General features: G+C 43.4%; 44 protein-coding genes and 2 pseudogenes. 33 read left to right on the top strand and 13 right to left on the bottom strand.

The genetic code is table 11. The annotated features are described in order from the left end of the window. The first annotated feature begins 60 nt into the window (after positions 1 to 60). The 6 genes and pseudogenes from H6F44_RS24020 to H6F44_RS11345 all read left to right on the top strand — a co-directional run bounded on the left by H6F44_RS24020 (position 61) and on the right by H6F44_RS11345 (position 2,724). Complete coding sequence (locus tag H6F44_RS24020) at positions 61 to 282, top strand: putative toxin-antitoxin system toxin component, PIN family (protein ID WP_199302092.1); 222 nt, start codon at positions 61 to 63, stop codon at positions 280 to 282. A gap of 4 nt (positions 283 to 286) precedes the next feature. Continuing rightward, positions 287 to 895 carry a Uma2 family endonuclease gene (locus H6F44_RS11365; RefSeq protein ID WP_190351070.1) on the top strand — a complete coding sequence of 203 codons (609 nt, stop codon included), beginning with the start codon at positions 287 to 289 and terminating at the stop codon, positions 893 to 895. A 3-nt stretch (positions 896 to 898) separates the two neighbouring features. Continuing rightward, positions 899 to 1,129: a type II toxin-antitoxin system HicB family antitoxin gene (locus H6F44_RS11360; protein ID WP_190351069.1), complete on the top strand. Its 231-nt coding sequence runs from the start codon at positions 899 to 901 to the stop codon at positions 1,127 to 1,129. Continuing rightward, positions 1,126 to 1,355 (top strand): annotated as a pseudogene (locus H6F44_RS24015) (type II toxin-antitoxin system HicA family toxin). The gene H6F44_RS11360 and the pseudogene H6F44_RS24015 overlap by 4 nt, the downstream one beginning before the upstream one ends. 72 nt (positions 1,356 to 1,427) lie before the next feature. Continuing rightward, positions 1,428 to 2,276 carry a DUF4007 family protein gene (locus H6F44_RS11350; RefSeq protein ID WP_190351068.1) on the top strand — a complete coding sequence of 283 codons (849 nt, stop codon included), beginning with the start codon at positions 1,428 to 1,430 and terminating at the stop codon, positions 2,274 to 2,276. Beyond that, positions 2,263 to 2,724, top strand: a complete 462-nt coding sequence (locus tag H6F44_RS11345) for a hypothetical protein (RefSeq protein ID WP_190351067.1) — start codon at positions 2,263 to 2,265, stop codon at positions 2,722 to 2,724. Before H6F44_RS11350 ends, H6F44_RS11345 begins: the two co-directional genes overlap by 14 nt. Before the next feature lie 186 nt (positions 2,725 to 2,910). On the opposite strand, the gene H6F44_RS11340 is transcribed toward H6F44_RS11345, so the two are convergent. Together H6F44_RS11340 and H6F44_RS23545 are read right to left on the bottom strand one after the other, a co-directional pair. Continuing rightward, positions 2,911 to 3,057, bottom strand: a complete 147-nt coding sequence (locus tag H6F44_RS11340; RefSeq protein ID WP_190351066.1) for a hypothetical protein — start codon at positions 3,055 to 3,057, stop codon at positions 2,911 to 2,913. A 207-nt stretch (positions 3,058 to 3,264) separates the two neighbouring features. Continuing rightward, positions 3,265 to 3,396: a hypothetical protein gene (locus H6F44_RS23545; RefSeq protein ID WP_277874118.1), complete on the bottom strand. Its 132-nt coding sequence runs from the start codon at positions 3,394 to 3,396 to the stop codon at positions 3,265 to 3,267. Between the two features lie 15 nt (positions 3,397 to 3,411). Between H6F44_RS23545 and H6F44_RS11335 the strand changes: the two genes are divergently transcribed. From H6F44_RS11335 to H6F44_RS11295, 9 genes and pseudogenes are all read left to right on the top strand, one after another. After that, the gene (locus H6F44_RS11335) at positions 3,412 to 8,196 is read left to right on the top strand and encodes a coiled-coil domain-containing protein (RefSeq protein ID WP_190351065.1); all 4,785 of its coding nucleotides are present in this window, start codon (positions 3,412 to 3,414) and stop codon (positions 8,194 to 8,196) included. Positions 8,197 to 8,206: 10 nt separating this feature from the next. Further along, positions 8,207 to 8,623, top strand: a complete 417-nt coding sequence (locus tag H6F44_RS11330) for a XisH family protein (protein ID WP_190351064.1) — start codon at positions 8,207 to 8,209, stop codon at positions 8,621 to 8,623. Then, the gene (locus tag H6F44_RS11325) at positions 8,611 to 8,952 is read left to right on the top strand and encodes a XisI protein (RefSeq protein WP_190351063.1); all 342 of its coding nucleotides are present in this window, start codon (positions 8,611 to 8,613) and stop codon (positions 8,950 to 8,952) included. Before H6F44_RS11330 ends, H6F44_RS11325 begins: the two co-directional genes overlap by 13 nt. Before the next feature lie 9 nt (positions 8,953 to 8,961). Continuing rightward, positions 8,962 to 9,596: pseudogene (locus H6F44_RS11320) on the top strand (DUF4058 family protein). Next, on the top strand, positions 9,589 to 14,226 hold the full coding sequence (gene mads6 / locus H6F44_RS11315; RefSeq protein WP_190351062.1) for a methylation-associated defense system protein kinase MAD6: 4,638 nt from the start codon (positions 9,589 to 9,591) through the stop codon (positions 14,224 to 14,226). The pseudogene H6F44_RS11320 and the gene mads6 overlap by 8 nt, the downstream one beginning before the upstream one ends. After that, positions 14,213 to 15,661 carry a BREX system Lon protease-like protein BrxL gene (brxL, locus tag H6F44_RS11310; protein WP_190351061.1) on the top strand — a complete coding sequence of 483 codons (1,449 nt, stop codon included), beginning with the start codon at positions 14,213 to 14,215 and terminating at the stop codon, positions 15,659 to 15,661. Before mads6 ends, brxL begins: the two co-directional genes overlap by 14 nt. Continuing rightward, positions 15,662 to 16,078, top strand: a complete 417-nt coding sequence (locus H6F44_RS11305) for a nucleotidyltransferase domain-containing protein (protein ID WP_242016537.1) — start codon at positions 15,662 to 15,664, stop codon at positions 16,076 to 16,078. A 5-nt stretch (positions 16,079 to 16,083) separates the two neighbouring features. Beyond that, positions 16,084 to 16,473 carry a HEPN domain-containing protein gene (locus H6F44_RS11300; protein ID WP_199302091.1) on the top strand — a complete coding sequence of 130 codons (390 nt, stop codon included), beginning with the start codon at positions 16,084 to 16,086 and terminating at the stop codon, positions 16,471 to 16,473. Between the two features lie 41 nt (positions 16,474 to 16,514). Beyond that, positions 16,515 to 17,672, top strand: a complete 1,158-nt coding sequence (locus H6F44_RS11295) for a cysteine desulfurase family protein (protein WP_190351060.1) — start codon at positions 16,515 to 16,517, stop codon at positions 17,670 to 17,672. A 331-nt stretch (positions 17,673 to 18,003) separates the two neighbouring features. Here the strand turns inward: H6F44_RS11295 and H6F44_RS11290 are convergent, their stop codons facing one another. Next, positions 18,004 to 18,192, bottom strand: coding sequence for a hypothetical protein (locus H6F44_RS11290; RefSeq protein ID WP_190351059.1), 189 nt, complete (start codon positions 18,190 to 18,192; stop codon positions 18,004 to 18,006). A gap of 23 nt (positions 18,193 to 18,215) precedes the next feature. Between H6F44_RS11290 and H6F44_RS11285 the strand changes: the two genes are divergently transcribed. Then, positions 18,216 to 20,909: a DUF3536 domain-containing protein gene (locus H6F44_RS11285; RefSeq protein WP_322096208.1), complete on the top strand. Its 2,694-nt coding sequence runs from the start codon at positions 18,216 to 18,218 to the stop codon at positions 20,907 to 20,909. Positions 20,910 to 21,010: 101 nt separating this feature from the next. Here the strand turns inward: H6F44_RS11285 and H6F44_RS11280 are convergent, their stop codons facing one another. Both H6F44_RS11280 and H6F44_RS11275 read right to left on the bottom strand, forming a co-directional pair. Continuing rightward, positions 21,011 to 21,886 (bottom strand): carbohydrate ABC transporter permease, encoded by an 876-nt coding sequence (locus H6F44_RS11280; RefSeq protein ID WP_190351058.1) that lies wholly within the window; start codon positions 21,884 to 21,886, stop codon positions 21,011 to 21,013. A gap of 5 nt (positions 21,887 to 21,891) precedes the next feature. Next, on the bottom strand, positions 21,892 to 22,593 hold the full coding sequence (locus H6F44_RS11275; RefSeq protein WP_242016536.1) for a diacylglycerol/polyprenol kinase family protein: 702 nt from the start codon (positions 22,591 to 22,593) through the stop codon (positions 21,892 to 21,894). A gap of 361 nt (positions 22,594 to 22,954) precedes the next feature. On the opposite strand from H6F44_RS11275, the gene H6F44_RS11270 reads away from it, so the two are divergent. The 3 genes from H6F44_RS11270 (at position 22,955) to H6F44_RS11260 (ending at position 25,788) form a co-directional block, all read left to right on the top strand. Next, the gene (locus H6F44_RS11270; RefSeq protein ID WP_190351057.1) at positions 22,955 to 24,238 is read left to right on the top strand and encodes a HEAT repeat domain-containing protein; all 1,284 of its coding nucleotides are present in this window, start codon (positions 22,955 to 22,957) and stop codon (positions 24,236 to 24,238) included. Between the two features lie 117 nt (positions 24,239 to 24,355). Further along, the gene (locus H6F44_RS11265; RefSeq protein ID WP_190351056.1) at positions 24,356 to 24,964 is read left to right on the top strand and encodes a HEAT repeat domain-containing protein; all 609 of its coding nucleotides are present in this window, start codon (positions 24,356 to 24,358) and stop codon (positions 24,962 to 24,964) included. Between the two features lie 137 nt (positions 24,965 to 25,101). After that, positions 25,102 to 25,788 carry a hypothetical protein gene (locus tag H6F44_RS11260; protein WP_190351055.1) on the top strand — a complete coding sequence of 229 codons (687 nt, stop codon included), beginning with the start codon at positions 25,102 to 25,104 and terminating at the stop codon, positions 25,786 to 25,788. Positions 25,789 to 25,850: 62 nt separating this feature from the next. Here H6F44_RS11260 and H6F44_RS11255 read toward each other — a convergent pair whose 3' ends face one another. Beyond that, on the bottom strand, positions 25,851 to 27,521 hold the full coding sequence (locus H6F44_RS11255) for a SpoIID/LytB domain-containing protein (RefSeq protein ID WP_322096207.1): 1,671 nt from the start codon (positions 27,519 to 27,521) through the stop codon (positions 25,851 to 25,853). Positions 27,522 to 27,728: 207 nt separating this feature from the next. Between H6F44_RS11255 and H6F44_RS11250 the strand changes: the two genes are divergently transcribed. Beyond that, on the top strand, positions 27,729 to 28,703 hold the full coding sequence (locus tag H6F44_RS11250) for an alpha-ketoacid dehydrogenase subunit beta (protein WP_190351054.1): 975 nt from the start codon (positions 27,729 to 27,731) through the stop codon (positions 28,701 to 28,703). Between the two features lie 181 nt (positions 28,704 to 28,884). Here H6F44_RS11250 and H6F44_RS11245 read toward each other — a convergent pair whose 3' ends face one another. Continuing rightward, entirely contained in the window at positions 28,885 to 29,190 is a 306-nt protein-coding gene (locus tag H6F44_RS11245; protein WP_190351053.1) for a hypothetical protein, read from the bottom strand. 343 nt (positions 29,191 to 29,533) lie between these two features. On the opposite strand from H6F44_RS11245, the gene nth reads away from it, so the two are divergent. The 3 genes from nth (at position 29,534) to H6F44_RS11230 (ending at position 31,007) form a co-directional block, all read left to right on the top strand. Beyond that, positions 29,534 to 30,193, top strand: a complete 660-nt coding sequence (gene nth / locus H6F44_RS11240; protein WP_190351052.1) for an endonuclease III — start codon at positions 29,534 to 29,536, stop codon at positions 30,191 to 30,193. A gap of 165 nt (positions 30,194 to 30,358) precedes the next feature. Continuing rightward, on the top strand, positions 30,359 to 30,832 hold the full coding sequence (locus H6F44_RS11235; RefSeq protein WP_190351051.1) for a photosystem I reaction center subunit XI: 474 nt from the start codon (positions 30,359 to 30,361) through the stop codon (positions 30,830 to 30,832). A 64-nt stretch (positions 30,833 to 30,896) separates the two neighbouring features. Next, on the top strand, positions 30,897 to 31,007 hold the full coding sequence (locus tag H6F44_RS11230) for a photosystem I reaction center subunit VIII (protein WP_190351050.1): 111 nt from the start codon (positions 30,897 to 30,899) through the stop codon (positions 31,005 to 31,007). Between the two features lie 72 nt (positions 31,008 to 31,079). Here H6F44_RS11230 and H6F44_RS11225 read toward each other — a convergent pair whose 3' ends face one another. Continuing rightward, a complete protein-coding gene (locus tag H6F44_RS11225) occupies positions 31,080 to 32,255 on the bottom strand; it encodes a F420-0:Gamma-glutamyl ligase (RefSeq protein ID WP_190351049.1) in 1,176 nt (391 codons plus the stop codon). Positions 32,256 to 32,387: 132 nt separating this feature from the next. After that, positions 32,388 to 33,182: a tryptophan synthase subunit alpha gene (gene trpA / locus H6F44_RS11220; protein ID WP_190351048.1), complete on the bottom strand. Its 795-nt coding sequence runs from the start codon at positions 33,180 to 33,182 to the stop codon at positions 32,388 to 32,390. A 117-nt stretch (positions 33,183 to 33,299) separates the two neighbouring features. Here trpA and H6F44_RS11215 point away from each other — a divergent pair, with 117 nt between their 5' ends. Further along, a complete protein-coding gene (locus tag H6F44_RS11215; protein ID WP_190351047.1) occupies positions 33,300 to 33,911 on the top strand; it encodes a slr1658 superfamily regulator in 612 nt (203 codons plus the stop codon). A 154-nt stretch (positions 33,912 to 34,065) separates the two neighbouring features. Continuing rightward, complete coding sequence (locus H6F44_RS11210) at positions 34,066 to 34,413, top strand: slr1659 superfamily regulator (RefSeq protein ID WP_190351046.1); 348 nt, start codon at positions 34,066 to 34,068, stop codon at positions 34,411 to 34,413. Positions 34,414 to 34,451: 38 nt separating this feature from the next. Here the strand turns inward: H6F44_RS11210 and H6F44_RS11205 are convergent, their stop codons facing one another. Next, positions 34,452 to 34,940 (bottom strand): AbiTii domain-containing protein, encoded by a 489-nt coding sequence (locus H6F44_RS11205; RefSeq protein ID WP_190351045.1) that lies wholly within the window; start codon positions 34,938 to 34,940, stop codon positions 34,452 to 34,454. A 142-nt stretch (positions 34,941 to 35,082) separates the two neighbouring features. Between H6F44_RS11205 and H6F44_RS11200 the strand changes: the two genes are divergently transcribed. After that, entirely contained in the window at positions 35,083 to 36,108 is a 1,026-nt protein-coding gene (locus tag H6F44_RS11200; RefSeq protein ID WP_190351071.1) for a CobW family GTP-binding protein, read from the top strand. Positions 36,109 to 36,172: 64 nt separating this feature from the next. Here the strand turns inward: H6F44_RS11200 and trxA are convergent, their stop codons facing one another. Then, a complete protein-coding gene (gene trxA / locus H6F44_RS11195) occupies positions 36,173 to 36,490 on the bottom strand; it encodes a thioredoxin (protein WP_190351044.1) in 318 nt (105 codons plus the stop codon). Between the two features lie 229 nt (positions 36,491 to 36,719). Here trxA and H6F44_RS11190 point away from each other — a divergent pair, with 229 nt between their 5' ends. From H6F44_RS11190 to H6F44_RS11180, 3 genes are all read left to right on the top strand, one after another. Continuing rightward, entirely contained in the window at positions 36,720 to 41,327 is a 4,608-nt protein-coding gene (locus H6F44_RS11190) for a choice-of-anchor I family protein (RefSeq protein ID WP_190351043.1), read from the top strand. Positions 41,328 to 41,432: 105 nt separating this feature from the next. Beyond that, complete coding sequence (locus H6F44_RS11185) at positions 41,433 to 42,266, top strand: YdcF family protein (RefSeq protein WP_190351042.1); 834 nt, start codon at positions 41,433 to 41,435, stop codon at positions 42,264 to 42,266. A gap of 193 nt (positions 42,267 to 42,459) precedes the next feature. After that, positions 42,460 to 44,310 (top strand): polysaccharide deacetylase family protein, encoded by a 1,851-nt coding sequence (locus H6F44_RS11180; RefSeq protein WP_190351041.1) that lies wholly within the window; start codon positions 42,460 to 42,462, stop codon positions 44,308 to 44,310. A 97-nt stretch (positions 44,311 to 44,407) separates the two neighbouring features. Here H6F44_RS11180 and H6F44_RS11175 read toward each other — a convergent pair whose 3' ends face one another. Next, positions 44,408 to 45,445 (bottom strand): heme o synthase, encoded by a 1,038-nt coding sequence (locus H6F44_RS11175; RefSeq protein ID WP_190351040.1) that lies wholly within the window; start codon positions 45,443 to 45,445, stop codon positions 44,408 to 44,410. Between the two features lie 30 nt (positions 45,446 to 45,475). Then, positions 45,476 to 46,501 carry a COX15/CtaA family protein gene (locus tag H6F44_RS11170; RefSeq protein WP_190351039.1) on the bottom strand — a complete coding sequence of 342 codons (1,026 nt, stop codon included), beginning with the start codon at positions 46,499 to 46,501 and terminating at the stop codon, positions 45,476 to 45,478. A 152-nt stretch (positions 46,502 to 46,653) separates the two neighbouring features. Here H6F44_RS11170 and H6F44_RS11165 point away from each other — a divergent pair, with 152 nt between their 5' ends. The 4 genes from H6F44_RS11165 to H6F44_RS11150 all read left to right on the top strand — a co-directional run bounded on the left by H6F44_RS11165 (position 46,654) and on the right by H6F44_RS11150 (position 48,928). Further along, entirely contained in the window at positions 46,654 to 46,791 is a 138-nt protein-coding gene (locus H6F44_RS11165) for a hypothetical protein (protein WP_190351038.1), read from the top strand. Between the two features lie 158 nt (positions 46,792 to 46,949). Beyond that, positions 46,950 to 47,570, top strand: a complete 621-nt coding sequence (locus tag H6F44_RS11160) for a Uma2 family endonuclease (protein ID WP_190351037.1) — start codon at positions 46,950 to 46,952, stop codon at positions 47,568 to 47,570. Positions 47,571 to 47,592: 22 nt separating this feature from the next. After that, entirely contained in the window at positions 47,593 to 48,678 is a 1,086-nt protein-coding gene (locus tag H6F44_RS11155; RefSeq protein WP_190351036.1) for a glycosyltransferase family 2 protein, read from the top strand. 25 nt (positions 48,679 to 48,703) lie between these two features. After that, entirely contained in the window at positions 48,704 to 48,928 is a 225-nt protein-coding gene (locus H6F44_RS11150; protein WP_190351035.1) for a hypothetical protein, read from the top strand. Positions 48,929 to 48,997: the final 69 nt, after the last annotated feature.

Here is a 48,997-nt window from a genome sequence, read left to right as displayed (position 1 = left end):
TATTGAAACTAGCTCCCAATAAGTTAACCTACTATCAACGAGGTAAGAGGGCTATGCAGCTTGTCACGGCTACGTTTTAGATGTCTTTGTCACCCCCTCAGAGAGAAACCAGTAGTAAATTGTGAATGTCGAGATCCCAAAGATCAAATGTTTTTAGAGTTGGCTATAGCTGGAAATGCTGATTACCTAATCACAGGAGATCAAGATTTGCTTTGCCTTGCCCCTGATTTTAACTGTCCAATTTTAACCATTGAACAGTTTTACCAAATTATTAGAGGATAGTTAAATGACCATCGCGATCGTCAAAACCAACCCAAATACCAAGTCTAGAGTCACGTTTGCCGACTACCTGACTTACTTTGACGGGTCTGATACAAAATATGAATTAGTTGACGGAGAACTTGTAGCAATGTCGTTAGCCACTGGAAAGCATGGCGGAATTACTAAGTTTTTAGTAAGAGATCTCGATGGCGAAATTGAGCGCACTGGCTTACCTTGGATTGCATTGCAAGGCATTGTCGGAGTACGTTGTCCTCGTGGCATTGGACTAGATACCGTCAGGATTCCTGATGTGGTGGTGATGCAGCGAGATGATTGGCAAGCTTTGCAAGAGCGTGAAGCCGTGATTGACTTTAATCTATCTGCACCATTGCTTGTCATCGAAGTAATCAGCCCTTCCACCAAAAACATTGACTACCGCGCCAAACGCACTGAATATGCAGCCCGTGATATTCCTGAATATTGGAGCATCGATCCGCTAGAGGCGAAAGTCTCAGTCTTAATCAATTCCGATGGCTGGTATGACGTAACTGAGTTTGTTGATAGCGGTCTCCTGATTTCTCCAACTTTTCCCGAACTTCAATTAACCGCACAAATAATCTTAAAAGGAGCCTAGATCATGAAAAAACAAGCCTATAACTACACCGTACTTTTAGAAAAAGAGGAAGAGGGTGGCTATCATGCCTTCTGCCCTATGCTAAAAGGCTGTCATTCTCAAGGGGATACCTTTGAAGAGACTATCGAAAATATTACAGAAGCAATTGAGTTATATATCGAAAGTCTCATTGCCGATCAGAAACCTATTCCTCAAGAAAATTTAATCGTTAAACCCTTGAGTGTGTTGGTATGAGCAATTATCCAAGCGTTAAAGCAAAAGATTTCATCAAAGTGATTGAACAATTAGGATTTTACTTTGATCGCCAAAAAGGTGTCATGCCATTTATAAAAATGCTGAAGGTAAGAGGGTTGTCGTTCCGATCCATTCTGGGAAAGATATCAAACAAGGCACTTTATCAGGGATGCTCCAAGATATCGACTTAGACAAAGAAACATTTTTTAGACTATTGCAAAAATAAGCGATCGCCTTATTTCTCCAACTTTTCCAGAACTTCAGCTAACCCCAAAAACAATTTTTTCTATCTAAACCTATGTCAGAATTTAATCTTAGCTTTCACGGTTCTTTTGCACTCAAAAAAGAAGACATTTTGAGAATGATCAAAGTGGCTGAAGAAGAAAAAGGTGCAGATGATACCAAACAGAATTTGATGAGTAGAACTGGACTAGGGAATGAAAAAGTTTTACGAATCAAAGCTTGGTCTATTCGTTCAGGATTAGTTGAGCGAGAGACGGGCAAACTCACACCACAAGGCGCGATCGCTCGCAAACATGATCCTTATCTCCAATCACCCATCACCGATTGGCTGATGCACTTCTATCTCAGCTTCAGCGACAAAGGACTAGCCACCCCACCACCCGATCCCGCCGATTGGGGCGGCTGGACATGGTTTGTTTATAGCTTCTTGCCCAATCATCTAAACTTTAGCCGTAGCACCCTCGACAATGCTGCAAACCAAATCTATGAAACCGACAAGAAAAAAGCTAAATCCATTAGTGACGACCTCTTGAAAGTTCTCAAAGCCTATACTGACAAAAAGGACGCACTCGCCCAAATCAACTTTTTAAAGTCCCCCGCTAAAGATCAATACATCGCAGGACAAGCAAACCTGCCACCCGATGAACTAATTGCTTATTTCCTAGCCAAAATTTGTGAAAGAGATTTTCAAGGTTTGTCGCAGATCAATTGCGATCGCCTGTTAAACCATCCCTACGGACTCGCTCCCATCCTTGGCATTAGCCCCGACCAAGTACAAGACCTCCTCGATCGCCTCTCAGGAAAAGGCATCATCGAGCAGTACAAAACCGTCCCTCCCTTCCAAGTCATCCCCCGATGGCATGATCCTTTAGACTTATTGGAGAAAGCTTATGTCAATAATTGATGCAATCAATCAACTAGCACTAGATAAAGTAGAACTGCGCGATCGCCCCTATCTGCTCTATACCGACAAACTGAGTAAAACCGCCTTGAGTCAATTAGCCTTTCGCTATACTGGCGATCGCGTTAGCTATCGCGATGACCTGATTAAACGCCATACTAGCAACAGCAAAAGCGGTTACTTAAATCTGCAAATGCATATCAGTCGAGAAGTTGAAGCCATCAAACAAATTTGCCAGAACGCAACCAAACCAATCGTCTTACTAGAAGATCTAGATGTTTTGCTCACCTATCTCCACACCCGTCCCAATAGCCCCCTTAACCAATTTTGGCGAAATCTTGCCGCCACTCGTCAGCTTGCCTGCCCCATCTGGATCTTATTACCCAAAACTTGGGCAACTGAAATGGCAAGTAAAGAAAATTTGTGGGATATTCGCGTTAAATACCTGTAAAATAATGACTAGTAAATTGGGGGTTCTGTCATGTTCCTAAATGAATTTATCACTATCAATGAAGCAGGTTCGATTGAGCCTGTGGTCAATCTTGACATGATGAATGATCCTGTCAAAAATCTTAAACTATGTGAAGGCTTTGTCTTTAACTACAACAGCGATCGCCCCAAAGAATCGACAGTTGGCTTACTCGACATATTGCGCCGCAGCTATCACAGCCCCAACTCTCCTAATATCCATTGCGTAGTGCAAGACTATGGCAAGGGGAAAACCCACTTTGCCTTGGCGATCGCCAATTTCTTCAGCAAACCCTATGACAGCCCCGAAGTTCAAGGCATCTTTAATAGCATCAAAATTACGACAGGCGAAAAGAATAAAGGAGTTTATGACAATTTAGAATCCTTCAAATCTAGAAGTAACCATCTTGTTCTTTGTCTGCGTGGCGATAAATGTGATGATCTGCGCCAACACTTTTTAGATGTAGTCTTAAAAGCTCTAAACAACGCAGGAGTAACAAGCTCCATTGCTCATCACCTATGCCTAAGACCATTGCGGTATCTGGAGCAGCTTAACGATAGCGATCGAGTAAAAGGCGATCGCTTTCTGCGTCAAATCAACGCTCAGAATGGAGATATAGCAGCTATTTGTGAGCTTTTGCGAAATAACCATCATGAGGTAATTCCGCTTGTGATTCAAGTTGCTGATGCAATCACCGATGGATTTGCTCCAAATTTTACTAAGAATATTGAAATAGAAGAAGTTCTTGATGATTTAGTTAAGAATCTCTGCACAGGAAGCAATGCCAGATTTCAAGGTATTCTCATTCTCTTTGATGAACTTAACTACTATCTCGATAGTTGGCTAACTGACAAACACGCAGCAGGTAATACCGCCCCTCAAAATCTGACTAATGCCTGCACCAACCATAGAGCCAAAATTACCTTGATGAGCTTCACACAGGTTGATCCAAATTCCAAAAGTAATCGCGCAGGTTATCAACAAGTTTCCACTCGTCTTGCTCCCCATGAGCATACTCATAGCCCTATCTCTAGCCTAGAGCGCGTGATTGATGATGTAATCGTGCAGCAAGATAATGAGGCATGGCAAAAATTTAGAAAGAAATGGGACAATGTTTTTTGGGGAGATAGCCAAAGAATCTATAAACGCGCTCGTAAGTATGAGGATGGACAGAATCTCAATGTCCAAGACTTCCATAAACATTTGGGTTTAGGTTGCTTTCCTCTCCATCCCCTCACAGGCTATTTGCTTTGCAATTTAGAATTTACACAGGGCCGCACAGCGATTGAATTTGTGCGTAAAGAAGTTGGTGAATTTCTCAATAATGCTGCGGAAACTGACCAACCTGTCAAAGAAAGTCTAAACTATATCTATGCTATATCTTTAGTTGATGCTTTTGCACCTAACTTTAGAGCATCTAAAACTAAGTCAGAAATTTATACAACTTATCTTAATGCCATTGATGCAATTAAGTCTGATGCAGATCAGAATGAAATTAATGTAGTAAAATCAATTTTTCTTTACACTGTCAGTAGTGACTTAGTAATAAAATCTCCTCACGAAAGTCATGAAAAAATACTAATAGATATGACAGGTCTATCAGAGAATAGTCTCAAGAAATATCTAGTTAAGTTATGTGAAGAGCGTCAAATTATAGATCGTCGTCCAGATGGAATTTACCAATTCTTTGCTGGTCAGAGTCCCAATAGAATTAGAGAGAAAGTAATTGAAGAGCTTGAAAAGCAATTGAAACAAAGACCTAATTCACCTTCAACTGAAACAGTATTTGTAGAATATTGTCGAGAAAATATATCTACTATACTTGTGGCAGATGTAACTAAATCAATTCAATTTGCTAATGAGAATGGTTTAATAGCTTCTGATTGGTGTTTTCAAAATCAAATTTTTACAATTGAAGAATTTGAAAAATTATTACAAAAGCCTCAAGCGATTGTTAATGCCAAAAACAAAGGATGTCACGGTATTGTTGCTTATGTAGTAGACAGCAGAAAAGGGGATTTAGAAGGGCTTATAGATGAAATTGATAATTTATTATCAGCTTCACAACTTAGAGATCGACTAGTAGTAGCAATACCTAAACAAGATATTGGTCAAGATGAAGAAAATTTAGGTCGTATCTTGCAAAAACTAGCAATTCTCAAAACAGTATTTAGATCTGATATGGGAACTCCTGCATACAGTAAAGTTCTATCTGAATGGGAAGAACAAGTAAGAAATGGTGCATCTAATCTCTTAAAACTAGAAAAGAATTTGGTTGTTAAGTCTATCCGATCTAGTAAGATTCATGGTCTAGATAACTCCAAAATCAGTAATAATGTTAGCGTTTTATTAAAAGAGCTATATCCTTACGTTCCATCTGTTGGTAATTCTTCTAATATTAGACTTGATAACACTGCATCCAAGCAGATTGTAACTGCATTGGCAACTTGGATGCTAGGGAAAGGAAAAATTGAAATTGTTGACTTGCCGAAACATAACAAAGCTGCATATCAAGGTGCAATCGATATGTTTGAAAAAGTTTGGGGAATTTTTGAGAAAAAAGGTAACGAATATTATGTAAAGAAACCAACAAACAATAACATCTTAGCTGCTTGGGAAATGCTTGATCAATTGTGTGATCTGAAAGGGGGAAAGGTTATTGTAGTATCTTTAAATACTATCAGACAAAAACTATTTGATATTCCTTATGGATATCATGATTTGACATTTGTAGTTTTGGCTTTTGCTTGGTTAGCATTACATCGATCTGAAGTTTCTTTAAAAGGAACTGTTGCAATCAAATCAGGTTCACGAAGTGCTGATCCTCGTGTAGAGGAGAAAGAACTTAGCTTTTGGGCTACTACTAATATTGTAGAAAAATTAGATAATCTTGTTAAAGAATGGATTATTAAACTAGATGCCAAAGTGATTCGACGTGAAAGAATTACTGCACCTCCAATACCTACCTTACCCACCACCCATGATCAAGCTTCTATCTATATCAAACAAGCAAAAGATTTTTTAGACTCTAATGGCAATGCTCCAGAAGCCAATACGATTAGAGAATGGTTAGGGAGATTAACACAAAGTGTCAAAAATTTTGATGCTTGGTACAAACCAATTAAAGCGACTGAAGAACTAAATTTAGCAACATCTTTTGAAGCATTAATTAATTTATATCCTCAAGTTTTAAGAGACTATACTTTAACTGATATTGTCAGAACTCCAAGCCAAGAAGCTACACAGGTCAATGCTTTAAAACGTTTACAAGAACTTATTGAATTAAAAGTCAAACAACTACAAATAGATCTCGACAGTCTAACTACAATTCAAGATTGTGGTGTAAGTTTGGGCAATACCGATGCTGCAATCAAGCTATTACAATCTGTGACAGCATTACCAGATATTCATATACAAGCGCTGGAAAAAACTAAAAGTGCGATCGCCCATCGCCAAAAAACAATTGAGACTCGCCAACAAATCACCCAAAAGCTGCGTGAAGTCCAAAGTCGCTATGAAGGCTTGAGCCAAAATGCAACTCAGCAAGAGCTTATGGATGCTCAAGAAGCGATCGCTCAATTTGCAGAAGCATTACCAGCATTGCAACATGAAGCTAAATATCAAGAAACACTCGAAAATATTAGCGAACGCCAAGAGCAACTCAAACTACAATTACAAAATTGGGACAGCCGATCACTTAATGATTTATCGCCATTGGAATGTATAAAATTGCGCGAAGAACTAGTCAAACAAGAAAGTCGATATACATTCGCTGAAGATAAACAACAAATAAAAGAACTATTAAGTTGTCTTGGAAGAAAAATTGAGAATAATCAGTCAAGCCAAGTGATAGCAGATGATAATAAAAAATCAATAAATCAAGCTATAGAGCGAGTAAAATCAATTGGTGAAGCTAAATCAATAGGACAAATGTTTGATAATTACAAGCATTTACAGCGACTCCATATTGGTACTCATGATGATTTAGATACGCGAGAAGAAGAAACTCAACTCTCTCAATTACAGAATAGTGGATTTAAAACTTTACTTGAAAGAATAAAGCGAGAGCTTGCTAAGTGTGACTTATTGATTAACAAATTAGATGAATATAATCAAAGAAAAAATGTCTTACAACAGCTACAAGTTTTCATGCCAATTAGTGAAGAATTTAATGATATTTATCACGAGAAAGAAGTTGCAGCAAAAAACTTAGAAAAGAGATACGAAGAATTTTTAACAAGAGGAAAAATCAACAAAATTATCAAGCAAGTTAATGATCTTTCTGTCAGCATGAATAGCACTATTCGCAATTGCGAGGAAAACTTGCAAAAAATTCATAAATTTTCAGCAGAACTTACTGAGCTATCGAAACAGAATAACAATCTCACAATAGATTATTCGGAAATCAATAAAAAAATCAAAGAATTTGATAATCAAATTGCTAAACAATGTGAAGAACTAACGCGCTTACAAAATCGAATTGAGGCGATCGCTGATCCTAATGAATTAGATAAGTTCAAGATTGATTACGCCAAGATTGAATATATTTTCAAAGATTCATCACACTATGCCAACTATCAACAGTTTCAAACCAAAATCGATGAACTTGATGATGTCCTTGATATAGTTCGAGTATTAGAAAAAGAAATTAAGCAAAAGTCTAATTCAATAAATGAATGTCAAAAATCACAGCAAACGTTAGCTGAGAAAAGTAAAGATGTACCCGATCGCTTTCAACCACAAATCCAAGCAATTAATCAATATCTAAGCGATCGCCTAGAGCAATATCGTCACGAATTAGACGATCTAGAGCAACGCCTAACCACAATTACAGGCTTAAAACAATGTCAAAGCCTAGAAGCAGAACTATCACGCAAATCTAACTATTATCTCGGTTCAGAAATCGATGAAGATCGTTATCGTCTAATCCAAAGCCAACTCAGTCGCTTACAAGAGCTATACAAACTTGCAGATACTGCCAAGCGTCAAAGTCTAGAAGATTACGATCAACATCTGCAAACACTACAACAATGGCATGATGAGGATAGCCAAATCCCTGAATGGATGGGCGATCGCTACATTACCATCCGCCGCGAGACTGAAAAAAATCGCCAAGCTTTGCTAGATAAAATTCGTAAAGATGCCCGCGAATGGGTAAATCAAGTTGCTGTGGTTGAGTCTGGAATTAATACAGATAGTAATCTTGAAAGACAAGCTGAAGATGCCCATAAACTCATTCAACGCATCCAAAACGAAAAACCTATTCATATTTTGGGGCTAACTGAGGATCTGGAAAACACAATTAAAGAAATAGAACAAAAATGTAATAGCATCATCGACTCAAATCTTGAGATTCAGATTATCTCACGCTTCCGTCAACTAACCCAAAGCCGCCGTACTAGCCTTTATACAAAGCTTCAAGATTACTTAACAGATAAAACGGAGGATGATTAACCACAAAACTATGCCTAAGTTGGATTTTATACATAGATCTGTTAAAAACGCTCTTATCGCTGATGGATGGAGAGTAACAGATGATCCATATATCATTGAGTACCTGAAAACCAGACTATATGCTGATTTGGGTGCAGAAAAAGCCATCGCAGCCGAAAGAGGAGAGCAGAAAATCGTGATAGAAGTTAAGAGCTTTTTAGGAGCATCAAAATTTCAGGATCTTAAGGAAGCTCTTGGTCAATATGATATATATCGCTACTTGTTGGAGGAAACAGCACCAGAAAGAAAACTATATGTTGCAATTAGCAATGAAGCATACAGCAACTTTTTTAGTCAAGAAGTCATTAAACTAATCCTAGATAAGCACCAACTGCCACTGATTATTGTCGATATCAACCAAGAGGAGGTATTAAAATGGATAAATTAGCTCAATATTCTAACCAAATTAGAGAGATATTATCAAAGCACGTCAACTTATGTAATCAATATTCTAAACATGATCTTGAGAATATTCTAGTAATTGACGAAAATAACCGTCATTATATCTGGATGTCTGTAGGCTGGCGCAAAAGCGATCGCATTAATGACATCACTGTCTATGTCCGCATCCGCGATCAAAAATTTTGGATTGAAGAAGATTGGACAGAAGTGGGCATTGCTAATGAACTGATGGCTTTGGGTGTGCCTAAAGAAGATATCGTTCTTGGCTTCCATAGCCCACAGATGCGTCCCTATACCGACTTTGCAGTAGCGTGAGGTTAAAGTATGCGATCGCCTTTCCTTGGAATGAATCCTTACCTAGAACATCCTGAACTTTGGTCATCTGTCCATAGCCGCCTAATCGTGGCGATCGCTGATGCCCTAGCAGATATACTTAGCCAAGACTATCGGATAGAAATTGAAAAGCGCACCTATTGGCACGAAGAAATTACTGAACGTTATCTGGAAATTCGGGAAGTTAAAACAGGAAAAGTAATTACAGCCATAGAAATTCTTTCTCCTAAAAACAAAAGAACAGGTGAAGGCAAGGAAGCCTATTTACGGAAACACAGACGGATTCTGCAAACTCAAACTCACCTGATTGAGATCGATCTTCTACGCATAAATTCAACATTTTTATATCATCACACACCCGTATCTGACTACCATATTCTCATTAGCCGTAGTCACGATCGCCCTAGTGCTGATTTGTACAATTTTTCAGTACGCGACGCATTCCCGATGTCCCTATCCCTTTACGCCCCAATGAAGCAGAACCAATTTTAGATATACAAACAATTTTTCAGCAAATTTATCAAAGGGGGCGATATGACATGGCGATCGATTACACTCAACAACCTGAGCCAACGCTAAATGAAGTCGATCTAATTTGGGTAAAGGAGTTAATTAATCATGGCTAAACATATCGTAATTGGCAAAGCTGCCAATGAATTTGAAGATAATGCGATCAAATTTCTTAAAAGTAAATTACCTGATACATTTACTATTTTTAGTAATTTTGAACTTAAGCAAGGTAAAGAAATCTATGAGATTGATCTAGCAATTATTGCGCCGCAATGTGTCTTTGTCGTAGACATCAAAAATATTGTTGGACATATTGATATTTATGATAAGTGGTATCCAGAGAACAGAGAACCCTTTACATCTCCTCTAGCTAAATTACGTCAACACGCTAAAGTTGTTTCGTCTTTAATTAGCGACTCTAACAAAGCTCAAAGTCATACACTTAGAAAAATTCATGTTCAGGCTGCAATTCTAATTACTTCGTTAGAAACAACAATCACCGATCATAATGGCAAAGATGAAGATAGTATTACTTATTTAAGAGAAAGTGTAGAATTTTTTAAAAGTTCTCATCTAATTCCTGACCATCGCCTTCAAGATGTTTATACATATTCCAATGCTATTGAAATCGCTATTAGAGGCAAAACTCAACCTAAATCTAAACCAGTAATCTATCGTGACTGGCAGCTAGAGCAGAAGTTGAGTAGTGGCGATCGCTTTGAAGAATATCGCGCTAGACATAGTTTAATATCTACTCGAACTGCAAGACTCAAAATATATCTAGCAGAACCGTATCCTGATCCAGAAAATCCAGACCCAGACAAAAAGAGAATTCTTACAACATTTGCATCTCTAAGCCAGATTGATGACCATCCCAACATTCAAAAAATCAGAGATTTTTTTGAGACAGAGGACAAAGATCGCTTTATTCTTGTGCTTGACGAGATTGAGGGTCGCCCATTAAGCCAAGCTATACGACTGCTATCTACCAATCAAAAATTTGATGTTCTCAATCAAGTTTTAGGCGCAATGGAATATGCCCATGAGCATGGTACTATTCATCGCAATCTGTCTCCTGACAATATTATGATTACCCATAACAAAGGTCAGGCAGTGATCACAGGTTTTGAGTATGCCCGAAATCGCGATCGCACCCACACGATCGCCGCCGAAATCATCGATAGCATCGACTACAAATATCAACCTCCTGAATGTCAACAAGATCCAACAAAGGCAAGCATTGCCTCTGATCTATTTTCCATTGGCGCAATCTTTTACTATGTCTTCACGGGCAGAAAATTATTTGAGAATGTCCAAGAGTTACAATCCCGTTCCCTTTGCTATGTAGAGCCGCCATCGCAACTAAACCCAGAACTTCCGATTAGTTTTGATAATTGGCTGCAAAAAATTTGTGCTAAAGATCCTCAAGAACGTTTTACCAGTGCTGATGCAGCTAGACAAGAGTTAATACCAATCACCACAAGCGAAACCATTGATTTAGCTAATTTGTCTCAAGATTATCTAATCAATAATCAATATTTAGTCAAAGAGAAGTTAGGAAAGGTCGGCAGCTTTTGCGTGACTTACAAAGTATGGGAGACTACGGCTGAAGTCTATGAAGTGCTGAAACTTGTGCTACGCGATCGCATTTCTCTATATGACCGTGCGAAGCAAGAATATAAAATCCTGCGTAACCTGCCCGATCATCGCCATATTGTCAAGGTGCGTAATGCAGGGCAACTAGCTGATGATGAAACGCCTTTTATTGTCTTCGACTATGTAGATGGAAAAGATTTAACTAGTTATCTGTCAGAGACAAAGCTTAGTCAGGAACAGGCGATCGCGATCGCCAAACAAACAGCGATCGGGCTAGAGCATTTACACAATAACGGCATCTATCACCAAGACATCAAACCTTCTAATCTCTTGATTACTAACATTGATAATATTAAGAATCAAGAGATATGCGTCAAGATTATTGATTTTAATATTGCCGCATCAGAACAGAACGAATCTCCCACGAGTGCAGGGACTCAGCGCTATTTGCCTCCTGACTTTAACTTTCAGGACTCAGCATCACTAGAAGCAAAAATTGATCGGGATCTCTATGCTCTTGGCATTACCTTTTACGAATGTTTAACAGGGCATTATCCTTTTGATGGAGGCTTTCCTGCACCAAACCTTTTGCCCGTGCATCCCGACACCTTAGGCTTAACCGTAAAGGTTCCTGAAAAATTGACTATCTTGCTTAACAAAGCAATTGCACCGCACAGAAGCGATCGCTTTAAATCTGCCAATGAATTTCTAGAAGCTTTAAAACAATGTTTCGAGAAATCACCAACCATTGCTACCTCACCAGAAAAAGTCGCAATTAGGGTAGAAACGCCCAAACCTCAACTAATACTACCTACAAATCAGATCATTGATGCTAAAGCCTTTTTTTCGCGTCATCACAGCCCTGTTGTTTTTCCCCATCAAACACCTGAAAAATTTACCGTTACCCTCGATCCCACTGCTACCTATCAAGTCCCTCAAGGCTATCAAGCGATCGCGACAGAACTAGAATGGTTACAATATTTTCATGTGCAAGAACTAGAAACATCTCAACACTATTGGATTTCGGGCGCTTATCTCTGTAACTTTACCCGCAAATGGTTAGAACTGCATGATTTATCCCATACAATTATCACTGAGAAACAGGAACCAATCGTTTATTTACAATCACTCCTCGGTGATGCCATCAATCTAACGCAATGGCAATCGCCACCACTCGATAATTATCTACATTCCCTATGCGATCGCCTCAGCCATTATCAAATCGCTAAACCAAAAGCTAATCCAGTTATAGAACTTCTAGCCAATATTACAGAAAATCATCAAATTTGGACTGACACACCTAGCATTAGTCACCTCGCCCAATGGCTACTAATCAATGTGCATGAAGATTTTCAGCCCTTTGAGAAATACTGGCAGCAAGTTATTAGTCAATCAACTGATAATCCTAAATTGGCAGCAGCCTATATTGTGGAAAAGAAACAAGAACTCTTGCGTAGTTGGATTGGGCTAGATTCTTCTAGTAGCTTAATTGATGACTTAGGCAAATTTCCTTTAGATTTTCCTGTCCAATTTATTAAAGAACTAAATAATCATTGGCAGCAGAAAATCCTTGCATCTGAAGGCAAGATTTTAGATACGATCGCCCTTGATTTACCAAATATTCAACACATTACAAATCTAGCCTATGAATTATCAATTAAATATCCCGAATTAGTAGTTAGCGATCGCATTCATCGTTTACCCTATTCAGTTGCACAACGTCATAAGCTGCTAAGTCTATTGCCTCCAGATTTACCGCCAGCACTGGGTGTGAATGGATCTGTTCATGAAGCAATTAATTGGGCGGTCGAAAAATATTTGCCATTCCGAAAATGGGAGTTAACAGTTGCGAAAAAATCTGTAAATGAAAGAGAAAGCGATCGCCTCGGTGAAAGTTTTGCCAATTGGCTCTATCAGCAATATCCCAATCTCAAAACTCAAGCCGTTGCTGATTCGCCATTAAATTATAGTACCGCCCATTTAGTTACTCAATTAGCTAAAAATAATCCTGTGTTATGGGTAGTAATTGATGGTTTAGGATGGCTAGATCATCAGGAATTACTACAATATTTAACTGAAAGTAACTCATCACAAAACAAATTAAAGCTAGAGATGGAGTTATCACCACGCATTAGTATCTTGCCAACAAAGACAGAATATGCAAAATGGAGTCTCTACACACAATTACCATGCGATCGCTCTGATTGGTCGCCCGAAATGGCAAAAGCTTTTCCACAAATGGGTATAGGCGATCGCTATACCGATGGGCGCATGAGTATACTTTACGATGATCTGCGAAACGCAAAACATTCTCTTTTCTGTTGGGATACCGAACAACTCGATCATCTTTACCATGAGTCCCGCGATTGGGATAGCCTGTACCACAGCGATCGTCCTGCCACATTACGCAAACTCGCCGATCAAATCCATTACTGCATTCAGCAACACCCACAACCAGAAAGCCTAAAAGTTGTTATCGCTAGTGATCACGGTCAATTAATGGGTGAAGTTCCTCTTATGCCAAATCCACCACGTGATGTTAATGGCTCAGGCAGAATGGCGATCGGACGCACAGCCGATCCACGTTGCTTTATTCTAGAATCTAAAGCTTTTGGACTCCCTGAAGATATTAGTGTTCCTAAAAGTAGTATGTGCTTCAGCACATTCCAAAAAACATCCCAAGGACTTGGCATTGGTTTACATGGTGGACTCTTCCCTGAAGAAGCAATCATCGGCGTTTCCGTTCTATCGCAATCTGTAGAACGAAAGCCAGTATCAATTACGATCAAAGGCTCAGGCAAGGCAAATCAAAGAGGAAAACTAGCCATCACAATTGACAATCGCCGCAACTCCGCCACGATTTACGATGTGATTCTTGAGATTAAAGAATTACCAGAATTACTATATGGCAAACAAATTATCCGCCAACTCAGTAACCGCAAAGAAACTTATACTATCGAGGTTGCTTTTCCCCAATTACCACTTAGTGCTAAAAGCAATGCTGATATTAAGTATAGTCTTTCAGGAAACTTACGATATCGGTTTGCCGATGGTGAAACGATGCTGATAGATTTACCTGATGAAACAGCAATTACGATCTCCCAAATCTATACCAGTGGGTTTGCAGGAGGTCTAGATGAATTCCTATAATCACTCTAACTATCCAAATGAACTTGTCCGCGAAGTATTTGGCGATCTTTCTATTGATAAGCGGCGCTTTAATTCTAGTGGACTTAAAAATGCGGGAGTGCCTAGCTTTGTCGCGGAATGGCTGATCGATAAAATTATTCAAGGGAATGGAGAATTAGGTATAGCCGATATTGAGAAAGTTAATAACTTCGTTCGCAAAGCTTTTCCACGCAAAGACGATCGCCATGTCCTCAATTTCAAGCTTACTCAAGGTGAAGTCTTAAAAATCATTGCCCTCATGCAAGTACGTGTGAGACTAGAAAATAAAGGCGATCGCATTCCCGAACCCGTGGCCAGTATTCCTTCGTTAAATATCGAAGAATGTCGCATCGGCGTTGACCTAGTAGAACGCTATGAAAACCTATTGAGACAAGGACTATGGGGCAAAATATCTCTATCCATGCAATCCGATGGCATTGTCGAAGTAATCGATTTTGATCCTTTTCAATGTTCGGAAATTAACCTAACGGAATATGCCAAAGCGCGATCGCAATTTACAACCGAGCAATGGCGCGATTTAATGTTCTGCTCTATGGGCTTTAATCCCGAAATTTCAGCATATAGTACCACCGCAAAAAATTGGGTGTTAGCCAGATTATTGCCACTGGTTGAATCGAATTATCACATCATGGAATTAGCGCCCAAAGGCACAGGCAAGAGTTTTATATTTGAGAATATTAGTAATAAAGTCGCGCTCATTAGTGGCGGTAAAGTCACTCCTGCCCGTTTATTTATCAATGGCAAAAATAAAGAGATTGGATTACTCGGTCGCCATGATGTGGTGGTGCTAGATGAAGTCCAGAGCTTGACTTTTGAGAATCCCGATGAAATCATTGGTCCACTCAAAAATTATTTGGCAAGTGGTCGTTACAATCGTTCAGGCTTTGCGGATATTTCCAGTGATTGCTCTCTCGTAATGCTTGCCAATATCGAACTAGATGAGCAGCTACGCCCTCGCAATGAATTTAACTTATTGCAAGATTTACCTAAATTCTTTTCAGAAACCGCATTACTCGATCGCTTTGCAGGGATTTTGCCAGGGTGGGAAATTCCCAAATTTAAAACTGAGGCGATCGCCACTCAAGTTGGCTTAAAAACAGACTTTTTTGGCGAAGCCTTACTTGCTTTGCGCCGCGATAATCGCTTTGCCTCTTACGTCAGTCAACATACTAGTTTTGATAAAAATACAACCATTCGCGATCAACAAGCGATTCAGCGATCGGCGTCAGGATTCTTAAAAATTCTCTACCCTCATCTAGAATTAACCCCAATCGATTACCAGAGAGATTGCCTAGAACCTGCCATTCGTTTACGGCAAATTGTACGAGATCAGCTATATCACCTTGACGATGAGTTCAAGCAAAATGGCAAAATTATTTATGCTGAAGTGAAATGAATGCATCCCAACGCATCACAAGCGATCGCCATTTATCTTGATTACCACGTCACCATACCCCTAGATCCGTCACTTTCAAGCCTTGATACAATGATTACAACTATGGAAAGCAAAGTATTACTTCAACGCATCAAAGAGATTGTGTATGAGATCGAGCCAACCGCCCAAATATTTCTCTATGGTTCCCGCGCCCGTGCTAACGCAAGACCAGACTCAGACTGGGATATCTTAATATTAGTTGATGGAGTCGTCAATCCGTCTCGACGCGATCGCCTACGCCATCAAATCTACGAAATTGAATGGGAAACAGGAGAAGTAATTTGTTCAATCATCCGCAGCCGTCAAGAATGGAACACACCGAGATTTCAACAAACACCATTCTCTAAATCCATAGAAAAAGAAGCAATCCTCTTGTAATTAACATGAACATTCCCAATGAAGCAGTTCAATATCGTCTAGAACGAGCCGAAGAAGCCTACCATGACGCTCTAACCCTTGCAGAATCAGGAGGATGGAATAGTTGCGTTAATCGCTTATATTATAGTTGTTTTTATGCAGTATCAGCTTTATTACTCAAAGACAATCTATCGTCTCCAAAACATACAGGCGTTCGCGGCATTTTTAACAAAGACTATGTAAGGACTGGCATTATTTCTAAAGATCAAGCAAGACTTTACAACGATTTATTTGAAAGTCGTCAAGAAGCAGATTATGGCGACTTTGTGTACTTTGAAGAGTCAGAGATTTCGCCTTTGCTACCTCAAGTGAGGGATCTGTTGGACTCAATCACGAAAGTTTTAGCACAAGACTAGCGATCGCCAGATTCAAACCTTGACACAATAAATCTCAAAATATGCAAAGCGATCGCCCCATTTACCTTGATTACCATGCCACCACCCCCGTTGATCCGCGTGTCGCTTCCGTAGTCATGGAATATATGCTGACAGAATTTGGCAATGCCAGCAGCATTGACCATGCCTATGGAGACAAAGCCGATCGCGCAGTCAAACAAGCCGCCAAACAAGTCGCTGATTTAATTGGAGCCGTACCTAGAGAAGTAATTTTTACATCGGGTGCGACCGAAAGCATTAATCTAGTGCTGCAAGGATTAACCCCAAAATCACCTAGCACCCATAAGCTAAAAATTGCAGTATTACCCATAGAACACAAAGCTGTTCTTGATACTTGTGATGCCCTAGTAAAAAAGGGAATTGCCGAGATGCTCCTTTTAAAAATCGATCGCCAAGGCAAACTAGACCTCGAACATTTAGAAACAAATTGCTCTCAAGGCATAGATTTAATTTGTGTGATGGCAGCCAATAATGAGATCGGCACTATTTACCCTGTTCAAGAAATCGGGACGATCGCCCAAAAATATAACATCCCCTTTCTTTGCGATGCCACCCAAGCCGTTGGCAAAATCCCCATTAACTTTCGCGATTGGGGCATTAGCTATTTGGCACTATCAGGACATAAAATGTATGCCCCTAAAGGCATTGGAGCCTTAATTTTGCGTAAAGGCTATCGGCTAGAACCATTAATTTATGGAGGTGGACAGCAAAAGGGAATCAGGGCAGGAACGCTCAATGTTGCGGGAATTGCGGGACTGGGAGAGGCTTGCCGCTTGCGTCAGCTAGAAATGGAACAAGATGAACATGAAATTGCCATCAAGCGCGATCGCCTGCAATCTTTGTTACTAGAGAGTATTCCTGATCTAACGATCAATGGCGATCGCCTGAACCGACTGGCGGGAAACCTCCATATTTCTATCCCCAATATTCCCAATAAGGCAATCATTGCTAGAATTCGCGATCAACTGGCGATCGCCACAGGTTCAGCTTGTTCATCAGGTGTTGAGGCTGCTTCTCATGTTTTGCAAGCCATTAACCTACCCACACATCTTATTGAAGGAGCCTTACGAATTAGCATCGGCAAATTCACAACCGATGCCGAAATTGAGAGGGCAGCAAATATCTTGATTGCAGCAGTGCATAGCTGGCGATGGAGTTGACTCGCTATCAGGATATGCGAAGATCCAGCGTATCCGCTCAATCCTACATTCAGCAGGTCAAAAGTGAAATAAAATATTTATCGTGTCAGACTAATAAAAAAATTGCGAAATTTTGGGCATTTTTGTTTAACTAACTCAGAGTCAAGTCGCCTGATAAAACGGGCGGTATATTGCCTTACATCTACTGCGAAAGTCGGGATCTTTTGCTAGGGTTTGATCCCAATCAGCTATCCCCCAAGACTCTAATTCTGGCTTGCTGAACGATAGAGTTTATAAAATACGCATAACAAATATCCTGAGCCAATTAACCTGATAATAACACTTTGATTTTCTAGGCGATCGCCTTGGGGCAAAGTGGCGATGAGAAAACTGAACTACAGGCTTTAACAGGTTTAACAGTCAAATATTTTGACCCCAATTCAGACTGTAATAGGGTGCGAGACTTCCCACTCACACAGTTAAAACTTTCTATATTTACTTGCGAATCACTAAAAAGATCTGCCAATATAGGTTCTAACACTTGCTTATATAGGGAAAATTCGCGTGACTGTTGCTGCTCCTGTTTCTGCGCCCGTCAAGAATGCCACCACTTCAGGAATTTATATGATCATTCACGGGCATTTTTATCAGCCGCCCCGTGAAAATCCATATCTTAATGCGATCGAGCGTCAGGAGAGCGCCGCTCCTTTCCATGATTGGAATGCCCGAATTCACCATGAATGCTACCGCCCCAATGCCTTTTCGCGGATTGAGCGTCATGATGGCAAAATCGTCAAGATTGTCAATAACTATGAGTACATGAGTTTCAACATGGGACCCACCCTACTCTCATGGATGGAATATCACGATCGCGACACCTATCAAGCAATTCTCGATGCGGACAAACGTAGTGCCGATCGCCTCAATGGTCACGGCAATGCGATCGCGCAGGTCTACAACCACATCATCATGCCCCTCGCCAACTGGCGCGACAAAATCACCCAAATCCGTTGGGGCAAGGCAGATTTTAAGTCACGGTTTGGACGCGAACCTGAAGGAATGTGGCTGGCGGAAACGGCGGTGGACTATGAAACCCTTGAGGCGCTGGCGATAGAAGGTATTAAATTTATTATTCTTGCTCCTTCACAGGCTCGGCGCTGTCGCCCGATCGCCACTGCTGACAATCCTCACCCCGCATGGCAGGATGTCAGTGGCGCACAAATCGATCCCAATCGTGCCTATCGCTGCTATTTGCGCCGTCAAGAATCGCCGTCGGTCACAGATGAGCGCCATAGCCTCAGTAAGGATCTTGAACTCAGCCAGTTCCATTTGCCGCCAGATACCGATGCTTACATCGATGTGTTTTTCTATGACGGTCCCATTTCCCGTGATATGGGCTTTGGCGATCTATTGGGTAGTTCCCATAATTTTGCTAAACGCCTTAGCCAAGCCGTTAAGCATGATCATCGGCAGCATCAGCTAGTATCCGTTGCCACCGATGGCGAAACCTTCGGGCATCATAAGCATTTCACTGAAAAGACGCTTTCCTATGCCTTTGTTGAAGAATTTCCTAAGCGCGGCTGGACAGTGACCAATTATGCCCATTACCTCAGCCTATTTCCGCCCACATGGGAAGTATCCCTCAAGTCGGTGACGGCTTGGAGTTGCGCCCACGGTGTCGATCGCTGGCAGGGTGGTTGTGGCTGTGGCGGCGAAGGCTCTAAGTATCAGCAATTATGGCGGCGACCATTGCGCGACAGCTTGAATTGGTTGCGTGATCGCCTTGCCACGATCTATGTGGATATTGGGCGCAAATATTTTAATGATCCTTGGGAGGCACGCGATCGCTATATTGAAGTCCTGCAACATTCGTTGCGTAATGATGATGGACAACTCGAAGCCGCTTTAGAACGCTTCTTTGAGCAGCAATCGGGCAACAGAATCACCAACTCTAGTCAAAGGGTTGATGCTTTGCGGCTATTGGAAATGCAGCGCCATGCATTGCTGATGTTTACTAGTTGCGGTTGGTTTTTTGAAGAATTGTCACGCCCTGAAACGGTGCAGATTTTGCGCTATGCCGCAAGGGCGATCGAACTGGCGGCAGATGTGGCTGGGGTGTTGCTTGAGGATGAATTTATTCAACGCATGGCAAAGGCTCCTAGCAACCTGATCGAATTTAAGGATGGCGCTGGGGTCTATCGCGAACAGGTTGTCACTAATCGCATTAGCCTTGCCCAAGTTGCTGCCCAATATGCCCTTAGTTCGACATTGGGCGACTATGGGCGATCGCAACAAATTTATTGTTATCAAATCCAACAGCAGGACTATCAACTGCAACGCATTGGCTCCATGTCCTTAGCGATCGGGCAGATCTATCTCACATCAAGGATTACCCAAGAAACCGTGAGCTACATCTTCGCCGTGCTGCACCTTGGTGGCGATGACTTCCATTGCTGCATTCAGCCCTTCACAGGGCGGCGCGAATATGAAGAGATCAAAGCAACCCTATTCAAGACCCTGAAACAAGCGAATACCGCCGCCGTAATTTTGGCGATGGCAAGTAATTTTAGTGGCGAGCAGTTTGGTCTGCATCATCTCTTTGCCGAAGAGCGTCATCGGATTTTGCGAATCCTTGCCGATGAGACCCTCACCCGCCTCGATCAGCTTTATGAACAGGTCTATCGCGATAACTATGGCATTCTGATCTCCTTTAGGCGTGATGATCTGCCCGTGCCGCCAGAACTGCAAGTTGCTGCCGATATCGTGTTAAATAACCGTCTTACGGAAGCATTAGAAGCCTTGGAAACGGGCGGCACGCTACCCAATGTTGGACTCGAAGCAGTGGCGATCGAAGCGCTCAATCTGGGCTGTAAGTTTGTCCATGTTGAAGATGCCCAAATCCTCGAAAGATTTATTCTCAGGCAAATTCACGGTCTTTCGGCAATTGCCAATATTAGCGAAATGTCTTTATTTGATTATCTCAATCAAATTGAGCAAGCGATCGCCATCAGCGATCGCCTCCATCTCAAGCTAAATCTCAGCCTCTGCCAAGAAGCATTCTTAAATTATCTATCCAACCGCATTGCCCCCCAATGCGTATTAGCGAGACAGATTCTCGATTTAGAATCGGTACAAAAGCAACCGATTCACATTGAGGTCAATCTCTGTGAGGCTATTTCTAATTTGGAACTGCATCAATTAATTGATACTGCTAGCAAATTAGGAATTGCCACCGAAGCTTGGCTATTAGAACGCTAATAGTCTGTTGATTCAAAAATAAACTCAAAACCGAAGAGATTGTTCCGCCCGCGTAGCGGGCGGAACAATCCCTGGTTTTAGGGTTTAATATGCTGATCTACTTATCCTTTTACCCCTGAGCTTGACTCTGTGGGAATGATGTATCGTTGGAGAAAAATAAAAACTATAAATACAGGTAACAACGAAATAACAGAACCTGCGGCAATCAATCGCCAATCTTCTGAAAAGGCACTGGCTAGACTGGCTATTCCACGGGGCAATGTATATAGTGCTGGTTTATCCACAATTACCAATGGCCAGAGAAAGTCTCCCCACATTGCCACAAACGTAAATACTGCAAGGGTAATCAAAGCTGGGTTTGCCGATGGCAGCATGATATGCCACCAAATGCCGATACTAGAACAACCATCAATTCGCGCAGCTTCTTCCATTTCTTTGGGGACAGTTTGAAATGCCTGTCGTAATAGGAAGATGCCAAAGGCAGAAATAATATAGGGAAAGATTAAACCTGCATAAGTATTCTGGAGATTGAGCTTTACCGCCAAAATATATAAGGGAATCATCGTGATCTGAAAGGGAATCATGGTTGTGCCAACGATCGCCCAAAAGATAACTTCCCTTCCTTTAAAATCCATTCTTGCAAGCGGAAAAGCCGCCAGAGAGCAGAATAATAAATTTAAAATTACGGTAATGCTAGAAACGAGAAAGCTATTCCAGAGGTATAGATCAAAGCGTGAGTTTTGCCAAACCTTAACCAAGTTGGCGATCGTGGGTTGGCTAGGCAATAGCTGCGGAACTGACTGAAATATATTTTCGCTGGGAGATTTGAAGGCGTTGCTGACTAGCCAGAGCAGAGGGAATACGGTGATGATGGCGATCGCAATGAGTAAAACAAAAAACAATATACTTGGAACGAGGTTTTGAGCTAAGTTTGGAGTGAGACTCGATTGGTAAGGCTTTGATTTAAAAAGTTTCATTTTATTTATTGCAGAAAATAACTCAAAACCGCACTCACCAAAGGAACCGACAAATTATCTGTTCCCCCTGGGGAATAAGCCTCTAGTAATGCCGCGATCGCTGCCACAGGTACAGACATCATCACATTTCGCCATTGCAAGTCTTGACTAAATCCCAAAATCGCCACAATTACCGCCATGCTCGTTACAAACATCGCCAAAGAACCCTCTAAGCTCCGTTGGTTGCCCAAATGCACAAAGGTATGTCGCCCAAATCTCTTACCAATTAGTGCCGCCATGCCATCGCCCCAAGACATCACCATCACGCCGATCGCCACATATTGCGGGTGCTGCTCCCAAAACAGGGCGACTAAAATCGTGATACTGAGCGCATAGTAAAACACACCATAGGTCTTGCGCCCCACATCATTGAGCATTGGCAAAATATTGGTGTAATGAGAAGCAAGGGCGATCGCGCTAAATAAAATTCCTGCGGCAAGACAAATCCCAAAGGGTACGTGCAACCACCAAGCGATCGGCAAAACATTGCCTGCCCCAATATGCACCACCTTTCGCACTAATTCTGGCTCATGCCCAAAGTGCCGCAAGATCGCCGATGTCAGGAATACTAACCCCAACCAAATCACCACAGCGCTAATTTGGGAGACACTCTGGGAAATGTCATTATAAGCATTATAAATAGTAGTCTGAATAATTAAGTAATTCATTGCATTGGCAAGTATAAAAATTCTGTAAAAACAATAAACAATGCTTGCTACGGTTTTAAGTTTTCATTTTGCCGTAGACACAATAAAAACCGACATATCTAAGTAATTATGTCACTTCCCACAGAATAAAGTAGACAGGCAGTAGACAGGCAGCAGGCAAGATGCCTGCGCTACAGGGATTTTAAATTTTGTGGGTCAGACATCTTGTCTGACATGGCTGTTACGAACCACAAGAAAAACTTTGAAAGCGTTGCTTTGCAACGCTTTCAAAGTTTTTCTTGATTTGGATTTGAGTGCAAAGCGCCGTAACAATCACGTCTGATGCAATTCTATAATCATCGATTGCTATAATTTGCAAATTATGGATAAACGTTTTTATAGCTTTTTTAATTTAACCGAAGAACAGGCGATCGCCATTCTGGATACGCCACAGGCAGAAATAAGTGAGGACGACTCCCGCTACATCGCTGCTTCCCATTTAGTTAACTTTAATACGACTGACTCTATTGCTGCACTCATGCGTGTAGTCAAGCAAGAGGTTCAGGACTTAGATAGCCGCATTGTCAGGCGCAAGGCAGTAGAAACCCTAGGCAGACTACAGGCTAAGGATTTCTTAGAAATTGCGGGTGAATGCCTATCAGACGATGATTGTTATACAGTCGAAAATGCAGTGTGGGCGATCGGCGAAATTGGGACAACAGATATTGGAATTTTAGCGAAAATTACGGATTTGTTAGATCGGCATGGTCAGAGCTATCGCACAATCATTCAAACCCTTGCCAAGTTAGATTATCAACCCGCGATCGCCAAAATTGCCGAATTTACCCACAATGAGAGCCTACCGATCGCCAGTGCCGCCATCACCGCGATCGCTCGCCTCAAACGCGACTTTTCGCAAATGTGGCAAGTGGCAACCCTATTGCAAAGCCGTAATGTCATCGCCCGCCGCCTATCAATTCAAGATCTCATTGATGCCAAATATTATGCAGCGATTCCAGACATTGCTCAATGTCCAGTATCCCTAGTATTTCGGCTACGCGGTATCCGTTTATTAGGAGAAGAAGGCATCGCATCAGGAGAACTAAATTTTGCAGATGTGCAACCCCACCTTGAAAAATCATTGCTCGATCATCCGCAAACCCTATCTCTAGTGCATAGCTATGAGAACTTGCCAGATTTAGACTTTTTAATAAGGGAACTATATGAAACCGACTTTGGACGCTGCTATTTAGCAATCAAAACAATTATTGCAAACTATAGCGAAACTGCACCTGCGGCACTCTTCGCCACCTACGAACAGGAGGCCAAAAGTGACTACGGCGCACATTTCCATGTGGTCAAACTGATGGGGTGGCTAAAACACGCCCCCGCCTATGACCTCCTTATCGAAGCCCTGCACAATCAGCAACCACAATTCCAAAAATCCCGCGCTGGGGCAGCGATCGCCCTCGCTGAGATTGGCGACCCACGCGCCATTCCCGCCATTAGATCCTGTCTCAATTCACCAATTTGGGATCTCAAGTACGCATCCCTATTAGCACTAGAAAAACTCGGCGATCGCAGTGGTTACGAACTGCTCATCAACGATAGCGATCCTTTAATTCAAGCAAAAGCCAAAAGCCAAAAGCCAAAAGCTAACAGCTAAAAGCTAACAGCTAAAAGCTAAAAGCCAATCCCCAACCCCCAATCCCCAATCCCCAATCCCCAATCCCCAATCCCCAATCCCCAATCCCCAATCCCCAATCCCCAACCCCCAACCCCCATGTCCACCGAACTTCTATTTCAACAACTAAAACACCCCAATCCCAATGTTCGCAATCAAGCGATGTGGGAAATTGCCGATAACTATAGTCCAGATACAATTAATCAACTAATGGGTCTACTCGATCAAGAGGATACGACCTATCGCCGTGCTGCGGTGAAAACCTTAGGGGCGATCGGGCATGACACGGTTTCACCGCTAGTGGCAGCACTACTCCATAGCGACAATATGACCGTGCGGAGCAGTGCCGCTAAGGCTTTAGCACAGGTGGTCATTTGCCACCCCGATCAGCCTTTGTCCGACGAAGGGGTGCAAGGTCTAAAAGCCGCCCTACAAGATCTCAACCCTGTAGTAAACATTGCGGCAGTGATGGCGATGGGTGAAATTGGTGCACCCGTTGTCCATATTTTGATTGAGGCTTTGCAGGAAACCGAAAATCCTGCTTTGGCAGTTTCCCTTGTCAATGCGATCGCATCCATTGGCGATCCTAGTGGCATCACTGTGCTGCAAGCTATTACGGAAGATACAACGGCTGATTCCTATGTTCTGGAGACGGCTAAGAGTGCTTTGTCCAGATTAGAGATGACCGCAGGACTCAAACGAAAGTAACTTAGCTATTGGTATTGATGTGGGACTAACCCATTTTGCGATTACCAGTGACGGGAACAACTTAACCCGAACTGACGTTAATTATTGTTGACTTGATAAATGCTTTGGCAATATCTCTTTGACACAATTATTTATTTATGAAATTCAATAATTTCTTTCGGTATGTATGGCGTGTAAACGCGCTGGTCATTTTTGGGGCTGGATTATTATCGATCGCTGTACTAGCCTATGCCGCCTTGAGCATATACCGTCAGCATACCAGTCAGACTCAAGTTAGTGATGTGGTAGTTAGTGAACCCACTCAAGGGACTGAGGTGAGCAATAAGTCGCTAATTGGTGACTTCTCAAAGATTGAAGGGAGCGCAGTTGTCAAAGCGCCTGTTTATCTGAGTCAGGAATATCAATATCGCTATGGCTCAAAGGAAGCTAGTTCAATTCAAAACTATATTTTTTACGATCCAGCCGCCAAAAGCTTTACCCTGCTCCGCAGCACCAATCAGGGCTTAATTTTGTCATCAACCCCTTTAAACATCCTTAATCCTGAAGTAACACCGATCGCTGATTTATATGTAATTGTCGAAAGGGACACCAATAACGATCAAAAAATTACAGAGCGCGATCAAAAGAGTTTGGCGATCGCCGATGCTTCAGGTAAGAGATTTAAAATGGTCTTGCCAAATATGGACGGCTTTAAAGGCGCTTCAGGCATCAAAGACAATCGTGTATCTGTGTTTTATACTATTGCTAATCAGCTTAAGGCTTCAGAAATTGACCTGCGATCGCAAGAAATTATCAGCACTACCACCATGGATGCTAAACGCTAGAACCTTTTGAAAGTGATGCAAAGCATCACTTTCAAAGGATTTTGGATTTGAGCGCAAAGCGACTATTGCAAAGGCAAATAATATTCAGTGCGTAATCTCTGCAATTGCGTATCGGTGTAATAAAAATTGAGAATGCGATCGTAAGACCACCCCAGCTTGGCAAGGTTATAGGAACCCGTTTGGCTCATGCCCACGCCATGCCCTAAGCCACCGCCGATAAAGGCATAGCCGCTTAAGACCTGATTTCCCCCTTGATTCTCATAGATAGGCTCTAGCCTAAAAAAAGTACTGTCGGGCGGATCGAAGGCATCGATGATTTCATCTTTATGCACTAAAATTCTGCCCGTATCGGTAGTTACCTGTAGCTCTAGCACTCGCCCCGAAGTGGCGCGTTTAGTGACTTGCAAGTTTTTGATCGCGTTAAAATTAGTGGTGTTATCGCCTGAAAATCTCAAAAATTTCTTGAGTGAAGCCTGTAATTCCGCTAATGTGCCTTCTCGCCGCCAGCGCAAATTTCGCCAACCATCTTCATTAAAGCCCTGCTGCCGAGCTAAAAATGCCTTTAGATTTTTATCATTAGAAATGTCTAGCGATCGCTGGTTGCCACGGTTTACTATATCAACGACCGATTGCAAATAGGGGCGCGGCGTACCATCCCATAGATCGTTATAGTTGGCAGTAATGCCGCCTGTGGTGGAAGAATACAGGGCATCAATCACGCGATTGTTGTGGGTGAGGACTAGCCCTCTAGTATCAGCGATCGCCCGATCTGCCGTCTCAGTTGTATCCTCTAGACCGCGATAGACTTGGCATTGGGTATCGGCGCAAAGTTCATAATCATCGACCTTAAAACGGTGGGCACTGGCTAATACATAGGTACGCGCCAAAATTGCCTGAGCCTGCACTGCCGCATAGGGTGCGTTATAACCAATTTCATGGGGAACCACACCCCGCACATAGGTTTCAAGGGGGACATTATTAACAAGGGTAAAGCTTTGATGGGCGTTGGGTTGTAGCCTTAATGTGCCAGCATAGGGACGATTGGTAATTTCTGACTTATTTTCCTTTTGATAGCTCACCTCAATTACGCCCGTACTGCTGCTGATGTCAGCCCGATCGCGGTTATAGCGAAAACCACCCATAATTAAGGAGGGCATCGGCTTTTGGCTAATGATACGGCGATCCATTTGCACCGTAAATTTCCCCTGCGATCGCAGCGAATAGAATAATAAATAGCGCAGCAAGATCAACCCATAGGTATCGCGCTTTGCCCATACCTGCCAACGCCTTGGTTGAGCAATTTCCGTTTCAATGCCCTGCTCTCGCCAATGGAAGGCACTCGCCGCCGCATTCTCAAAACTGCGATGATTACTTAATACAATTTTTTCATCTAAGATCGGCAAGGCTAAAGGTTGCGAAGAGATCTCCACCTCTAGGCGATCGCTGGTCACAGTTTGGGTTTTGCCATCAGCCGTGGGGATTGTCACCGCGAGACTACCGCCACCCGCCGCCTTGAGCGTCAGCCGATCCTGACTCCTTTCACCAAAGCGCTGCACAATGCCAATCTTGAGTAACGGGTTTGTTTCGCTTTGTGCCTGCACTGCTTCAGCCGTCACCATTGTTAATGTGCAGGTAAATGTGTAGGCAGTCACAACCAGCGATCGCTGGCAGGTTTGCCCGAAAGTTTGCCCGAAAGTCTGGCGCAGGGTTTGGCAGATAATAGCGAAAGTCACTTGCATAAGTCCCATAGATCTGCCGTGCATTATAGCTTACGCAAAATTTAAAAAGCGCCGCTTTGCGGCGCTTTTTAAATTTTTCATAGATACTTGTGGATCGCCAGACTGCTATAATGGCGGGCTAGTACTGATATAGCGCTTGGCGCTTTTCTCAACCACCAGAAATTACAGAATATAGTTAATCCAACTCAAGAAAGATAGATCATGGCAGAGGTTACTTTTTTTAACGCACTCAGAGAAGCGATCGATGAGGAAATGGAGCGCGATCCAGCCGTTTATGTTTTAGGCGAAGACGTGGGGCATTATGGCGGCTCCTACAAAGTAACCAAAGACCTTTACAAAAAATATGGTGATTTGCGCTTGCTAGACACCCCAATCGCTGAAAACAGCTTTACAGGGATGGCGATCGGCTCAGCAATGACAGGACTGCGCCCAATCATCGAAGGCATGAACATGGGCTTTTTGTTATTAGCCTTTAACCAAATTTCTAATAATGCAGGGATGTTGCGCTATACCTCTGGCGGCAACTTTAAAATCCCCATCGTCATTCGTGGACCTGGTGGCGTGGGTCGCAACCTCGGAGCCGAACATTCCCAGCGTCTCGAAACCTACTTCCAAGCTGTGCCAGGCATCAAGATGGTGGCTTGCTCCACCCCTTACAATGCCAAAGGTTTGCTAAAGTCTGCAATCCGTAACGATAATCCGATTATTTTCTTTGAGCACGTCTTGCTATACAACCTCAAGGAAGATATTCCCGATGAAGAATATTTACTGCCCCTAGACAAAGCCGAAATCGTGCGGGAAGGCAGCGATGTGACGATCCTCACCTATTCGAGAATGCGCTATCACGTTCTCAAGGCTGTGGATACTTTAGTGGATAAAGGCTATGACCCTGAAGTGATTGATCTCATTTCCCTTAAGCCTTTAGATATGGAAACGATCGCCACATCCTTGCGAAAAACCCACCGCATCATCATTGTCGAAGAAGGTATGCGTTGCGCCAGCATCGGCTCCGAGATTATTGCCTCCGTCAATGATAACTATTTTGATGAGCTTGATGCTCCCATTGTGCGCTTAGCGGCGCTCGATGTGCCAACCCCTTACAATGGCACACTGGAAAATCTCACTATTCCCCAACCCGAAGATGTGGTTGCGGCGGTTGAGGAGCTTTTGGCTTAATTTACTTCTTGAAAAGGCTACTTTGGCTAAGTTTCAAGGTTCAGATCCCCCTCAATCCCCCTTTACAAGGGGGATTGAGGGGGATCTTGAGAATTTTTCTTCCTCCCCTTTCACAAGGGGCTGAATCCCTTTGCCTGTGCAAGTTGTTTTGACAAGATGCCTTCATCTAGTCAGCCGTCATTCAAGCGGCAACACTTTTTGGGGTAGCACTTTTCTGAGTAGAGCTATTTTGTGCGGCAGTCTTTTGAGTTTGTAAAATCATTTGACTAGGCACAGAAATCCAAACTTGAAATTTATTAGCATCAGGGGTAATTACTACACCCAATCCTAAATCGAGATCGCCACGACAAGCGCCGATCGCTTGCTCCAAAGTTTCATAACAGCGATCGGCGACAAAGGTTTTGTTTAAAAATACAATTCCTTTCTCACGTCCCACGGGTGTAATCACTTCAATGGCTTGAGTTTCATTTACAGAGTCGAGGATCATGGTCTTAGTTTATTAAAAAAGTTATTAGAATTTTTTATTAGAAGTTTCTTTAAGGTTTTAAGGATTAGCAAATAGAAGCTTGTTAAAAGGATTTTATGAATGTATTTAGTTAAGCATGGTAGAGATTTCATACAAGTTTTAAAAGAAATTCTTAACAGATATTTTTAGCCCAGTTCAGTATCTCTTGCTTTCATCAAAAGCAATGCGATCGCTTCACGCATTAGTTGTGACCTTAGTATCAATAAAAAGTGATCGATATCACAGGTATGGAGACAGCCTGAGATCGATCTTTGTTTCATCCGCCTGCTAAAGTTTCTCCACATCCCCTAAACAGATTGCACCCATGGGCATCATCACCAAACGTTCATCCCAAAAAATCCGCGCTAACGAAATTCTGATCCGCCTAAAGCGCCTTTATCCTGACGCGACCTGCTCGCTAGATTATGAAACCCCAGTACAGCTTTTGGTGGCGGTGATTCTTTCGGCGCAATGCACAGACGAGCGGGTAAATATGGTCACGCCCAAGCTGTTTGCCCGTTTCCCTGACGCGATCGCCTTGGCAAATGCTGACTTGGACGAACTGATGGAACTAGTGCATTCCACGGGCTTTTATCGCAATAAATCTAAAAATATTCGTGCCGCTTGTGAAATGATCGTGCGCGAGTTTGATGGGGTAGTACCGAATACGATGGAGAGTTTGCTGCGGTTGCCAGGGGTGGCAAGGAAAACCGCCAATGTGGTCTTAGCCCATGCTTACGGCATTAATGCGGGGGTGACGGTGGATACCCATGTCAAGCGCTTAACTAAGCGATTAGGGCTGACCAAATTCGATGAACCCCTTAAGGTAGAACGGGATCTCATGTCCCTACTGCCCCAACCCGATTGGGAAAACTGGTCGATTCGGATTATTTATCATGGTCGGGCGGTCTGCAATGCCCGCAAACCTGCCTGCGATCGCTGTGAACTAGCGGATCTATGCCCTTCAGCACCAAAGGAGAGCTAGTCGCCAAAAATGGCTACGCCATTTTTGGCGACTAGTTAATATAGGGCGAAGCGCGATGAGTTGTGAAGTTTTCTAAAGATACCCATCTTTTATATCGTGACATCCGCGCTTATTCCCTAAAATGAAGACAAAATTCTCCCTGCAATTTTTAATTAATAAACACCTATGAAAGATTTCGTACAACCATTCAAGAATGATCCCCAACTAGGGAATCTATCTACTCCCGTCAGCGATTCTCCCTTAGTTCGTGCCTTTATTGGCAACCTGCCCGCCTATCGCCCTGGTCTATCCCCTAGCCGTCGCGGTCTCGAAATTGGCATGGCTCATGGTTACTTCATCTATGGACCTTTTGCTTTACTTGGTCCCCTCAGAAATACCGAGCTTTCTAGCCTTGCTGGACTGTTGGCAACCGTAGCATCGATCGTGTTGCTCACCCTTGGTCTGTCACTATATGGCGAAACTGCGACTAAGGTGATCTCTAGCTCGGCTGTAGAAGCTCCTGCCGAACTGGGTACTTCTTCGGGTTGGAGTGAATTTGCCAGCAGCTTTTTGATCGGTGGTGCTGGTGGTGCAGCTTTTGCCTATTTCCTCAACTACCTAGAGCCAATGCAAAAGTTCCTCGGTTTGCTCTGGTCTTAGGTTAATCCTGCCACAAGTTCGATCGCCTCAATCTTCATTATTTTATTCAAGGAAAATTAGAACCATGACTGGATACTACGCCCATTATTACGTCTCCTACATTTTCGTGCCTCTAGTTGGTGTAATTCTACCGATCGCCTCTATGGGTCTATTGCTCAACTACATCGAGAAATAATTAAAAAAGAGAACTTGCTTTGCAAGTTCTCTTTTTTGGGAAAAGCAAAGGGCGCGAAGCGCCCTTTGCTTTTTAATTGGCTCTATTGGGGCGAATCAAAACAATGGGGGTTTGCTCTGCCGCATTACCTGCGGGATTCATTACTAGGGCTTGATTTAATAACTTCTCGGACACGCCAGAAGTCGCTGCCAAAACCTTGACCCGACGCAGATCGTTTACATCCACGATCGCTGCTTCTAAGCCAGTACCAGCCTTAATTTCATCAACTACGGCTTGTGGATTTTTGGGGCCAAGGACGATGAATTGATCATAGGGCGGCAGAGTGCCTGTAACATCATCAATCAGCCGCGCCTGTTCACCCGCCAACATATAAAACACCCCTGGTTTTCGGAACAAAGCTTTGGCGATCGCCCCCGCAATAAAGGCAAATGCCACGCGCCAAGCCCCTGACTCATTGATCAAGGTTTGCAATCCGCAAGCAGTGGCAAGGCTAGAAGTACTTTGAAAGTAATAGCAGAGACGCTTTGCCAGCCAGCGCGGTTTAATGTCACTGGGATGATAAAAGTTGCCCTGCATAATTGCGATCGGCGTTTCGGCGATCGTCACGATGTCCCCCGCTTGGGCATGACCGATCACATAGCGCTGCATCACATCGACAGGGGTATCCCCTGCGGAGAGAATATGGGTACGAATGGGCAGTACATCAGCATCAGGGGTGGGTCGCCAGCGTTCCCGTTGTTCGCCATTGGGGAATTGCAAGGGAATAATGCAATGCTTGACCTTTTCCTCACGCCCCCCTGGACCATAAATTGTGTAATGTATCTTCACCCATGCAGTTTTGAGTTGGTCGAGATTTTTGCCTGTAATGTTTAGTTGGATCTCGGCTGATGTGCTTTTTTTAGGAGAAACAATATAGGACTCCCAATAGTTATCATGGCGACTAGTTATATTGGCGTGGCGCGATCGCAATTGGGTTTCGGAGTGGACATGATCAAGGCTATCACTCGACAGCAACGACACTTCAGGCTTCAATTCCACCAAAAAAACATCTAGATTACGGGTTTTATTGGTGGCGGTTAATATTAGCTCAATTTGATAATGCTCTGGCTCGTAGGTGAGAAATTGCCAAATGCCACTATCAAATTCTAATAAATTGCCCTGTCGGGTGCTGTATTGCCACTCAAATAGTAGCCATAGTAGCAAAACTAGTCCAGCGATCGCCAAGCCTAAACCAATCAAAATATTCATTGCCATTAATTCCTATTAATCCCTACTTTACTAATTCGTGAAAGTGTGGCAACACTTTTGTGAATTAACAACCAAACCGAATAATGGTTTTGCGATCAGTAAAATGGCTATGCCACTTTACTGATCGCGTACTTAATCTCTGCGAATCGACTGTTTAAGAGTTTTAGTAAATTCAGCGATCGCGTGCAGACCGCCATCGGGTTCCGCGAGGCGCTTCACCATCGCACTACCCACAATTGCCCCATCCGCATTCCAATCGATCACCTGCCTTGCTTGCTCAGGCTGCGAGATGCCAAAGCCCACCGCTATGGGTTTATCCGTGATTACCCGCAACTGCTCAATCATGGTTTTTACGCCCTTAGCCACCTCACTGCGGACACCAGTTACGCCCGTAGCGCTGACCACATAGATAAAGCCTTGAGACTGCGCGGCGATCGCCGCACAGCGTTCCATCGGACTCGTGGGCGCGATCAATAAAATCACTTCAATACCCACGGCTTTTGCAGGCTCTAATAAAACATGGGACTCCTCTAGGGGCAGATCTGGCACAACCAAACCGCGCACCCCTGCCTCATAGATCTTGCTTAAAAACGGTTCAACACCAATATTCAGAATTGGGTTGTAATAGGTAAATAGAATGATCGGCGATCGCAACTCAGGCGCAACTACTCTTACCAAGTCTAAAACCTGAGTAAGGGTCGTACCATTTTGCAAAGCCCTAGTCGCCGCAGCCTGAATCACAGGACCATCCGCTAAAGGGTCAGAGTAAGGCACACCCAACTCAATCAGATCCGCACCATTTTGATCCAATATCCGCAGCGCCTTCGCCGTCGTCTCTAAATTGGGATCACCAGCCGTAATAAAAGGAATCAGGGCGGATTGACCTCTGGCTCTTAACTCTTCAAAGCGTGCGGAAACGGATATCATGACTTAAAAATTTTCCAAAACAAAACGTAATCCCGTATTATAGTAACGCCTCATGGTTAATGTAGACTGACATAAAAACCGCAAGCTAAAACATTAGAGAATTAAGTTTCGTGATATATGGCGCAAATCTTTGGAGATTTTATAGAAGACTTTTCTGAAAGAAGTGAATTTCTGGTAATAGGATTTTCGCCTTCGTCAATGCCAATTCAGCAACGATGGAAAACCAATGGTCTTTCCGCCGACTTTCTAGGCGATTATGTCAAAAATTTCTTCCCAGGAGATACTAGTGCGGCGTTAAGCAAACAAACAGAAATCGCGGCGGCAGTTAGCTTTGTTGCCAATGAATTGCTGGAAAATGCAATGAAATATAGTGATATCAACGCAGGTCTACCGATCAACCTTGAAGTACATTTATTTAGCGATCGCCTGATATTTGTATCTAAAAACAGTCTATACCCAGAAACCATCCCTGAATTTCAGTTATATATTCAAAAAATAATGACTGGTGATATTGCGGAGATGTATGTTGAACAGATTGAGAAAAGTAGTGCTAGTGAGGATACAGGTAAGTCGGGGCTTGGCTATTTAACTATGCTAATGGACTATGAAGCTCTGCTAGGATGGCAATTTACAACATCACCCAATTTGCTTAAACCGCTTGTAGATCAAGAACCTCAAGAGCAGGATGTAGTAACAGTTGTAACAACAATGGTACAGTTACCTCTTTAAACAAATTTGGACTACAGCGCTCATGCTGATTTAAAAAACTAGCAGCATTTTTGCTTGTCAGCGCTAAGTATCGATAAGCAAAAATGTTTATGTACCACTCAAAGCCTCAATTAGCCAAAATCATCAATAAACGTCAATTAGGAGCAATCAATTTATGGAAGTGAAGGGTGATGAATATCGGGTTTGGTATGAACCCTCAAGTTCAATTGTTTATTGCCAAGGTTCGTTAAGACTAGCAGGCATGGAAGAATACGCGCCAATTGTAGGTATGTTAGATAATATTATCCAAGAAAATCCCAAACAACTTACATTAAATCTATGCGAACTAGAGTTCTTGAATAGTTCTGGTATTAATGTATTGTCAAAATTTGTGATTAAGGTCAGACAAAAAGAATCGATTAAGATCATCGTTTGTGGTTCTGATGCTATACCTTGGCAGCGTAAATCACTGAAGAATTTACAGCGCTTAATGTCAAGCCTTGTCTTAGAATGGCAGAGTTAAAAATATTGAGGGAGCGGCAAAGCCACGCCCTCAATATTTTAATAGGTTATATTTTTTAGTCGATAGATCACTTCATTACGAATCACTTCTAATAATTGCTCAATTTCAGAACGTGAAACATGACCGATATCAATTTGTCGCCTAGCAACTTCTGACAAAAAATCTAATATTTGTTTGGGTAGCATTAGACTTAAACCATTTTTTAAATGGGTTTCTAATTTGCACACTCCTGTGACAATGGGGTAGCTACGATACTCTTCTAAACCGTCAACATACTGACCACCATTATCAAAATAGCTCAAGCGCACATGGCGATAGGTCGGCGGCTGCCCAGTATATCCCGATAGTTCTTGATTGATAAATTGGATTAGCGCTGTCAAATTATGAGCTTGGGCAAATAATAGACATTGTTCTAACGCTCTAGTTAGGGGTAGTTTTTCGATCGCAGCTTCTACCTCTAGACGCACCTCTAAAGCGACTAATAATTGTGAGACAGATGGCTCTTGACATGGTTCTAAGACTGACATGATGATTTATGGAAAGTGATTCCAATGCGGTTGTACTTCGATATGGTTTAAAATTGCAATTAAAGTTCATTCTTGCACAAAGTTCATGCTCACTTCCGATCGCAACGCTATAGACCAACAAAAGCAAGCATCATCCCAAGCTATGATCGAAATTGATGCTCCCAAACGGGGAATGCCCGTAACGATCATTACAGGTTTTTTGGGTAGCGGAAAAACTACTTTACTAAATCATATTTTACAAAATCAAAAAGAGCTAAAAGTGGCAGTTTTGGTCAATGAGTTTGGCGATATCAATATTGACAGCCAGTTGTTGGTTTCTATTGATGAAAATATGATGGAACTGACCAATGGCTGCATTTGCTGCACGATCAATGATGGCTTAGTTGATGCTGTTTACAACGTCCTTGAGCGGGGCGATCGCATTGACTATATGATTGTTGAGACAACGGGAGTCGCCGATCCTTTGCCGATCGCCCTCACTTTTTTGGGTACAGAATTACAACACCTTACCCGTCTTGATTCGATTTTGACGGTGGTGGATGCGGAGGCTTTTACCGAGGAGCATTTTAAAAGTGATGCCGCCTATGCCCAAGTTATGTATGGCGATATCATTATTCTCAATAAAACCGATCTTGCTACCGATGAAAAGCTCAAGGCTTTAGAGGATTACGTCAACAAAACTAAGACCAAGGCGAGAATCCTACGATCGCAGATGGGGGTTGTGCCTTTGCCGCTAATTTTGGATGTGGGGATCGATCAGTCAGCGATCGCGCAGGCAGCAAAACACGATGACCATGATGATCACGAACACGCGCATAATCACGATCATCACGATCATCACGATCACACGCATGATCACGATCATCACCACTCTCATCACCTAGATAATGATGGTTTTATCGCGATTTCCTTCCAAAGCGATCGCCCTTTTATTTTGGATAAGTTTCAAAATTTCCTTGATAAGCAACTGCCCATTGATGTATTTAGGGCTAAGGGCATTCTCAATTTTGTTGGCATTGATAATCGCTATGTGTTTCAACTCAGTGGTAAACGCTACGAACTCAAAACTGACGATCGCAATAAGCCCCTCAACAATCAGTTAGTAATGATCGGTCGCAACCTCGATCAGCAAGCCATTCTTGATAATCTCAATGAATGTCTTGTCTAAATAAAAAAGGTATCGCGTTGCGATACCTTTTTTTATTTCTAATTTTTATTTCTAATTTTTATTTCTAAACGTAAGCCGCAAGGCGATCGCATAATTTGTCTGCCTGAATGACACCCTCAACCCGATCAACGGGTTCGCCGTCTTTGAACAATACTAATGTGGGCAAGGCATAGACCCTAAATTGGGAGGCAAGGTCTGGATAATTATCCGTATTGATCTTGACGATTTGTACTTTGTCCTTCATCTCTTCGCTGACTCGATCCAAGATGCCTGTCATCAGTTGGCAAGGACCACACCAAGGCGCGTAAAAATCCACTAAAACGGGTAACTGAGATCCGCTTAATAGTTCATCGAAACTACCAAACTGCTTTTTGACTGACATGGGGCGATCGCTCCGCTAATTGGTTACTTAATGATAATTAGTTATAGATTATAGCGCTCGGCGATCGATGGCGTATATATCAGCTCCACAATCAAGTTGTGATATTTTACGCCGCAACTTGATTTCATCTATTTAACCAAACCTTAACTAGAGCTTATTGATATCTTATTCAGAAGCCTATGAACGACTCGTAAGATTGACTAGTTGCGAGTAAATACAAATAACATTCATGGCAATTACTCTAAATAAAGTTGGTAGTGCGACTAGCGCTACAGCTTCCGAAATACCAGCTTTTGATCCTGCTAGTAAACGCTTGTATGTCGTTGCCGCTAGTACTGTTGATATATACACAGTCGGCAATACAGGTACATTAACTAGTGTTGGACAACTAACGCCTGGATTTACACCTGTTTCTGGTACGGCTGCTCCTAACAGTGTTGCTGTTAAAAATGGGATCGTGGCAGTCGCTTACGAGGTCAAAGATACTGCAACAGGAACCCATCAGCGCGGTCGTGTCAGTTTCTTCAATGCTGCTGATGGCACATTTATCAATTCTGTCGAGGTTGGCTTCTTGCCCGATATGCTCACCTTTACCCCCGATGGTAAAAAGGTATTGGTGGCAAATGAAGGGGAGCCAAACGAAAATTATTCCGTTGATCCTGAAGGATCGGTAAGCATCATTGACCTCACCAATGGCGCGGCTACTGCCACAGTTCAGAATGCTAATTTCAATGCTTTTGATGCTCAATTGGCAACCCTTAGATCCCAAGGTTTGCGGGTAATTGGTAATACTTCGACTCTTTCTCAAGATGTCGAGCCTGAATACATTGCGATCGCCTCTGATGGTCTGACTGCCACGATCACTCTGCAAGAAGCGAATGCGATCGCATTTCTTGACATTGCCACAGCCACAATTACCAGCATCAAACCTCTAGGGTTAAAGGATCATAGTCTAGCTGGTAATGGCATTGATTCCAGCGATCAAGATGGCGGTCGAATCAACATTAAAAATGTGCCAGTCTTCGGAATGTATCAACCCGACGCGATCGCCAGCTTCACCGCCAATGGTCAAACCTACTACATCACCGCCAACGAAGGCGATTCCCGCGTTCGCCCAACGGCTAACAACGCTTTTGGAAATGAGGGCAGCATCTACACCGAAGAATCACGGGTTAGCGCTGCTACCTATGTACTCGATCCTGCCAAGTTCCCTAATGCTACTGACCTCAAAAGACCTGAAAACATTGGTCGCTTGACCGTTAGCAACAAAACAGGTGACACCGATGGCGATGGCGATTTTGACCAAATCCATGCTTTTGGAGCCAGATCCTTCACGATTTGGGATTCTAGTGGCACATTGGTCTATGACAGTGGCGATCAACTTGAGAAACTCACTGCTCAATTTAACCCCACAGGATTTAACTCTGATGGTGTACCCAATGCAGGTTTTGATACTCGCAGCGACAACAAAGGACCTGAACCAGAGGGTGTCACCGTTGGCACAATTGATGGACGCACCTATGCCTTTATCGGTCTAGAGCGCGTTGGCGATGTCATCGTTTATGACATTACCAATCCTGTTAGCCCCACCTTTGTGCAGTATGTCAATCCTGCCGAAGATCGCGGAGTTGAAGGACTAACTTTTGTCTCGGCTGCGGATAGCCCAACGGGTAAGTCCCTAGTGATCACTGCTAATGAAACTAGCAATACTGTGAGCGTATTTGAAGCGGCGGCGGCTCCAGCTACCACGGGCAACTTCACACTCCAAGTGCTGCATGGTTCTGACTTTGAAGGCGGCATTCCTGCGATTACCGATGCGATCGGCTTCTCGGCAGTAGTTAATAAACTCAAGGACGATGCGCGGTACAAAACCAATACGCTCATCCTATCCTCTGGTGACAACTACATTCCAGGACCATTTCTCAATGCTTCCAGCGATCGTAACCTTGATGGTGTTGGTGGACTGCCTGTAACCCCTACAGCCAATAACGCCCAGCCAGTGATCGGTCGTGGTGATATCGGCATTCTCAATGCGATCGGTATCCAAGCATCGGCATTAGGCAACCATGAGTTTGACCTTGGCGTAAGGCAAGTGCGCGATATCCTGCGTACAGGAAGCGGCAACCCTGGGACAAACTTCCCATACCTCAGCACCAACCTTGACTTTGCACCCGAAATCGCGGCTGGAAACCTAGGCTCAACCGACCTTGCCGCCAATCAAAATACCGACTTTGCCAGTACGATCAAGGGCAAAATTGCCAAGAGTACGGTGATTAACGTTGCGGGTATTGATGGACTTGTTGGTACTCCTGACGATCAAAGAATTGGCATTGTCGGTGCGACTACCCCCACCCTCGCCAATATTTCTTCAAGTGGCAGCACCATTGTCAAGCCGTCTAACCCCATTGACTATGACGCTTTAGCCGCCGAGATCCAAGCTTCTGTCGATATCCTCAAGGCGCAGGGCATTAACAAGATCATCTTGTTATCCCATATGCAGCAGTTAAACATCGAGCGCGATGAATTGGCAAAGCGTCTAAAGGATGTAGATATTATCATCGCGGGTGGTTCTCACACCTTGCTATCCGATGCCAATGATATCCTCAGAAATGGCGATAGCAGCAAGGGCGATTATCCCATTGTCAAGACTGGCGCTGATGGCAAGCCTGTATTGGTGGTCAATACTGACGCTAATTACAAGTATGTCGGGCGTTTGGTTACAGAATTTGATAATGATGGTGTAATTCAGGTTAACAAGCTGGACAGCGCTATCAACGGCGCATATGCCACCGATGATGCTGGAGTCGATCGCGTCTATGGCAGTGATGTTGATACTCGTGCCGTTGCCAATCAAAATGTAGTGGCGATCGCTGATGGCATCAAAGCTGTCATTTCTGATAAGGACAACTTGATCGTTGGTAAGGCAACTGTATTCCTGAACGGTACTCGCGATGATGTCCGTACCCAAGAAACCAACTTTGGTAACTTGACCGCCGATGCCAATCTCTGGCTTGCCAAACAGATCGATCCCACTGTAGTGATCTCCCTCAAAAATGGCGGCGGCATTCGGGACAATATCGGCGTGATTCCCGCAGGTGCAGGTGCTACTGGTAAGGATGACATCGTTAAGCTGCCAACTCAGCCTAACCCCCTTGCTCCCAACAAAAAGGAAGGTGATATCTCACGTTTAGACATTGAGAACTCCCGCCGCTTTAACAATGACCTATCCTTGGTAACGGTCACAGCGCAGCAATTGCGCTGGATTATTGAACACGCAGTGGCGGCAACCGCCACGGGCGCAACCCCAGGACAGTTCCCTCAGATTGCGGGTCTAAACTTTAGCTTTGATCCCACCAAAACATCGATCCAATTCAACAGCACCACTGGTGAAGTAACCAGACAGGGCGAAAGGGTTCGCAATTTGGCTGTCGTCAATGAGGATGGCTCACTCCTAGATACCATCGTCAAAGATGGCGTGTTAGTTGGTGACATCAATCGCACCTTTAGAATGGTGACGCTGAATTTCTTGGCAGGTACAAGCACTACCGCCGCCCTCGGTGGTGATAGCTACCCCTTCCCCACCTTTGTTAAACAAAATCCAACTCTCGCTAATCGGGTTGACTTACGCGGCGAAAGCGTTGATGTCAACGGTAATGGCAAGGTTGATACCGCCCTCACTTTAGCGGCTGGCAAGTTTACCTTTGCCGCTCCTGGTACAGAACAGGATGCCTTTGCTGAATACCTTGGCGATCGCTTCAGCACCACTGCGTTTAGAGGTGTTGACGTTGGTGCTGATAAGGATACTCGCATTCAAAACCTCAGTCAGCGTCAAGACAGCATTTTCAGCAATATCCTCTCCACTGCCCCTGGTGTGGTTGGTATCTCTGCCATCAGTTCAATTCTGAATCTCTCATTCAATGTCACAACTATTAATGTCAATACCACTGTCAATGAATTGGTGGTCTATACCATTGATAACGATGACGATGGTGACGATGACGATGATGACGATGATGATGATAACGGATCGATCCAAGACTTGAAGAAGATTCTCGAAAGCGGTCGCGGTCGCGTAATCTCTTCAATTGTCAGCAATCGTCCCAATGGATTTGGCGGTGAATCGAAGATCCTTGACTTTAAGGGCAAATCTAAGCTCGCCTTTGCCATCATCAAAAATGGTACTGCCGATGACATTATTTCAGGACGCAGCAAAGAGGTTGTCTTCTCGACAAAAACCACGAGCGTAATTTCTAGCATCACCTCTACCAGCTTTAGCCTCAACTTTGAGGGCTTTGCCATTGGTGTTGCGACTACCACAGCAACAAAGGCGATCGGTACTGGCTTGCAAGACCGCACCGAAGGCGAAGTGTTAGACTTCCGTTCTCTGTCGGGCAACGTCAAGGTTGGCTTTAGCGTCAATCGTGAGGCAGCATTTAACAACTTTGTGGGCTTCTACAAGGTGGAAAATGAGAAAGGTGACATCAAGTTGGCAAATGGCTCGATCTTGAAAGCAGGTGATGCTGGTTATGCAAGGGCGGCGGTACAAAGTCGCATTAGCGGCATTGACCTAGCCGTAAGCAACCAAGGCTCAGCCAGCTTTGATGACAAGACCCTCACGGGCGGCAGCATCTTTGCTCCATTCATCATCAGCAATGGTACAGCCGATCAGTTCCTCAACGGTCAAGTAACTAGCGCTTACTTCGCCTATCTAGGAGCCAATTCTAGTAAGGTTGACCACATTCGCCTGTTGGGTGACAACACCTTCGGCTTTGAGGATCTCCCTGGTGGTGGCGACCTTGACTACAATGACATCATCGTTAAGGTAAAGGTTGGTTAATTTTGAGCGCTGTGCGCTAATCTAGAACCAAAAAAATTGAAAGCGGCGCTTTGCGCCGCTTTCAATTTTTCTGTAATAATTGAAGCCTCAATAGGCTGTATCTCAATGTCATTATTTTTATCAAAACTATTGCCAATTTTTGTCTATCCCCTTGGGCTGTCCAGCTTATTGATGGTGGTAGCGCTGATTGTATTGGCATGGAACAAAAAACGATCGCCAAAACCTAGCGCCGCTAAGCAAGCAATCACCTTGTATAGAAAAAAGCGGCTGGCGGTGATTTGCTTGAGTGTGGCATTAGGGATTTTGATCTTGAGCAGCAATAGTTTGGTTTCTAATTGGCTATTGCGATCGCTGGAGTGGCAATATTTACCCAGTGAAAATATCCCCCAAGCGGAAGCGATCGTGGTTTTGGGGGGTGGCACGCGCCCCCGCATCGCGCCGCGTCCTTGGTATGAGGTGAATGAAGCGGGCGATCGCGTTTTATATGGTTCATGGCTTTATAAACAGGGCAAAGCACCATTAATAATTGTGACGGGTGGGCGTGCCGATTGGTATGGGGAGGGTGGCAATCCCGAATCAGAGGATATGGCGGTGATCGCTCAGTTTGTAGGTGTGCCAGCGTCAGCGATCGTGCAGGAGCCAAATTCCTTTAATACCCGTGATAATGCTGTCAATACGCGCCAAATCTTAGTAAAACGGGGGATCAACAAAATATTACTGGTGACATCGGCGTTACATATGCCGCGATCAATGGAAATTTTTCGGAAGCTTGATATAGAAGCGATCGCGGCTCCCACGGACTTTTTGACAGTACAAAATAGTAATAGTAAGGGTTGGGGAATGTTATTAGACCTATTACCCAATGCTGATGCGCTTAAAAATACTACTAGCGCCATCAAAGAATATATCGGCTTATTTGTCAATCAGCTTGCGGACTAGGCTTAGTTGCTGGGTTTGAGTTAATTCACACCAAGGCATAAAATTTAGGCGGCGAGAATTGTATGGATATGTTAGCCTGCACAGGTTATTGATTCAAGTTAGGTACTTGTATATCCTGAGGCTCTCTGATTAAATAAGCCCTAGCAAGACTAAACCTTAAAAAACTTTTCAAATCAACCACCAATCATCAATTATGAGCAAGGGCAGAAGCAACAATAACTCCAATGCGATTTGGCTGGTGCTGGGGCTAGCGGTAGTTAGTACGGGGCTGGGGGCAGCGATCGCCTCGCGCATGGTTGCTTATCGTCCGTCTTCAGCGAGCATTGCCGCAAATGAGGAAACTCTCAAGAATTTTAATGCTGGTGTTGGCGATAGTCAGACTTTTTGTAATTACAACGCCCTTGAATCTGTGACTGCCTCGCTCTATCAAGTGAGGGCAATCAATGCGATCGCCAACGATCCATTGCCCACCCTATCGAGCTTAAGCAGCACCATTAATGCTGACCTAATCGCCACATTCAACCCTGCACCATTTCCCAAAATTAGCGATCGCGCCCGTGCCGCCAAGATTCCGATCATCATGTATCACGACATCACCACTAAAAAAGATGTGAGTTGGGATGTTACACCAGAGGAACTAGAGCGACATTTCCAAGCATTACAGGATGGCGGCTATACGCCAATTTCCATGGATCAGATGGTCAATCACTTACGCACAGGTGCAGCACTGCCCTCCAAGCCAGTGTTGTTAACCTTCGATGATAACTATGTCGGTCAATATAAATACGCTTTTCCTTTGCTCAAACAATATAACTATCCTGCGGTTTGGTCAGTGCATACGCGCTTTGTCGGTACTGGTGGTCAAAAGCCCAAGGCCACATGGGATCAACTACGAGAAATGCAAGCGAGTGGCTTAATTACAGTGGCTTCCCATACCGTTAATCATATAAATTTCAGGGATTTGAGTGATGCCCAGATCGACAAGGAATTAACGGAGTCGAAAAAAGTACTGGAAAAGGAACTCAAGGTGGCGATCGACTATTTCACCTATCCCGAAGGTGACTTTACCGATAGCGCTAGGGAAAAGATTCAAAAGGCGGGTTATAAGGCGGCGCTGACCATGAGCCTTGACCCATCCGCAGAAAAGACCGCCAATGATTCCGAAGATTTAATGACAATTATGCGCTTTGGACAGTCCCGATTTGATGAGGCGATTCAGCTTGCTTCTAACGGCAAGGCCGCTAGTACTGACCTGTTTATGCCAATGGTGAGCAATGACGGAATTGACTTTACTACCCCCGTGGAAAAGCGCAAAGTCACCGTTGATGGCTTACCGCTCACACTTGTGCATGGTGGTCGCGTTGTCACTACCCATGCCGATAGTCGCTATCAGGTTGCTGAAATCATGACCATGACTCCCAACGCGATCGCCGCCGTTGATGGGACGTTCTTCTCCCTAGAGCATCTAGACAGCAATAAGATGATTGGACCTGTGCTGAGTCAGTTTTCTAGTAAGGCAGGGGTTTTCATCAATGGCAATAAGGGTGAAAATCCGCTTCTAAACGGTCGTCCATTGGTCTTAATCAGTCCTACCAATGTTAAATTTATTCCCTATAATGCCGCTAAGCATAATTCTCTAGAAGCAATTAGGGCAGAACTGGCGGATGTGACCGATGCCTTTGTGGGGGCAGGATGGCTAGTGCGCGATGGCAAGCCACAACCCGCCGAGTCCTTTGGTAAGCTCTATGGCTACGATGCCCATCGCGATCGCGCCTTTTGGGGCATCGATCGCGCAGGTCGTCCCGTTGTGGGCGTGACCATGGAAATGATTGATTCCGTTGGTTTGGGCAAAATATTAGCCAAGGCTGGTTTGCGCGATGTGGTGATGCTGGACTCTGGCGCAAGCGCTGCCCTCGCCTATCGCGGTAAGTCGGTAATGGCATATGAGCCACGTCCAGTGCCGCATATTGTGGCTCTGCTGCCGCCCGATCCCGCCCCTACTGCCACTACCGAAAAGCCCAATTGTCCAGTTAGTCTCAAATAAACACCACAAATAAACACCAAGGGGCAGTGCTTTGCACTGCCCCTTATTTTATAAGATTTTATAAGAAACTCACGAAAACTATTGTGATTCTGCGCCGCTAACTTGAGAATGTGGGAAGCATGGCGATCACTTGTTGGCTAGAAATATGAGCAATGGGCAAGCTATCTACACCCATCGCCACACAAAGCAATGCTAAATATAAAATCGAATATTTAAACACAGAACGCGCAACTTGGCGATCGCTTGGCTCTTTGAGCAATTGCAGCGCTTTGTAAATAAAGGCAACCCCAAGGGCAATCGCCGACAAACCATAGACTAGACCCATCACATTGCAAGGAAAAACTAAAAGCAATGAGACAGGAACCATTAGTAATGTATATAGCAAGATCTGATGGGCAGTTGCCTCAACCCCCTTAACCACAGGCAACATCGGCACACCAACCTTGGCATATTCGTCACGAATCATGAGCGCTAAAGCCCAAAAATGTGGTGGTGTCCACACAAAAATAATTGCAAACAAGACCCAAGCTGACCAACTGAGATCGCCCGTCACGGCTGCCCAACCCACTAACGGCGGAATCGCCCCTGCTGCACCACCAATCACAATATTTTGGGTGCTAGAACGCTTTAGCCAAATGGTGTACACACCCACATAGGTGGCAATCCCTGACATGGCGAGGCAAGCAGCTAACAGGTTGGCATAGAGCGCTAACATCGCGAAAGAGATACAGGCTAAAGCGATCGCAAAAATTAGAGCATTGATGGGCTGAATCCTACCCGATGGGAGAGGTCTCCAGCTAGTGCGCTCCATTTTTGCATCAATATCGCGATCATATAAACAATTGATGGTATTTGCCGAAGCCGCCGCGATCGCCCCACCAGTCACTGTGACCAGCATCAAAAATAAATCCACATTGCCCGCAGAAGCGATCCACATCGCCCCTGCGGTGGTGATCAGTAGCAAAGTAATAATACGGGGCTTGGTGAGTTCAGTATAGTCTTGGACGATTTCACGCCAGCCACGTGAGCTTGGCAAATTGCTGGATATGGGGTGAGATGTTTTTGGCAATAAATCTTGGGTTAGATCTGGGGTGAGATCCTGCGTTAGATTCTCATAGATTGCAGTTTCTGGCATTAAGCTTAACTCCTAAAATATTTCGCAGATCTAGCGAATTGAGGTCTGGACAGGTTCGGATAATGTAGTTTGAGGGCGTAGCGATCGCCATGCTAACACTGCAAAACAAACCAAGGTGCCTAGTAGGGCTGAGCCTGTGGCTTGATGGGCAACGGTAAGGGGTTCAACCTGCAAATGCAACTTGTAAGTGGCATAGCCAATCGCCACCTGCACCAATACCAACAGCCCCACAAGGGAGGCGACATTTCTAAGAATGGGCGCATTTAGAGCGATCTCCCGATTGCGCCAAGTCATCACTACAACAGCAAGACTAGCGATCGTGGCAGGAGCCACACCGATCAAATGTACGTTCAGGACAATACACATATCTTGAGTGGCAAAACATTGATGCAGCGCCCATTGTGAAGCAACTAACGCCCCCAGAATACTTTGTAAATACACTAAGGCAGCCGCAACAATGCCAACCCAAGCCAATTTCTGCGTTCCTTGATTAGCAAATTGATTAGCAAATTGATTAGGAGGGATTTGATGCTCTCTCAATCCCATCGCGATCGCCAATAAACTCGAAAAGAATAATAAACCCGTCCCCAAATGGGCAGTCACAATGTCAAAGCGTAGCAGTTGAGTAACCGTTAAGCCGCCTAAGATTCCCTGAAAGATGACCAGAGACAGAGATCCTAGAGCCGCCCAAGGTGTCCACTTAGGTAAACCCTTGCGAAAGAACCAACTTGCACCAGCTAGAACAATAGTTGCAAAACCAACACTGGAGGCGACAAGACGATGAAACCACTCTAAAAATACCTGTAGGTTCATCTGCTCGGCGGGTAAAACCGTGCCATAGCACAGAGGCCAGTCAGGGCAGGCTAACCCAGCATTCATCACGCGGGTAGCACTACCGATCGCCATCACCATCCAAGTTGCGATCGCGATCCCGAAGGCAATACGGCGAATTAGGACAACTGACTCCATAGATTTATCAGTAGATTGAGCTGATTGGGAATCTAGGGTTAAAAAGTCAGCCGATTCAGTTGATTTATGGAATAAAGATTCAGTCATGGACAGGTATGCAGATGCTTTGGTAGAAAAATCTTGGTGATAGGTGGCGCTCAAATGCGCTTAACAAGTGCGCTTAACAAGTGCGCTTAACAAATTCGCTTAAACTGATGACTCGATTGAGGATTCACTATATATAGTTGCTACTTTAATTAGTGACTATATTAAGAGCAGTTCTCGAAATGGCGGGGGGATTTAACAATTTCTTTGCGTTGGTAGGTATTTGCACTGATTTGGGAGACGGTGCGATCGAACTTAAATTCTCTATAGCGGGGGCAGGATTCCCACTTTGAGGGAGATTTGCCAGTCAATCAGCCCTACTTGTAGCGGGTTTGAGCAATTGCTGCTATGAGGTTAAAGATGTGACATATTAGAATGCAACAGCCCTAGTAAACTATCACAGCGCAAAGTGCTGTAATGTTATACTGACCTCAAATTTACGGGTGTCGCCATGATCCAAGCACCAATTCGCTCGGTTATCTCTAGCGAAAAACAACCAGATCAAGATCAACATCTCATTTGTTCTGGCATTAGTTGGGAACAATTTAAGCTAATCCGAACAGGTTTCGCCAATTCCAAGGGAGTGCGCTTTTTTTATTATGAAGAAACCATTGAAATAATCATGCCAAGTCGCGCCCACGAATTCAATAAGACAATCATTGGATTTTTGATAGAACTATTTTGCCTAGAAAGCAATATTGAATTTGAGCCAAGAGGCTCCATGACTCAACAACGAGAAGGGGAAGTATCAATTGAACCAGATGAATCCTATTGTTTTGGAACATCAAAACCGATACCTGATTTAGCGATCGAAGTTATTTTTACTAGTGGAGGTCTCAAAAAATTACAACGTTATCAAGCTTTAGCGATTCCTGAAGTATGGTTTTGGCAAGATGGCATATTTAGTCTTTACCATTTACGCGAAGATGCTTATGAAGCGATCGCTTCAAGTGAAATTCTCCAACTAAAAGATTTAGATATTGATTTACTGACTCGTTGTGTGTTAATCGCCCAAACTTCAAGACTAGAAGCGGCTAACACTTTTCGGAATGGGCTTAAAAAATTACCTTGAAAAAATATGACGACATATTTGTATGAGTATTAATCCAGAGCTATTTCCAGTTATATCACCTGTTGCTGCTCATACAGCGCGATCGCAAATTAGTGTAATTATTCCAACATACAATCGTGTAGATTATCTTAGTAATTGCTTAAATAGCGTATTGTCTCAGGCTTTGCCAAAGGAGCAAATGCAGATCATCGTAGTTGATGACTGTAGCTCATTGAATAAGCAAATGGACATTCAATCAATTATTGAGAAAGTTGGGGATGGCAGAATTGAGTTTTATCGAAATTCGCAAAACTTAGGTAACGCTGCGACCTTTAATGTCGGAATTAATCTAGCACATGGTGAATGGATTCATATACTTCATGATGATGATTGGGTACTGCCGCAATTTTATTCCACCATTCAAAAAATTATCGAAAGTCATTCCAATCAAGTAAATTTGTCCATTGAAGCTACTGAAATTGAAATTGGCGCGATTTTTTGTCGCTATGTTACGGCTGACTGTGACAATAATTGGCTAGGGATGTCTCAATTGCATTTGCACAAAGCAGGAATCTTACCAAATTGGCTCTATACGGTAGCGACCAATAACCCGATCGCCCCGCCTGCGGTCATCGTTAGGCGAAAAGCCTATGAGTATTTGGGAGGTTTTTACTGTGGATTTATTAGTTCCAATAGTGAAGATTGGGATATGTACAAGCGGATCGCCTCATTTTATGATTGGTGGTTTGAGCCGCAGGTCTTAGCCTGTTACCGTCAACATTCCCAGAGCATTACCAATCAAAATGCAAAGTTGGGATTGCGTACTGCCGATTTACGAACTAACATTGAAATTTCCTATGATTATTTGCCTCTAGATATCCGAGATGATTTGACTGCGATCGCCAAGCGTAACTATGCTTTATTGGCATTTAAAAGAGCATTGAGCTATTTTGAGGCTAATAATTTTGATGCAGGGTTAGTCGAAATCCGAGAAGGGCTTAAAACTTCTAGTGAACCATCAGTAGTAAATCTATTATTTAAAGAAGTTTTAATTCACGCGATCGCGGAACCTTTGCGAGCGGTCATAGCCGAATTGCTAATTGATCTAACCAGTTTGAATGATCTATAAATTAAATAATTTGTAAACAGATTTTATGAATAATTCGCAAAAATCAAAAGAGCTAATCAATGACTTTATTCAAAATTTACCCGATGCTCCTACGATAAATCCTAATGATAAATCATCTAAATTACTATTACATCAAGACTATTCTTATTTAGATAGCTATTTAAGTGATTTATTTGATAGCGATCCATTTCACGAAATATTGCAAGAGTGGATAGTTTCTGAGGGGGTGACAAAGACATCTAAAACGTAGCCGTGACAAGCTGCATAGCCCTCTTACCTCGTTGATAGTAGGTTAACTTATTGGGAGCTAGTTTCAATA

The organism is Pseudanabaena cinerea FACHB-1277, from assembly GCF_014696345.1.
GTDB classification, from domain to species: domain Bacteria; phylum Cyanobacteriota; class Cyanobacteriia; order Pseudanabaenales; family Pseudanabaenaceae; genus Pseudanabaena; species Pseudanabaena cinerea.
This window is presented reverse-complemented; position numbering and strand designations above follow the sequence as displayed.

Excerpts from the sequence above, each read along its gene's own strand:
- H6F44_RS11365 (WP_190351070.1), top strand. The coding sequence starts at position 287 with ATGACCATCGCGATCGTCAAAACCAACCCAAATACCAAGTCTAGAGTC.
- H6F44_RS11360 (WP_190351069.1), top strand. The coding sequence starts at position 899 with ATGAAAAAACAAGCCTATAACTACACCGTACTTTTAGAAAAAGAGGAA.
- H6F44_RS11350 (WP_190351068.1), top strand. The coding sequence starts at position 1,428 with ATGTCAGAATTTAATCTTAGCTTTCACGGTTCTTTTGCACTCAAAAAA.
- H6F44_RS11345 (WP_190351067.1), top strand. The coding sequence starts at position 2,263 with ATGTCAATAATTGATGCAATCAATCAACTAGCACTAGATAAAGTAGAA.
- H6F44_RS23545 (WP_277874118.1), bottom strand. The coding sequence starts at position 3,396 with ATGATGGTTATTTCGCAAAAGCTCACAAATAGCTGCTATATCTCCATT.
- H6F44_RS11330 (WP_190351064.1), top strand. The coding sequence starts at position 8,207 with ATGCCTAAGTTGGATTTTATACATAGATCTGTTAAAAACGCTCTTATC.
- H6F44_RS11325 (WP_190351063.1), top strand. The coding sequence starts at position 8,611 with ATGGATAAATTAGCTCAATATTCTAACCAAATTAGAGAGATATTATCA.
- mads6 (WP_190351062.1), top strand. The coding sequence starts at position 9,589 with ATGGCTAAACATATCGTAATTGGCAAAGCTGCCAATGAATTTGAAGAT.
- brxL (WP_190351061.1), top strand. The coding sequence starts at position 14,213 with ATGAATTCCTATAATCACTCTAACTATCCAAATGAACTTGTCCGCGAA.
- H6F44_RS11305 (WP_242016537.1), top strand. The coding sequence starts at position 15,662 with ATGCATCCCAACGCATCACAAGCGATCGCCATTTATCTTGATTACCAC.
- H6F44_RS11300 (WP_199302091.1), top strand. The coding sequence starts at position 16,084 with ATGAACATTCCCAATGAAGCAGTTCAATATCGTCTAGAACGAGCCGAA.
- H6F44_RS11295 (WP_190351060.1), top strand. The coding sequence starts at position 16,515 with ATGCAAAGCGATCGCCCCATTTACCTTGATTACCATGCCACCACCCCC.
- H6F44_RS11280 (WP_190351058.1), bottom strand. The coding sequence starts at position 21,886 with ATGAAACTTTTTAAATCAAAGCCTTACCAATCGAGTCTCACTCCAAAC.
- H6F44_RS11275 (WP_242016536.1), bottom strand. The coding sequence starts at position 22,593 with ATGAATTACTTAATTATTCAGACTACTATTTATAATGCTTATAATGAC.
- H6F44_RS11270 (WP_190351057.1), top strand. The coding sequence starts at position 22,955 with ATGGATAAACGTTTTTATAGCTTTTTTAATTTAACCGAAGAACAGGCG.
- H6F44_RS11265 (WP_190351056.1), top strand. The coding sequence starts at position 24,356 with ATGTCCACCGAACTTCTATTTCAACAACTAAAACACCCCAATCCCAAT.
- H6F44_RS11260 (WP_190351055.1), top strand. The coding sequence starts at position 25,102 with ATGAAATTCAATAATTTCTTTCGGTATGTATGGCGTGTAAACGCGCTG.
- H6F44_RS11250 (WP_190351054.1), top strand. The coding sequence starts at position 27,729 with ATGGCAGAGGTTACTTTTTTTAACGCACTCAGAGAAGCGATCGATGAG.
- H6F44_RS11245 (WP_190351053.1), bottom strand. The coding sequence starts at position 29,190 with ATGATCCTCGACTCTGTAAATGAAACTCAAGCCATTGAAGTGATTACA.
- nth (WP_190351052.1), top strand. The coding sequence starts at position 29,534 with ATGGGCATCATCACCAAACGTTCATCCCAAAAAATCCGCGCTAACGAA.
- H6F44_RS11235 (WP_190351051.1), top strand. The coding sequence starts at position 30,359 with ATGAAAGATTTCGTACAACCATTCAAGAATGATCCCCAACTAGGGAAT.
- H6F44_RS11230 (WP_190351050.1), top strand. The coding sequence starts at position 30,897 with ATGACTGGATACTACGCCCATTATTACGTCTCCTACATTTTCGTGCCT.
- H6F44_RS11225 (WP_190351049.1), bottom strand. The coding sequence starts at position 32,255 with ATGAATATTTTGATTGGTTTAGGCTTGGCGATCGCTGGACTAGTTTTG.
- trpA (WP_190351048.1), bottom strand. The coding sequence starts at position 33,182 with ATGATATCCGTTTCCGCACGCTTTGAAGAGTTAAGAGCCAGAGGTCAA.
- H6F44_RS11215 (WP_190351047.1), top strand. The coding sequence starts at position 33,300 with ATGGCGCAAATCTTTGGAGATTTTATAGAAGACTTTTCTGAAAGAAGT.
- H6F44_RS11210 (WP_190351046.1), top strand. The coding sequence starts at position 34,066 with ATGGAAGTGAAGGGTGATGAATATCGGGTTTGGTATGAACCCTCAAGT.
- H6F44_RS11205 (WP_190351045.1), bottom strand. The coding sequence starts at position 34,940 with ATGTCAGTCTTAGAACCATGTCAAGAGCCATCTGTCTCACAATTATTA.
- H6F44_RS11200 (WP_190351071.1), top strand. The coding sequence starts at position 35,083 with ATGATCGAAATTGATGCTCCCAAACGGGGAATGCCCGTAACGATCATT.
- trxA (WP_190351044.1), bottom strand. The coding sequence starts at position 36,490 with ATGTCAGTCAAAAAGCAGTTTGGTAGTTTCGATGAACTATTAAGCGGA.
- H6F44_RS11190 (WP_190351043.1), top strand. The coding sequence starts at position 36,720 with ATGGCAATTACTCTAAATAAAGTTGGTAGTGCGACTAGCGCTACAGCT.
- H6F44_RS11185 (WP_190351042.1), top strand. The coding sequence starts at position 41,433 with ATGTCATTATTTTTATCAAAACTATTGCCAATTTTTGTCTATCCCCTT.
- H6F44_RS11180 (WP_190351041.1), top strand. The coding sequence starts at position 42,460 with ATGAGCAAGGGCAGAAGCAACAATAACTCCAATGCGATTTGGCTGGTG.
- H6F44_RS11175 (WP_190351040.1), bottom strand. The coding sequence starts at position 45,445 with ATGCCAGAAACTGCAATCTATGAGAATCTAACGCAGGATCTCACCCCA.
- H6F44_RS11170 (WP_190351039.1), bottom strand. The coding sequence starts at position 46,501 with ATGACTGAATCTTTATTCCATAAATCAACTGAATCGGCTGACTTTTTA.
- H6F44_RS11160 (WP_190351037.1), top strand. The coding sequence starts at position 46,950 with ATGATCCAAGCACCAATTCGCTCGGTTATCTCTAGCGAAAAACAACCA.
- H6F44_RS11155 (WP_190351036.1), top strand. The coding sequence starts at position 47,593 with ATGAGTATTAATCCAGAGCTATTTCCAGTTATATCACCTGTTGCTGCT.
- H6F44_RS11150 (WP_190351035.1), top strand. The coding sequence starts at position 48,704 with ATGAATAATTCGCAAAAATCAAAAGAGCTAATCAATGACTTTATTCAA.